Consider the following 56821-nt stretch of genomic DNA (forward strand, 5'->3'; position numbering starts at 1 on the left):
CAGAATCCACCCGGCACCCACCTCCCATTCCAGCCCACGGTCCCGGTCTGGCGCGGAGCATCATCGGAAAGCGCGGGGTGGGCAAGCAGTCCGCTCGCCCTGCCCGCACCGGTATCATCGTCCTGGTAGAACCACGAACTTCATGCCGCTCTCCCTTCATCGCGGTGTCAGCCTCGCCGTGCTCGCCTCCGCCCGCACCGAGGCCGAGCACCATGAGGACCTGGGCTGCAGCATCCAGGGCCCCACCTCCCGCCCCGTGCGCCGGGCCCAGCTCGCGCTCAAGCAACAACTCGCGAAGCTCGGCCCCGAGCGCGCCCTGCGCGAGGCACGTGCCCTCGTCCGCTGGCTCGAGGACACGCCCCGCTACGCCGCGCTGTGCACCGGCGGCCGCCGCCGTCTGGGCCGACGCCCCGTGCGGCACGAGGTGCTCTTTCCCGACGCCACCCGGCACACGCCCCGCGTGCTGCACCTGCGCAAGGAGGAGCAGGGGCTCGACTTCCCCGTGAAGGCGCGCGAGTGGCCCGCGCTCGCCGAGCTCTTCGCGACGCTGGCACACGGAGCGACTCCCGCCGAGCTGCGGGCCCTGTCGGCGCTGCCCGCCGCGGGCGAGCTGCTCGCGGACCTGTCCGCCGCGGGCTGGCTCGTGCGCCACGAGGCGCCGGTGGAGGTGCCCACGCCGGGCGCGCTCTTCGTCGGCCACAACACCGTGCTGGTGGCGAGCGCCCAGGCGCGCGTCCTCGTGGACCCGTACTTCCGCCCCGCGCACCCGTTGGATGGGGCGGACTACCAGCCCATGCAGCCCAGGGACATCGGGCGGGTGGACGCGGTCGTCATCACCCACTCGCATGGGGACCACTTCCACCTGGGCTCGCTGCTGCACCTGCCGCGCGACATACGCATCTTCGTGCCCACGGTGGCGCGCGAGAGCCTCTTCTCCACCGACTGCGCCCTGCGGCTTCGGCAACTGGGCTACACCCGGGTGGAGCCGCTGCGCTGGGGCGAGGAGCGCCAGGTGGGGGACATCACCGTGCGCGCCCTGCCCTTCCACGGCGAGCAGCCCACGGATGGCGAGGGCCTGTACCCGGGGCTCTTCAACGAGGGGAACACGTGGCTCTTGCGCGCGCCGGGCTTCTCCGCGGCCTTCTTCGCCGACGCGGGGCATGACGTGCGCGGAGACATGGAGGGCGTGTGCCGCGCGCTGCGCGAGGAAGCGCCCGTGGACGTCCTCTTCTGCGGGGTGCGCGGCTTCCGGCTCGAGCCGCTCTTCTTCGGCTACACCACGCTGGACGCCTACCTCGTCGACGTGCCCGAGGACGCGCTCACCCGGCCCCAGCGGCTCATGGCCGGCCCCGAGGAGGCGCTGCGCTACGGCGAGCTGCTCGGCGCGCGCTACGTGGTGCCCTGCGCGGATGGCGGCGCCCCGTGGTACTGGCGCGAGGGCATGGGCCCGCGCTACCCCGGCTATCCGGGCGAGCCCGTGAGCGGCGCCAGCACCCGGGACGAGAACCCGGACGCGGACCCCTACCCCGAGCGGCTGGAAGAGGTGCGCCGGCGGGAGCGGCACGGGCCCCGTGCCCTGCTGCTGCGTCCCGGCGAGGCGCTGGCGTGGCGGGGCCGCAAGTCCCCCGAGCGCCTCCAGTACCCCGGCTTCCAGTGGCCCTTCGGCCCTCCTCCCGAGCCGGGAAACGGCTGAGCGCCGGGCCGAAGAGCGAGCACCCGAGCCTCGCGTTCCACTCTCCGTCCTGCACGCGCGGGGAAGCGGATGGACCTTGAAGCCTCGTCGGTCATTCGATTCCGAAAGGGGACGGGACATGAAGGGTCGTCAGCGCGTGTGCAAGAAGCACATCCGGCAGGCCGGGTGGAGCATCGCGAACGAGGGGCCGCGGGAGCAGAAGTACCACCTCGAGTTGCATGGGCCCCGCGGGGAGCAGATGAAGGTCGACGCCGCCTCCAAGGCCCTGGCCTATCGCCATGCCGAGCGGCAGGTGATTGGCGCGGAGCCTGGCGCGGCCCTCTGGGCCAAGGCCTGAGAGCGGCTGCTCGCCAGGGGAGCAACCCGCCAGACGGGGCGTTCTCCGTCCCTCTGCGCTCGGTTGCTCCCGGACCTACCTTTGCCGATAGGACAACCGAGGGCGTGCCATGAGCGACATCGACACCCAGAGGGCTGGGCAGGACACTACGCAAGCACAGGACGAGCAGTCGAAGCGGCCCAGCAAGGCGCCTCCGCCGATGCAGGCGGACCAACGCACGCCCATCGAGCGGGGCGCGCACCTGCTGGCCCTGAGCACGCTCAAGAACGCGGAGATTCCCTTCGTGGTCGCGGGCGCCTACGCGCTGCATGTCTATACGGGCATCTATCGCAGCACCAAGGACCTGGACATCTTCCTCAAGCGCGAGCACGTGCAGCGCGCCATGGAAGCCCTGTCGAGCATGTCCTTCCAGACGAAGATGCACGACCCCGTGTGGATCGCCAAGGCGTACGCCAACGACGAGTACTTCGCCGACCTCATCTTCAGCTCGGGCAACGGGGTGGCGGTGGTGGATGACCTGTGGATCGACCGGGCCCAGTCCGGCATCGTCCACGGCCTGCCCATCCTCGTGGCGCCCCCCGAGGACATCATCTGGTCCAAGGCCTTCGTCTGCGAGCGCGAGCGCTTCGATGGCACGGACATCAACCACCTCATCCTCGCGCGCGGCAAGCAGATGGACTGGAAGCACCTGATGATGCGCTTCGAGCCGCATTGGGAAGTGCTCCTGGCCCACGTCACATTCTACCGCTTCAGCTACCCGGGCCAGCGCGACCACGTGCCGCAATGGGTCTGGGAGGAATTGCTCGACCGGGCGCGCCGCCAGGAGAACGAGCCGGACAAGAAGAAGCTCTGCCGGGGCATGCTCATCGCCCAGGGCCAGTACCGCGTGGACGTCGAGCACTGGAACTACACCGATGCCCGCATGGAAGAGGTGCCCACGTTCCGCGACTACAAGAAGCCCTGAGCGCGCACCTCGGCCCTCGCACCTCCGACAGGCACACCCCTCCCGGGTGTGCCTGTCGTGCTTTCCGCAATCGTTCCAATCGCCACGAACTTCACTCCCCCGCGAGAACTCCAGCCGTGAAGGAACTCTCGGCTCGAGACAACACGGAGGACGCGGGTCATTTTTTCGGGTTAATTCGAGACAAGCATTTTAAACTCGTTTTCCTGTTCCTGCCTTGGCTGGGAATGAGGTAGAAAGACTTCATTCAATCCAGACACAGGGGACAGACATGCCTTCGATTGGCGTGGCACGAGGTATTTCCATTGTTTCGCGCATGAATCGCTGGGGCCGGACGGGCCTGGCCCTGAGCCTGGGCATGGCCCTGGGGTGCTCGGGCGCGGACGAGGCGCGGACGTACGAGGGCGAGCTGCGGATGTTCGCGGTGGACCACGCGGACGGCACCCACCGCATGGGGTACGGCCTGCGGACCGCGGATGGCCAGAACTTCGAGCTGTCCTTCGACGCGGAGCCGTCCGCGCGGCCGGGGGATCGCGTCATCGTCCGGGGCCAGCCCGCCCTGGAGGAGCGCGTCAGCAGTGAGCATCCGGGACAGGTCGGCGAGAAACTCGAGGTGCGGTCCATCGACGTGATCGAGTCCGAGACCGAGGGCCTCTCGACGTCGCGGGACGCCATCGTGGGCGGCACCCCGAGGACCATCCGGGTCGCCATCCTCCCCCTGGTCTTCCCCGGCAGCACGGCGGCCATCACCACCACCACGGCCCGGCAGCGCCTGGACACGGTCACCGCGTACTACAAGGAGATCTCCTACGGCATCTGGAACGTCCAGGGAGACGCCCTGGCGCCCCTGAACATGGCGAGGCCCGCCAACTGCAACCTGGACACCATCAGCAACGCGGCGCGCGCGGCCGCGCAGAGCCAGGGCATCAACCTGAGCGCCTATGCCCACGTGGGCTTCGTGATTCCCAACAACTCGGGCCTCGCCAACTGTGCCTGTGGGCTCGCGTGGGTGGGCCGGCCTCCGGCGGCGGGCAACTCGTTCGGGGATGGCAGCCTGTACACGTGCACGGACCCCAATGCCTTCGCGCACGAATTCGGCCATGGCTTTGGCCTGGGCCACGCGTCCACGGCGCGCTGCGGCACCGGCGCCGCGTACCGCCGCTCCCCCTACGCCAACTGCAGCCCCGATGAGTACGGCAACCGCTTCAACACCATGGGCGGCGGGCTGGGGCACATGAACGCCTTCCAGAAGTCCACCATGCTGTGGCTGGACAAGTGCAACAACGTCCGCGTCACGCGCGACGCCACGTATGACCTGGTGCCCATCCAGAGCGCCTCCAACGGCATCCAGTCCCTGCAGATCCCCACCGGCGACACGGTGGACAACCAGCCGCTCCACTTCTGGGTGGAGTACCGCAATCCCGCGCTCGCCTCCTACAACGCGGGGCCGGATGGGGCCCCCGAGGTCAACCCGGGCGTGCACGTCGACATCGCCCAGGACTTCCGCTCGAGCAACGGCAACCGCAACCCGCTCCTGCTGGACCTGGCGCCCAACTACCCCAACACCCACCGCGATCCCCGCCTCACCGCGGGCCGCACCTTCAGCGACCCTGATGGCCGCGTGAGCATCACCGTCGTCTCGCAGAGCAGCGACAAGGCCACCGTGCGCGTCACCTTCCCCGGCGGCGGCTCGGGGACGAACACGTGCAGCGACGGCACGCTCCCCGGCGGCGGCACCCCGCCCGGTCCCCAGGACGGCTCCATCGTGCGCTTCGTCGCCAAGCACAGCGGCAAGTGCCTGGACGTGAACAACTCGGGCACCACCAATGGCACCCCCATCCAGCAGTACACCTGCAACAACAGCAACGCCCAGGCCTTCCGCCTGAAGGCGATCAACGGGGGCTTCAGCCTCGTGAACGTCAACAGCGGCAAGTGCGTCGACGTGCCCAACTCCAGCACCGCGGATGGCGCCCTCTTGCAGCTCTATGAGTGCAACAGCTCGGGCGCCCAGGTGTTCAAGCTGAACGACGTCGGCGGCGGCGCCTACTCCATCGTCAACGCCAACAGCGGCAAGTGCGTCGATGTCGTTGACGTCTCGCTCGACGACTGGGCCCGCGTCCACCAGTGGACCTACGTGGGCGGCGCCAACCAGCAGTGGACGATCCAGTAGTCCCCCTCCCGCTCGGACGGTAAGGGGCTCGCCCGCCAGTCCATGGACTCCGGGCGAGCCCGCCGCCGCCGTGTTACCAGGGGCGCACCATGTCCCTGTCCACGCTCTGCCTGCACTGCGGTCTGTGCTGCGACGGCACGCTCTTCACCCACGTGCCGCTCCAGCGCGCCGAGGCCGCCCCGCTCCGGGCGCTCGGCCTGCCGGTGAAGGAGCGCGAGGACGGCACCCAGGTACTGCCCCAGCGCTGCGCGGCCCTGGACGGACGCCACTGCACCGCCTACGCCGCGCGCCCCGAGGGCTGCCGCCGCTACCACTGCCAGCTCTTCTCCGCGCTCGCCGAGGGCGAGGTGTCCCTGCCCGAGGCCCTCGCCGTGGTGGACGGGGCCCACGCCCTGCTCGCCGCCCAGGGCGCCGGGCGGGGCCCCGAGGTGGAGGCCTACCTCGACCGGCACTTCCGGGGCCGGCACCGCCGGTAGGCCGGCACGCGCCCTAGCTCTTGGGCACCGCCACCAGGTCGAAGTCCGGGATGTGCTCGCGCATGTACTCGCGCATCCGGTTGATGAGCGCGGCCTCGATCTGCCGGGCCCGCTCGCGGCTCACCCCGTACTTGTCGCCGATGTCCTGGAGCGTGAGCGGCTCGTCCGAGATGAGCCGGTGCTCGAAGATGTAGCGCTCCTTGCCCTCGAGCGACTTGGAGAACGCCTGGAGCTTCTCGCGGAACAGGGCGCGCAGCTCCTCGTTGCCCAGCCGCTCCTCCGCCCCTTGCGAGGACGACGGCAGCATCCGGTCCCCCCGGGTCGCCGTCGAGTCGTCTCCGCCCACGGGCGCGTCCAGCGACACCTCGTCGTGCCCCAGCCGCTGGTCCATCTCCACCACGTCCTGCTCGGTGACGTTGAGGCGGTCCGCCAGCATCTTCGGCGTCACCTCGAAGCCCTGCGCCACCAGCTTCTCCTGCTCCTGGCGCAGCTTGAAGAAGAGCTTTCGCTGGGCCTCCGTCGTCCCCAGCTTCACCATCTTCCAGTTGTCCATGATGTAACGGAGGATGTACGCGCGGATCCACCACGCCGCGTACGAGCTGAGCTTCACACCCCGTTCGGGATCGTACTTCTTGACCGCCTGCATCAACCCGATGTTGCCCTCCTGCACCAGGTCCAGCAGGGACAGGGGGTTGCGGTGGTACTCGTGCGCCAGCTTCACCACCAGGCGCAGGTTGGACGCCACCAGCCGGTACGCCGCCTGCACGTCCCCCGTGTCCCGGAAGCGCCGGGCGAGCGACACCTCCTCCTCCCGGGTGAGCAGCGCGTGGCGGTGCACCTCGTTCATGTAGGACTGGAGGGGGTCCGCCCGGGTCACCGCCGACTCGCCCGCCCTCACCAGGGCGCGCGCCGGAGGCACGGGGACCGCCTCGACCTCGGCCTCCACCTCCTCCAGCTCCTCGAGGACGGGCTCGAGGGACTCCGGATCGACCGATTCCGGCTCCACCGACTCGGATTCCTGGGGCGCGGAGGCCTCGGCGGGCCGTTTGGCCCGGCTCCGAGAACCCGCCGCCGCCGTTTTCTTCCGCCCATTCGCCATGGAGGGTTTCTTAAGCAAAGTGCTCCGATTGTTGCCACAGCGTAATGCAGGGGTTATGCCCCCTGCTTGATGAGTGACATCGATACCCCGGAGCAGCCGGGAAACACTGCCGAAGCCTCGTCCCGCCCCGCCGAGTACGTGGCGGACGTCAGCTTCGATGACCTGAACCTTTCCGAGCCCCTGCGGCGCGGCATCGCCGAGCGCGGCTACACCCACCCCACGCCCGTCCAGGCCAAGGCCTTCCGGCCCGTCATGGACGGCAGGGATCTCATCGTGCGCAGCAAGACCGGCACGGGCAAGACGGCCGCCTTCGGCATGCCCCTGATCGAGAAGCTGTCGGCGGAGGACAAGCGCGTGCGCGCCCTCATCCTCTGCCCCACGCGCGAGCTGGCGCTCCAGGTGTCCGAGGAGCTCACCACCCTGGGCAAGTACAAGGGCGTGCGCGTGGCGGCCATCTATGGCGGCGCCTCCATGAAGCAGCAGGAGGACGCGCTCGAGGAGGGCACGCAGATCATCGTCGGCACGCCGGGCCGGGTGTTCGACCACATCAACCGCGGCAACCTCAAGCTCGACGGCTGCACCCACGCGGTGCTCGACGAGGCCGACGAGATGCTCAACCAGGGCTTCTACGAGGAGGTCACCCGCATCCTCGACCGGCTTCCCAAGGACCGGCAGGTGCTGCTCTTCAGCGCCACCGTCCCCACGGACATCCAGAACCTCATCGCGCGCTACACCACCAACGCGGAGACGCTGCTGCTCTCCGGCGACGTGTTCACCGTCGAGCACATCCACCACGTGCGCTACGACGTGTCGGACGCGTTCCCCAAGCCGCGCAACCTCATCTACGTGCTGGAGGCCGAGGAGCCCAGCAACGCCATCATCTTCTGCAACACCCGGGATGACACGGCGCTGGTGACCGCGGTGCTCAACCGCAACGGCTTCGACGCGGACCTGCTCAACGGAGACCTGCCGCAGAAGGAGCGCGAGCGGGTGATGGGCAAGGTGAAGCGGGGCGAGGTGGCCTTCATGGTGGCCACGGACATCGCCGCGCGCGGCATCGACATCTCCGGCCTCGAGTACGTCATCAACTACTCGCTGCCCGAGGACCCGGCCGTCTACCTGCACCGCGTGGGCCGCACCGGCCGCATCGGCAACAAGGGCACCGCCATCAACCTCTTCTCCGGCCGCGAGCTGGCCACGTACACCACGCTGGAGAAGAAGTTCGGCATCAAGTTCGAGAAGAAGGAGATGCCCGCGCCCGAGGAGGCCATGCGCCTGTGGGCCGAGCGCCACGTGCGGGAGATCCGCGAGGCCGCCTCCGGCGCCATCTTCGAGGGCTTCCTGCCCCTGGCCGCCCAGCTCAAGGGCCGCGCGGACGCGGATGACCTCATCTCCTTCCTGCTCAAGTACTTCTTCAGCCGCCTGCGCATGGAGAAGGCCCAGGCCGGTGAGCAGGCCGGCGAGGCCCCGGCCGCCCGGCCGCCCGAGCCCCGCCGCAAGGAGCGCGGTGAGCGCCCCGAGCGCGAGCGTCCTCCCCGCCGCGAGGAGCGCGAGCGGCCCCCGCGCCGGGACGAGCGCCGCGCGGAGCCCGCGGGTGAGTCGCGCCGGGAGGACCGGGGCGACAAGCGCCGCCGGGAGCGCCCCGAGCGGGGCCCCTCGCGCCTGGACGCCGCCGCGGGCGAGGTGAAGCTGTGGATCAACCTGGGCACCGAGGACGGCCTCGGGCCTGGCAGCATCGTCACCGCGCTGGAGGAGGCGGGTGCGCCGGCCAACAAGGTGCTGCGCGCCGACCTCAAGCCCGGCTTCGCCTACGTCTTCGTCGCCGAGGAGGACCTGGCGGCCTTCGAGGCGCTGAGCGGCAAGCCGTACAAGGAGAAGACGCTCAAGGTGGAGAAGAGCCGGCCGCGCGGCGAGCGCGATCCGAACCGGCCGCCGCCCTCCCCCGACGCGGGTCCCGGCGAGGCGAAGCTGCGCTTCAACCTGGGCACGGACGACGGTCTGGACGAGGTGAAGTTCATCGCCGCCCTGGAGGCCGCCGGTGCTCCCGCGGGCAAGGTGAACAAGGCGCTCCTGCGTGGCCACTACGGCTACGCCTACGTGCCCGAGTCCGAGGCACAGGCCTTCGAGGCGCTCGACGGCAAGTCCCACGGGGACAAGGCCATCAAGGTGGACAAGCACCGGCCCCGCGGCACCCGCGAGCGCCCGCCCCGCCCCGAGCGGAGCGAGCGCACCGAGACGCCCGAGGTGCCCGGCCAGGCGCGCCTCTGGGTGGGCCTGGGCCGCTCCGACGTCGCGGACGAGGCCGCCCTCACCACCGCCCTGGAGTCGCTCGGCGCCCCGGCGGGCAAGGTGCAGCGCGTGGAGCTCAAGCCCTCCTACGCCTACGTCTTCGTCGCCGACGAGGACGTGGCCGCCTTCGAGGCGCTCCAGGGCAAGCCCCACAACGACAAGCCGCTCAAGCTGGAGCGGGCCCGGCGCAAGTAGTCCCGCCTACCGGGAGCGCGCCTCAGGGCGGAGCCTTCGCCCGGGCCCGGCGCTCCCGGTGGTAGTGCGCACCGCACAGCTCCCGGGCCAGCACCGGCTTGCCGCAACCCGGCTCCCGGCACTCCGGGGGCGGCGCGGCGGGAGGCGGCGGCTCGGAGCGCCCGGTGAACAACACTTCGGCCACCGCCAGCAGCCGGTCCACCTCCGGGCGCGACAGTGCGTGCTTCCGGACGAAGTCCACCAACCGGTGTGCCCCCGCCTCCTCGTCTTCCTCGCGGAAGAGGTCGGCCAGGGGGACGCCCAGTGCCTCGGAGACCTGGACCAGGGTCTCATAGCTGGGGCTGCGCTCGCCGCGCTCCAGCAGGGACGCGAAGCTCGCCGAGATGCCGCACCGGGCGGCGAAGTCCTCCTGCTTGAGGCCCCGGCGCTCGCGCAGCGCGCGGATGCGGCGGGCCAGTCCCCGCAGGGCACCGCTCGTGTCCGTCACCAACGGGGAACTGGAGCGCATGACCAACCCATGGTAGCGCAAGACTTGCCGTTGCTGGTATCGCGCCCAAGGGAGCACTCCGGCCATGCAAGCCGTTGAAGGAATCCATCACTACTTCCGCAGGGCCGCGCGCATCATGGACGTGGGCGAACGCATCGAGACGCTGCTCGCCACCCCCCTGCGCGAGGTGAAGGTCCAGGTCTCCATCGAGCTGGACACGGGGGAGATCCGCACCTTCCACGGCTACCGCATCCAGCACGACAACAGCCGCGGTCCCATGAAGGGCGGCCTGCGCTACCACCCCAGCATCACCCAGGAGGAGTGCGCGACGCTCGCCTCCTTGATGACGTGGAAGACGGCCGTGGTGAACCTGCCCTACGGCGGCGCCAAGGGCGGCATCGCGGTGGACACCACCCAGCTGTCCATGAAGGAAGTGGAGCGCCTGACGCGCAAGTACGTGGACCAGGTGCAGGACCTCATCGGCCCCACCCGCGACATCGCCGCCCCCGACGTCAACACCAACCCCCAGGTGATGGCGTGGATCATGGACCAGTACTCGCGCTACCACGGGCACTCGCCCGCCGTCGTCACCGGCAAGCCGCCGGAGCTCTACGGCACCCGGGGCCGGGACTCGGCCGCCGGACGGGGCCTGCTCTACATCACCCGGGAAATCCTCCGGGACACGGGCCTGCCCATGAAGGGCACGCGCTTCGCCATCCAGGGCTTTGGCAACGTGGGCAGCCACACCGCGCAGCTGCTCTGGCAGGACGGGGGCGTGATCGTCGCCGTGTCCGACGTGTACGGCGGCGTGCACAATCCCCAGGGCCTGGACATCCCCGGCCTCTTCGAGCACGTCAAGCGCGCGGGCACCGTGACGGGCTTCGGCGGCGGCCAGGCGTGCTCCAACGAGGAGGTCATCGCCTCGGACTGTGACGTGCTCATCCCCGCCGCGCTCAGCCAGGCGCTCACGCGCGCCAACGCCCCCCACGTGCGCGCCCGGCTCGTCATCGAGGCCGCCAATGGCCCCACCGAGCCCGAGGCCGACGAAATCCTCGAGAAGCGCGGCGTGCTCGTGGTGCCGGACATCCTCGCCAACGCGGGCGGGGTGACGGTCAGCTACTACGAGTGGGTGCAGAACCTCCAGCACCTGTCCTGGGAAGAGGAGCGGGTGAACGCCGAGCTGGAGCGGACGATGAAGGAGGCGTACGACCGGGTCGCCCAGCTCGCGCGCACCCGCAAGGTGCCCCTGCGCACCGCGGCGTACATCCTGGCCATCGGCCGGGTGGGCAAGGCCACGGTGCTGCGCGGCATCTGACGGACGCATGGATGACCCCCCGTCCCTTTCGTCCGGGCCGCGCATCGGCTAAGGGGCGCGACAGACACCCATGGTCACGCTCCAGGATATCGAGGCCGCCCAGCAGCGCATCGGCGAAGCCATCCACCGCTCCCCCTGCCCGCGCTCCGAGCAGTTCAAGGACATCACCCAGTGCGCGGCGCTCTACTGCAAGATGGAGAACCTGCAGCGCACGGGTGCCTTCAAGGAGAGAGGCGCGCTCAACACCCTGCTCACCCTGACGCCCGAGGAGCGGGCGCGCGGTGTCATCGCCGCCTCGGCGGGCAACCATGCCCAGGGGCTCGCCTACCACGCCGGCCGCCAGGGCATCTCCAGCGTCATCGTGATGCCCGAGCGCACGCCCATCATCAAGGCCTCGCGCACGCGCGCCTACGGCGCCCAGGTGGTGTTGCATGGCAGCAACTTCGACGAGGCCTACGCCGAGGCCCTGCGGCTGCAGGAGCGCGACGGGCGCGTCTTCATCCACCCCTTCAATGATCCACGCGTCATCGCCGGCCAGGGCACCATCGGCCTGGAGCTGCTCGAACAGTGCCCCCACATGGACATGGTGGTGGTGCCCATTGGCGGCGGAGGGCTCATCTCCGGCGTGGCGTGCGCGCTCAAGGAGACCAACCCGCGCATCAAGATCATCGGCGTGCAGGCCTCGGCCATCGCGAGCATGAAGGCCTCGGTGGACGCGGGCCAGGTGACGGAGCTGCCCCCGGGCACCACCATCGCGGACGGCATCGCGGTGCGGCGCCCCGGCGACTACACCTTCGAGATGATCCGCCGCTACGTGGACGACATCGTCACGGTGGACGAAGAGGAGATCGCCAACGCCATCCTCCTGCTGCTCGAGCGCGAGAAGACGGTGACCGAGGGCGCGGGCGCGGCGGGACTCGCGGCGCTGCTCAACGGCAAGATTCCCTCGGCGCGAGGCCGCAAGGTGGTGCTGCTGCTGTCCGGGGGCAACATCGACGTCAACCTGGTCAGCCGCATCATCGAGCGCGGCCTGGTGAAGGACGGGCGCCTGGTGCGGCTGGTGGTGCGCATGCCGGACCGGCCGGGGATGCTCGCGCGGCTCACGACGGGAATCGCCCAGCAGGGCGCCAACGTGGTGGAGATCTACCACAACCGCGCCTTCTCCCGGACGGGCCTGGGCGAGGTGGCGGTGGAGGTGACGCTGGAGACACGCGGGCGCGGCCACATCGAGGAGTTGATGGCGAGCCTGGGACAGAACGGCTGGCAAGTCGCGGAAGAGACCTGAGCCATGACGACCGCCTCCCATGCCCCCCGCGGGCCCGGTGTCTGGGGCACGGCCGCCCTGCTCTGCCTGCTGCCCATCGTCACCTACGCCAGTGTCATCTTCCGCCGCTACGGGCTGCGCGATGACTACGCCATCCTCCGGGAAGCGGAGATGGAGCCCGGCAAGATCTTCCGGGTGTGCGCCTCGCAGGGGCGGCCCCTGTATGGCGCCTTGCTCGAGCTGTCCACGCGCCTCGCCGGCGACATCGATGGCCTGAGCGGGCTGCGGCTCTTGGGCGTCGTGGCGCTCGGGCTGCTCGCCGCCTCGGTGTTCCTGCTCCTGCTGGGCGAGGGGTGGCGTCCGGCGCCCGCGGCCCTGCTCGCCGCCTTCCTGCCCCTGGCACCCTCCGCGCAGGTGATCGCCAACTGGGGCATCTGCTGGCCCCAGGCGCCGGCCCTCCTGATGGGCATTGGCGCCTTCGCGCTCGCCCGGCGCGGCCTGCCCTGGCCGCCCCAACCCCTTCCCCGTTCCCATGCATGGCGGATCGCCGCGGTGGGGGCCATGGCCCTGGCGACGCTCACCTACCAGGCCAGTGGCCTGTTCTACGCCGTGCTGGTGGCGGCGGCCCTCGTGGCGCGGCGCGAGTCCTCCCTCCGGGACACCGCGCACTGGCTGGCGCGGCACCTGCTCGTCATGGGCCTGGGGCTGACCCTGGCGTTCGGCCTCACCAAGCTCGCCTTCGCGCTGGGATGGCTCAACCCCTCGGTCCGGATGGTGTTCGAGAAACACTGGCTGGACAAGTTCGCCTGGGCGCTCACCCATGTGCTGCCCAATGCCCTCGCCCTGTCCGTGCTCAACAGCAGCCCCGGCACCCCCTCCCCCGACGGCTATCGGCTCATGGTGGGCGTGACGCTGGTGCTCCTGGGCGCGGGGCTCGCCGTCGAGTTCCAGCGCGCGGGCCACAGGGGCGTGGGCCGCTGGCTGCTCGGCCTGGTGATGCTGTCCGCCATCACCTATTCGGTCAGCTTCCTCGCCGGAGAGCGCTGGCCCTCCTACCGCACCATCTACGCGCTCACCGGCGTGTGGAGCGTCTTCTTCGTCGCGTCGATCGTGAACCTCGGCGGCGTCTGGCCCTCGCGCGGTCCGCGCGTCGCGACGCTCCTGCTCGGGGGCCTGGTGGCGACCAGTGCGCTCCTCGCCCACCAGCAATCGCTCGAGCTGTTCGCGCTGCCGCAAGCCCGGGAGCTGGCGCTCATGGAGGAGGGCGCGCGCCAGGTGGTGCCCGAGACCCGGCGCCGGGTCTTCGTGCGCTACGCCAAACAGACCGACACCTCCGCCCCCCGCCGCTACCTGGACGAGTTCGGCTCCGTGTCGGTGGATGCCGAGTGGGTGGCCAAGGAGATGCTCCGGGAGCTGGTGCAGGAGCGCTTTCCCCAGGAACGGGATGTGAGCCGCCTCTACCGTTTCGCCGGCGGACAGGCCGCCACCGCGCCGAGCACCTACGACATCCTCGTCGACATGCGCCGGCTGCGGCCGGGCGCTGAACATCCGCGCGGGGTGTCTCTCCGCCAGCCTCCACCCCGATGACGGGGCCGAGAAACACATCCGTCGAGGCCGGCGGCTACAGCAAGCGCATCAGCTCCATCACGTGCGCGTCGTGCTCGCCGGCCTCGGCCAGGGCCTCCGCCAGGCGCAGCACGTAGTCGCGGTTCGAACCGCTGGGGCCGTGGGCGGAGCGCACCACCGCCGCGATCTCCTCCAGCGACGAGGGCCCCAGGTAGTGGGGATTGGACGGGCCGGCCACGTACACCAGGGCGTCCAGCAGCGAGGGCTCGCGCGTCTCCAGGATCACCCGGTGCCGCTCGTAGCCATTCTGCTCGCGGTAATCCAGGTGGGCCAGCACCTCCTCCACCCGCTCGGCGGCGATCCGGTACGCCATCCCCCAGCAGCGCGCGCCGGGCTCGGGCACCAGCGTCACCACCCGTCCGGGCGCCGCCGGCACCCCCCGGTGGTCCGTCGAGGACTGCCAGAAGCGCCGCACCCAGCCCTTCAGCCACGCGTGACGCCGCTCCTCGTACGCGAAGGAGGGACGGAAGATGAGTGAGCCATAGCCGAATATCCACATGGAGACGTTCCCGCGCGCCATCCTACGCGGCGACCCCGTGGCGGTCACCGGCTCCGTGCTCCCGGAGGGCGACGCGGGCCGCACGAACCGGCTGGAGGGGGAGCGGCGCATCATGCGCCCGAGGGCCCTACCGTGAGCTGGACCGGGAGACCTCGGCGACACGGAGGCGCTCCCGACGGACATTCATTCCCAGTCATCCTCCAGTCATTTTCCTATCACCCGTCAGTCATTTCCCAGTCATTCCCGGGTGGCTTCATTTCATGGGGGTGCATTGACATCCGGATTGAGAATGGTACCCAGTTAGTCATGGAATTCCCTCTTCGATCCAGAACACTGATCAGCCTGTCACTGGCACTCACGCTGGCGCAGGGTTGTGGCCCCGTGGAGCAGGAGCCCGAAATCGAGCCGGCCGCCACGGCCACGCGGGGGCTCGGCGTGAGCGGCTTCGCGGAGCTGCACCACCACATGTTCGCCGAGGAGGCGTTCGGAGGCGGGTGGTTCCATGGGGAGCACACGGGCGCCCTGACGCGCTGTGATGGCGGGTGGCCCGAGAGCGACCATGCCCGGGTGCGCATGGATTTGAGCAACCTGCTCAACCTGTGCCCCAATTCGAGCAGCGTGGACCTGAGCGGGGTGCCGGTGTTGTCGCAGCTCTTCGGCGTGGCGGGTGCGGTGGGCTCGGAGTTCATCGGGAAGATCGAGGGGACCGAGGGCGACACGGGCCTGCACGATGGCCGGCGCGACGTGGGCACCGAGTGGCCGCGCTGGGACACCATCGCCCACCAGCAGGCGTGGGAAGGCTGGCTGAAGCAGGCCCACGAGCGGGGCATGTCGCTGGTGACGGTGTCGCTGGTGAGCAATGGCTTTCTGTGCAGCGTGCTGCCGACGCAGAACCTGAAGCGTCCGTGTGACGAGATGGCGGACATCGACGTGCAATTGCAGATGGCCCGCGCCTTCGATGCGCGCACGGACTGGGCGGAGATCGCCCTGTCGCCCGCGCACGCCCGGCAGATCATCGCCTCGGGCAAGCTGGCCATGGTGCTCTCCATCGAGACGAGCAAGCTGTTTGGCACCAAGGACTGGCGCACGGAGCTGGATCGCGTCTACGCGCTGGGCGTGCGCTCCATCCAGCCGGTGCACCAGTTGGACAACCGCTTCGGTGGCGCGGCGCTGCACAACGCCATCTTCCAGGCGGCCCAGTTCATCGAGAACTGCCACATCGACACCGACTGTGGCGTGACGACGAACAGCTTCACGCTGGGCTTCGACGTGGCGCGGGACGCGGCGGGCAACTGCCGCAACACCAAGGGGCTCACGGACGAGGGCAAGGCGCTGGTGCAGGCGATGATGGCCAAGGGGATGCTCGTCGACATGGCGCACCTGTCGGAGAAGAGCGTGCAGGACACGTTCGCCGTCGCGCAGGCCAACACGTACTACCCCCTCTACATCTCGCACGGCCACTTCCGCGAGGTGATGAACCCGGACCTGGCGGACGACGAGAAGACGACCCCCGCCACCGTGGTGCGCTACCTGCGGCAGACGGGCGGCATGTTCGGTTTGCGCACGGCGCATGACGAGACGCGCACGTACACGAAGTCCGGTGTCGCCAATGACTGCCACGGCTCCAGCCGCTCGGTGGCGCAGGCCTATGAGTTCGGCCGCCAGGGCCTCAAGGTGCCCATGGCCTTCGGCGCGGACTTCAACGGCTTCATCCAGCAGACGCGGCCGCGCTTCGGGCCGCACGGCGCGTGCTCGGCCACCTTCGAGGCCGAGGCCGATGCGCAGGCCGCCCTCCAGCAGCAGTCCGGACCGGGGCGGCTGGGCACGGACTTCGACGAGTACGGCCTGGCCCACGTGGGCCTGCTGCCGGATCTCCTGACGGATATGGGGCGCGTGGGGGCGCACACGGAGGAGCTCGCCAACTCGGCGGAGACCTTCATCCGCATGTGGGAGCGGGCGAACGGACCGCGCACGGGGATGGCGGACGCGGCCAACGACATCGACACGAGCGGAGTCGCCCCCTATGAGGACAGGGCCGTGCGCGAGCAGCGCTACAAGAAGGTGGACGGGGCCTCGTGCAGCGGGGACGGCCAGTGCCAGTCCGGCTCCTGTGGCGGCTGCGCCGACCTGGTGGGCTGGTGCTTCACGCCCAACTCCAAGACCTACGGGGACACGTGCAAGTCGGACAAGGAGTGCTCGACGGGCCGGTGCGGCGCCGACTGCTATGTGAACCCCACGGGCACCTGCCTGTGTGACAGCGACTCGCACTGTGGCAGCGGCCAGTACTGTGGCTGGGGCCTGAACTCGGGCAAGTGCCAGAACAAGAAGAGCCGGGGCTCGGTGTGCTCCGCCGACCGCGAGTGCCAGTCGGGCACCTGCCGCATCACGTTCACCTGTAAGTGAGCCCCGGGCTCGCCTCGGCCGCTACTCCTCCGAGGCGAGCAGCTCCGCGAAGGGGGAGCCCTCCTCCCCCAGGGCCTTCAGCAGCGCGTCCACCTTCTCCACCTCGCGCCGCAGGGCCTTGTGGTGGTTGCGGTTGCGCAGCAGGCTCTCCCGTCCGAGCACCCGGAAGGCCTCGTCCCGGCCGAGCTGACGCACCGCGGTTCCCAGCACGAAGCCCCGGAAGGCATCCGCCAGGTCCAGGTCCAGCGAGCGCCGCTGGGCCTCCTGCACGAAGGCCAGGGCCGCCACCTTCAGCGCCTCTGGCAGCGGCCTCGTCCCGGGCGGACCCTCGTACGAGAGCGCCTGGGCCACGTGCTGCTCCTCCAGCACCACCTCGCCCGAGCCGCCGTGTCCCACCATCGCCAGCGTGTAGGCCCGCCGGACGATGTTGTCGAGCTGCCGCAGGTTGCCCGGCCAGGAGACGCCCGAGAGCAGCAGCTCCGCCCCGGGTGTCAGGCGCGCCGAGCCCGACGGCACGCGCTCGCGGTGCCGCCGGTCCACCATGTAGCGTGCCCAGAGGGGTATCTCGTCCCGGCGCTCGTCCAGCGACGGCATGCGGATGGGCAGCACGTTGACGCGGTAGTAGAGATCCTCCCGGAAGCGCCCCGCCCGCACCGCGCCCAACAGGTCCGCGTTGGTGCCGATGATGAAGCGCACGTCCGCGCGCTTCTCCCCCGTGGTCTCGCCCAAGGGCCGGTAGCCGCGCTCTTCCAGCAGGTGCAGCAGCCCCGCCTGCGCCTTGAGCGACAGCTTGTCGATCTCGTCGATGAACAGCGTGCCCCCCTCCGCCCGCGCCACGCTGCCCACGGCGTCCCGCGTCGCTCCCGTGAAGGCCCCCTTCCTCCAACCGAAGAGCTCGGCCATCTGTAGCTCCTCGGGCACCGTCACCAGATCCAACACCTCGAAGGGGCCCGCGCGGCGAGGGGAACGCTCGTGGCACCAGCGCGCCAGCCGCGACTTGCCCGCGCCCGTGGCGCCGCTGACCAGCAGCGTCTCCTCCTGCTGCGCGAAGACCCGCAGGATGGGCAGCAGCCCCGCCATCGAGGCCCCCACCACCGGAAGGAACTCGTCCACCTCCGTGGCGTCCACCGGACGCGCCGGCAGCGCCAGCAGGTAGGGGGCCACCACATCCGTGATGAGCCGCAACTCCTCGTCCCGCTCCCGCCAGACGAACTCCCGCCCCACCGCCGCCGGACAGTCCGCCTCCAGGGAGATCATCCCCTCCACCTCTCCGCCCGGGGCACGCAGCGGCAGCACGCAGACGTGCGAGGCCTGCCGGCCCAGGAAGCGCTGGCGGCTCTCATGGCTGCTGAAGGCTCCGCCCTCGGCGAGCGCCGCGTCCCCCTCCACCTGCGCGCCCTCGGCATGTGGCTCGAGCGAGCCGAGGTTGACGTCGATGGACACGGCACGGCGGTAGCGCACCACCGAGCGCCAGGCGGTGGCCGACGTCAGCAGCGCCGCGCCCTCCTCGGGGACGGCCAGCCGTGCCTGCTCGGCTCCGTGCTCCAGCGACACCAGGCGGCGGTAGGCATCGCCAGGCCGCAGGTGCACCACGCCCCTCAGGAGCCGGGCCCGGCCCGCGTAGCGGCTGGACGTCACCGCCTCCTGCGCCACGTCCATCGTCCGCCGCAAGGCGAGCGCCGCGGCCTCCTCGAAGTGCTTCGCCTCCCTCAGCGCCGTCACCAGTCCGGACAAGCTCTCGTGCATGCCGACACTCCCCGCGAGCCTCCGAGTGTATAGCGTACACATGCACCGCGTGGGCTTATGCTGCCCTCCCATGATGGAGCAGGTGCAGCACCCGCCCGCGGCCCAGGCGCTTCCCGAGAGCATCGGCCCCTACCGCGTCCGCGACGTGCTCGGGCAGGGAGGCATGGGCGTGGTGTACCGGGGCGAGCACCGGGACACCGGTGAGGCCGTGGCCCTCAAGACGGTGCGCGTGGCCTCGGGCGCCATGCTGGCCAGCATCCGGCGGGAGATCCACGCCCTGCGCAGGCTGCGCCACCCGGGCGTGGTGCGCATCGTCGCCGAGGGTGTGGGGGACGGGCTGCCCTGGTATGCCATGGAGCTGCTCGTGGGCCAGACGCTGCGCGGCTTCATCGACGCGCGGCCCCCGCTCGAGGCCACGCTCCACCTGCTGCGCCGGCTATGCGCGCCCCTGGCCTTCCTGCATGGCAATGGGCTCGTCCACCGGGACTTGAAGCCGGAGAACGTCTTCATCCGGCAGGACGGCGCGCCAGTGCTGGTGGACTTCGGCATCGCGGCGCAGTCCGGCGGCGCGCGCGAGGTGCTGCAGGTGGGTGGCGGCGTCGTGGGCAGCGAGGCGTACATGGCCCCCGAGCAGATCCGCGGGGACTTCGTGGACGCCCGGACGGACCTCTACGCGCTCGGGTGCATCCTCTACGAGGCCGTGACGGGACAACCGCCCTTCGTCGCGAGCCGGAGCGCGGGCGGCGTGCTCCATCAGCACCTGCGCCGCCAGCCCCTCGCGCCCTCCCGCGTGGTGGAGGGAGTGCCTCCGGAGCTGGACGTCCTGGTGTCGCGGTTGCTGGCGAAGCGGCCCCAGGACAGGCTGGGCTACGCCGAGGACGTGGCGGCGGCGCTCACCGCGCTCGGGGCCGGAGCCACCGAGCCCGACGTCCCCCGGCCCGTGCCCTACCTCTACCGGCCAGACTTCTCCGGACGCGGGGAGGTGCTGGGACGGCTCACTCGGGCGCTGGAGGAGGCCTCCCGGGGACACGGGGGGCGCGTCTTCATCGGAGGAGAGAGCGGCGTGGGCAAGACGCGCCTGGCCATGGAGCTGGCCACGGAGGCCACGTACCGCCGGCTCGCGGTGGTGACGGGTGAGTGCGTCCCGCTGAGCGCGAGCGGGGAGTCGCACGTGCGCGCCGCCCCACTCCACCCCTTCCGTCCGCTGCTGCTCGCGGTGGCGGACCGGTGCCGCGAGCATGGCGCCGCGGAGACGGAACGCCTGCTGGGCCCCCATGGCCAGGTGCTCACCGCGTACGAACCCACCCTGGCGCGGCTGCCCGGGCAGGACGCGCGAGCCGAGCCCCCTCCCCTTCCACCCCCCCAGGCGCGCGCCCGCGTCCTCACGAGCCTGCGCGACACCCTGCTCGCCCTCGCCCGGGCGCAACCGCTCCTGCTCGTCCTGGATGATCTCCAATGGGCCGATGAGCTGTCGTTGAGCTTCCTCGAGGCGCTGACGCCGGAGCACCTCCAGGGGCACGGCGTGCTCCTCGTGGGCACCTACCGGCTGGACGAGGCGGACGGCGCGTTGAGGCGGCTCGTCCAGGCCCCCGGCGGGATTGGACTCGAGTTGGAGCGTCTGGAGGCCACCAGCATCCGGGACATGGTGCGTGGGATGCTCGCCCTGCGCGAGGCTCCCGAGGCCTTCCTCGACACGCTCGTCACCCACGCCAGCGGCAACCCCTTCTTCATCGCCGAGTACCTGCGCGTGGCCATCGCGGAAGGGCTGCTGTCGCGCTCCGCCACCGGCGAGTGGCGGCTGGAAGTGCCCGGAACACGGGCCCGGGAGATGGTGCTTCCCCTGCCCCGCTCCATCGCCGAACTCATCGAACGGCGGCTGGCGGAACTCACGCGGGATGGTCACTCGCTGGTGCGGCTCGCCGCGGTGCTGGGCCGCGAGTTCGAGGGCGAGCTGCTGTCGGACGCCGCCGCCCTCGGGGACGAGGCGACGCTGGAGGCGCTCGAGGAGCTGCGCCGGCGCCAGGTGTTGGAGGAGGCCGGCGGGGGGCGGCTGCGCTTCGTCCACGACAAGCTGCGCGAGGTGGCCTACGGGAAGATGGCGGACGAGCGGCGCCGGGCCCTGCACCACCGCGCCGCCGAGGCCGTGGAGCACCGCCACGCCACCGAGTTGCCGCGCCACGCGGCCACGCTCGCCCACCACTGGTCCCAGGCGGGCGTCCACGGCAGGGCCCACCACTTCTTCGTGCTCGCCGGAGACCAGGCCCGTGCCGCCTACGCCAACCACGAGGCCATCACCTTCTATGAAGCGGCGCTCCGCGAGGCCGCGTTCCCACGGGACGCGGGTGCATCCGGCCAGCAAGCGGAGCCCCTCGCGCTGGAGCGAGTCCACGAGAGCCTCGGAGACGTGCTCACCCTCACCGGACGACAGGCCGAGGCCCGCGAGGCCTATGCCCAGGCGCTGGCACGGCTCGCGCGACACGAGCGCGTGCGGCGAGCAAGCATCCACCGCCGCGTGGGCAAATCCTGGGAAACCCATCACCAGCACGAGCAGGCCCTGAGTGCCTACGCGGCGGGAGAGGCGGCGTTGGAAGTGGGTCTGGGCGAGTTCCCCGAGGACGTGTGGCAGGAATGGTTCCAGATCCAGAACGAGCGCATCACCACGTACTACTGGCAGGCGAGGGTGCGGGAGATGACGGAGCTGGTGGAGCGGGTGCGCCCCATCGTCGAGCAGCGCGGCGCTCCCGCGCAGCGGGCGCGCTTCTTCCAATCACTCGTCCAGATGCGCTGCCGCACCGAGCGCTACCGCGTGTCCGACGTGACGGTGACGTACGCCCGCGCCTTCGTCCAGGCCAGCCAGGAGTCGGGGGTCCCCAGCGAGCACACCCTGGCGCGCTTCGTGATGGCCACGACGCTGCTCTTCCATGACGAGCTGGCCACATCCGAGGCGCTGATGCGTGACGTGCTGGCGGAGGCCGAGCGCGTGGGCGACGTGACGTTGCAGTCGCGCTGTCTGACGTTCCTCACCATCCTCCAACGCAGGCAGGGCCGGGTGGAGGAGACGCGGCGCCAGGCCTCGCGCGGCCTCGAGGTCGCCACGGCGGCGAACATGGCGGACTACATCGGCGCGGCCCACGCCAACCTGGGCTGGGTGGCCTGGCGCGAGGGCCACTCCGAGGAGGCCGGGCACCGCGCACGGACCGCGCTGGAGTGCTGGCGGCCACTCTCCCTCGTCTATCCCTTTCAATGGATGGCACACTGGCCCTTGATGGCGCTCGCGCTGGAACAAAACCAGACAACCGAGGCCCTCGTCCACGCGCGGGCCCTGCTCGACCCCTCCCAACAGCGGATGCCCGACGAACTCACCGGCCCGCTCGAGTACGTCCCCGACTGGGAGCTCCAACTGGCCCCGGTCTTCGAGGTGGCACGCCAACGCGGCTATCTCTAGCGCCACCGCCTCTCACATACTCTCCCGCGCTCCTCTCGCGGCTTCCCAGGACCCTCGACCATGCCCCGTCCATCCCGACACACCCACTTCTACATCAGCCCCGTCACGACCCACACCAGCGAGGACAGCGGCGCTCTCGGCTTCCGAGCGACGCTCCTCGAGGGGTTCGCCACCCGATTCTCCGCCTACGTCCTCGAGCCCCGGAGTGTAATGCCCCGGGACATCACCCACGAGGTGGAGTGGGTCCCCGGCATCGTCGCGGGCGGCGGCGGCGAGTTCGTCCCGGAATGGAGCAAGCAGGAGCTGCATCTGAGGGGCATCCGGAAGGGCCGCGCCACGCTCTCGGCCACGTACGAGGGGAGTTCGCTCACGGTCGCCATCGAGATCCTCGAGTCGGACATGCTCCTCTACGCCCCCGATGGCTTCATCTACCGGGTGCCCACCGAGGTCTGGACCCACGCCCGCCCGGCCCCTCCGCACGATCCCAATCCCACCCGAGTCGTCCGCTATCGCCCGGAGGAGCTGCCCAGCCATATCCAGAGCCTGCTGGAAAACGAGGTGGCGCTGGCCAATGTGCCGGGCGGCGTCAACCTTCCCAGCCCATCCCAGAAGGACATCGCCCCGAGCGACAACATCACCTGCTTCCTGCTCAACCTCAACAGCATCATGTTGAGCTACTCGCCAAGAAAAGCGCGAGCTCCCGGGAGCAATGCCGCGGTCCTGGACTCCCCCCCCGCGGAGGCTCCCGAGTCGGTCCGTTCCAAGCCCGCCGCCAGGAAGGCCCGGAAGACGGCGCCCCGCCGCAAGCGCGGATGACCCCCCGCGCCCCCAAGAACTTCCGGGCCGGCACGCACCGGCTGCTGGCGCCGGAGGAGACCCTCGAGCGCATCCGCCGGTTCATGCCCCTCATGGGCATCACCCGCATCGCCAACGTCACCGGGCTCGACACCCTGGGCCTGCCGGTGGTGATGGTGTACCGGCCCAACTCGCGCTCACTGGCCGTGTCGCCCGGAAAGGGATTGGACCTGATCTCGGCCAAGGTCTCCGGGTTGATGGAGTCGGTGGAGGGCTACCACGCCGAGAACATCCACCTGCCGCTCAAGCTGGCCAGCCATGCCGAGCTGCGCTTCAGCCACCCGCTCGTGGACGTCACCGGCCTGCCGAGGCTGTCGGCCAGCCTCTTCCACGAGCACCTGCGCCTGCTCTGGGTGGAGGGCGTGGAGTTGATGGAGGGCCGTGCGGTGTGGGTGCCCTTCGATCTGGTCCACACCTGCTTCACCCTGCCCCTGCCCACGGGCAGCGGCGCGTTCCTCATGAGCTCCAATGGGCTGGCCTCCGGCAACCACGTGCTGGAGGCGACGAGCCACGCGCTGTGCGAGGTGGTGGAGCGCGACGCGACCACGCTCTGGCACCTGCGTGACGAACGGGCGCGGCGCGGCACCCGGCTCGTGCTGGACACGGTGGACGATCCGGCCTGCCGGGACATGCTCGCGCGCTACGAGCGGGCTGGTGTCGAGGCCGCCGTCTGGGAGACGACGACAGACGTGGGCCTCTCCGCCTTCCTGTGCCGCATCGCCGAGCGCACGCCGGATCCACTCCGTCCCCTGCCCGTCACCCAGGGCATGGGGTGTCACCCGGCACGACAGGTGGCCCTGCTGCGCGCGCTGACCGAGGCGGCGCAGAGCCGGCTGACGCTCATCTCCGGGGCGCGGGACGACGTGAGCCTCCAGCGCTACGAGGGCATCCGGGACCTGGACCGCACCGCGCGCGCCCTGGAGCACATGCGCTCCGAGCCCCAGGTCCGCCGCTTCCAGGACGTCCCCACCTTCGAGGGGGAGTTCTTCGATGAGGACGTGGCGTGGTCGCTGGAGCGGCTGCGCGCGGCGGGACTGCGCCAGGTGGTGGTGGTGGAACTCACGAAGCGGGAGCTGGGCATTCCCGTGGTGAGGGTGATCATCCCGGGGCTCGAGCCCCTGCACGACATTCCCGGCTACAGCCCGGGGGCGCGGGCCCGGCGCATCCTCCAGGAGGCACGGCACTCATGAGAGGCCGCATCTACATCTTCACCGGGCCCACGCTGTCGGCCCAGGAGGGCCGGGCCGAGCTGGATGCCACCTTCCTGCCTCCGGTGGCCCAGGGGGACGTGTACCGCGCCGCGCTCGGCAAACCGGTGGCCATCGGCATCATCGATGGGTACTTCGAGCGTGTGCCCGCGGTGTGGCACAAGGAAATCCTGTGGGCCATGTCCGAGGGGATCCACGTCTTCGGCGCCGCCAGCATGGGGGCGCTGCGCGCGGTGGAACTCGCGCCCTTCGGCATGGAAGGGGTGGGCACCATCTTCGAGTCCTTCCAGCGCGGAGAGCTGGAGGACGACGACGAGGTGGCCGTGGCGCATGGCTCCGCCGAGGACGGCTACCGGCTGTTGTCCGAGCCCCTGGTGAACCTCCGCGCCACGCTGGCGGCGGCACGCGCCGCGGGGGTGGTGGGCCCGGCGACGAGTGCCGTGCTGGAGCGCGTGGCCCGGGACCTCTTCTACATGGAGCGCGCGTGGCCCACGGTGCTGACGCGGGCGGCGCGCGAGAGCGTGCCCTCCGTGGAACTGGAGGCCCTGCGTGCCTGGCTGCCCCGGGGCCGGGTGGACCAGAAGCGCCAGGATGCGCTGACCCTGCTGCGCACCCTTCGGGCCCGGCTTGACGCGGGGCTCGCACCGAAGCAGGTCCGCTACCACTTCGAGCACACCGATGCCTGGGAGGAAGTCCGGCGGCGCGCGAGCCGGCTGCCGCTCGGAGGAGCCGAGGGGGAAGACGTGGTGCCGGAGTCCCTGCTCGATGAGCTGCGGCTGCGCGCCGACCTTCCAGGGGCCTGGCGCGCGGCGCTCGCCCGGGCGCTGGCGGTGGAGCAGGCCGCGCGCCTCGGCAGGACCGTGGACGAGGAGGAATTGCGGCGCACCGCCGAGGTCTTCCGCGCCGAGCACGGGCTGTTGTCCGCCAAGGACTTCACGCGCTGGCGGCGGACGCAGCGCGTCGAGGACCTCGAGCGCTTCCTCGAGGAGGAGTCGCACGTGCGTTGGGTGGAGACGCTGTGCGCCACGGACGCAATGCGCCACCTGCCGGACCACCTGCGGGCCACGGGTGAGTATGGCCCCTTGTTGGAGCGGGCCCGGGACAAGGAGCGGGTGCTCGCCGCCAACGGGCTGGAGCACCCTCTGCTCGCGGATGCCGGGATGACCGAGGCGGAGCTGTGGCGGTGGTTCTTCGAGCAGCGGCGGGGACAGCCCGTGCCCGAGGATCTCGACCACCATGCGCGCGACAGTGGCTTCGCCGACGTGGACGCGCTGCGCCGGGCCGTGCTGCGCGAGCGCTGCTATGCCCGCCTCCGCTGATGCTTCTCCGCGGGACGCGGCTGCGTTCTCGCGGCACGCACGGCAGAGGGAGCCGTGAGCACGGCTCCCTCGGAAGCCCAGGGGATGGGGCGCTCCAAACGAGCTGGCACGAAGGGTGCTCATGGAGAGCGCCGCAACCCTTCACCACAGAGCAACCCCCTCCATGAGTCACCCGAAACGCTCCCCATTCCTTGATGCCCTCCCCATGGCCGCGCTGCTGCTGTCCGCTTGCGATCCCGAAGCTTCCCTCCAGGAGCCGCGGGCCAGCACCCAGGACGCGCAGGTGCTCGACGCACTGGCCTCGTGCCCGGAGGATTTCGTGCTCAATGGGGCGCAGTGCACGCGCGTCTCCTATACCCAGACCTTGGAGCCCGTCGCCGACGCCTATGTCTCCTCGAGCGCCCCGGGCACCAATTATGGCTCGAGCGGCGAGCTCATCGTCGACCGTTCCTTCAACGAGACCTTCCTGCGCTTCGACCTGAGCAGCCTGCCACCGAACGTCCGGGTCAAGTCGGTCAAGCTGAGCGCCACGGCGTACACCGGCTTTGCGTGGGGAGGAGACGGCAGCGTCTACACCTACTTCGTCCCGGATGACTCCTGGGCCGAGAACACCGTCACCTGGAACACGAAGCCCGCCGTATCGGGGGATGCGCTCGGCTCCTGGTGGCTCTGGTACAACGACAACATCGGTGACCAGGTCGGCTCCAACTCCAGCTCGGCCCTCATCCCGGTCGTGCAGGCGGAGCTCTCGGGGGACCGCCAGATCAGCCTCCGCCTGAACTCCCCGGGCTATCGCACCAACTACCGCTCGCGCGAGTACACCAACGCCAGCCAGCGTCCCAAGCTCCAGGTCACCTATGACTGGGTCACGACCCTGGAGCCGGTCGCCGACGCCTACGTTTCCTCGAGCTTCCCGACCGCCAACTACGGCTCGAGCGGCGAGCTCATCGTCGACCGTTCCTTCAACGAGACCTTCCTGCGCTTCGACCTGAGCAGCCTGCCGGCCAGCGCGAAGGCCACCGCGACCACGCTCTCCGCCACGGCGTACACCGGCTTTGCGCAGGGAGGGGACGGCAACGTCTACACCTACTTCGTCCCGGATGACTCCTGGGCCGAGAACACCGTCACCTGGAACACCAGGCCCGCCGTATCGGGGGATGCACTCGGCTCCTGGTGGCTCTGGTACGACGGCACCGCCAACGACCAGGTCGGCTCCAACTCCAGCCCGGCCCTTCTCTCTGCCGTGCAGGGGGAACTCGCGAGGGACCGCAAGGTCAGCCTCCGCCTGAACTCCCCGGGCTATCGCACCAACTACCGCTCGCGCGAGTACGCCAACGCCAATCAGCGTCCCAAACTCCAGATTGCCTACATCATTCCCGCGGCCGTGACGCTCACGCCCAGCGCGGATGCCTACGTCTCCTCGAGCGCCCCGGACTCCAATTACGGCTCGAGCAGCGAGCTCATCGTCGACCGTTCCTTCAACGAGACCTTCCTGCGCTTCGATCTGAACGGCCTGCCGTCGAACGTCCGGATCAAGTCGGTCAAGCTGAGCGCCACGGCGTACACCGGCTATGCGTGGGGAGGAGACGGCAGCGTCTACACCTACTTCGTCTCGGATGACGCCTGGGGTGAGAACACCCTCACCTGGAACACGAAGCCCGCCGTGCTGGGCAACGCGCTCGGCTCCTGGTGGCTCTGGTACAACGACAACATCGGTGACCAGGTCGGCTCCAACTCCAGCCCGGACCTCATCCCGGTCGCGCAGGCGGAACTCTCGGGGGACCACCAGATCAGCTTCCGCCTGAACTCCTGGGGCTATCGCACCAACTACCGCTCGCGCGAGTACACCAACGCCAACCAGCGTCCCCAGTTGGAGCTCGTGCTCGAGTAGAAGCCCTGGCACAGGCACTTGTGCCACCGGACTGTGCCACCTCCCGTGCCTCATGACCCCGAGGCACGGGCCTCTCGTGCCCTCCTCTCCTCTGTACGCCGAGGAGACGCCCCGGGAGGACAGGGCTCCAGGCCCCGGCACGCAGGCTGCAATGGGCTCCGTCGCAATCTCAGACGCCGCCGGGCGCTTCGACCCGGCAGGAGCCCCATCATGTTCAACCTGCGTTCCCGTTTGCTGTCCGCGCTGACCCTGGCCAGCGTGACCTTCTCCACCGCGTGTGGCCCCGCCGAGCCCACCACCGACACCGACGCCCCCGCCGAGGGGCTGGCCTGGCGCGAGGACGCCGCGCTCGCCGAGAGCCTCAACACCACGCCCACCGCGGCGTGGTGGTACTACGGGCAGACCCCCGAGCAGCTCTCCGCGCTGGTGAGCGCCAATGACGCTCGCATCATCAGTCTCCAGGTGGAGCAGGCCTCGCCGCTGCGCTTCACCGTGTCCCTGGTGAAGAACACCGGCACCCACGCCAAGGGCTGGTGGTGGTACTACGGGCTGACGGCCAGCCAGCTCTCCTCGTACCTCAGCACCAACAACGCCCGCATCGTCAGCCTGTCTCCCTATGAGGTGAACGGGACGACGTACTTCGCGGCGGTGATGATCAGCAACACCGGCGCCGACGCCAAGGGCTGGTGGTGGTACTACGGCGCCACCCCGGCGCAGATTGGCACCGTACTCCAGCAGAACAACGCGCGGCTGGTGGACCTCGAGAGCTACGCCACCAGCGCCGGCACGCGCTACGCGGCGGTGATGATCAGCAACACCGGCGCCGACGCCAAGGGCTGGTGGTGGTACTACGGCATCACCGGCAGCCAGATCTCCAGCTACCTGTCGCAGAACAACGGGTTCTTGACCCACATCCAACCCGCGGATGCGAGCGGCTCCACGTTCAACGTCATCATGGAGCAGAACCCGGGCATCGCCTGGTGGTGGTACTACGGCGCCTCCTCGTCGCGGCTCGCGGATGCCCTGTCGCAGAACGGCGCGCGGCTGCTGGACGTGAAGACGTACTCGTCGGGCGGCGTGCGCAAGTTCGCGGCCATCATGGTCAACAACTCGAACGCGGCCACCACGCGCATCGGCGAGCTGATGCGCGACGGGACGGATGGCGACACGGGCCACTACGTCAAGCAGGTGGGCGGCTCCGTGCAGGCGTCCCTCCAGGGCAACCTCGTCTTCGAGCCCGCCAGCACCATCAAGGCGCTCATCGGCCTGCACGCCATGCGCGAGGTCGACGCCGGCCGTGCCAGCCTGAACCAGCTCGTCAACATCTACGCACCGTCGTCCGGAAGCTGCCCCACCAGCACCATCACCGGCACGGAGACGCTGGGCAACGCCATCTACAACATGCTCGAGTTCTCCGACAACCAGCGCACCCGGGCGGTGATCGACGCCTTCGGCTTCGCGCCCATCAACCAGACAGCCGACGCCGTGGGCATGGCCTCCACCCAGCTCAACCACTACCCGGGCTGCGGTGGCCCGGTGGCCAACGCGCTCACGCTCGCGGACGCCGGCCGCATGTACGAGGGCATCGCCAACGGCACGCTGCTGTCCGCCGCCAGCCGCACCGCCCTGTACCAGCGCATGCCCGAGCAGGCCGGTGACTTCACCGGCATCCGTGGCGCGTTGAGGACGCTGGTGGACGAGGAGGGCACGAAGCTCGGGCTGAGCACCACCGCCCTCACCCAGTACAAGAGCCGCCTCATCTCCCACTACAAGGCGGGCAACTACACGCTGTGCGGCAGCGGCTCGTGCCTGGAACACATCTCGGTGGCCGGTGTGGCGGAGGTCCCCCGCTGCTCGCTCGGTGTGACGTCTACACAGAACTACGTGTGGGGAATCTTCATCTCCGGAGCCAGCAACAAGACCGCGGCGGGCAATACCTTCCATTCCGCCAAGGTCGAGCCCCTGCGTGAACCCATCCGCGCGGCCCTCTCCAACTGGAGCACCTGCTACCCGTAGTCTCTCACCGAGACAATCTCGAACCCGGCGGAGGCGGATACACCGCGCCTCCGCCGTCTTCGTTGCGCGGAAAGAGGCATGGCGTGCTGTTCGAACGCACATGGCGTCACATGTCAGTCTGATATGTTATAGATGGCGGACTCTCGCTCCAACCACCCTCCAGGCATGTCGGGGCCGTGGATTCCGGCGCTGCCCAAGGGGCATCACTCTCGCACTGGAGCGATTGAACTTCCCTATGGTCAATACATCCAGAACACCGCGGCTCGCGGTCCTCTTGTTAGCGACGCTCTTCTCGTCACTCGTAGCCTGCGGGGTTTATGCACCGGACAGGGACGGCGGCACGGCTCCGGGCAACCCCGATGCCTCCACGGCGGCCGATAGCGGCACCCCGGATGCGGATGTCGGCCCGATCCCGAACGGCCCCGACGCCTCCACTCCCCACGATGGTGGCGCCTCGGACGCGGACGGCGGCCCGACCCCGGATGACCCCGATGCCTCCACTCCCCACGATGGTGGCGCCTCGGACGCGGACGGCGGCCCGACCCCGGACGACCCCGATGCCTCCACTCCCCTCGATGGTGGCGCCACCACGTGTGGTGACGGCCTGAAGCAAACCGAGGAGGCCTGTGACGACGGCAATACGTCGAGCGGTGACGGATGTACGGCGACCTGCGACGCGGTCGAGCCGGGATGGGCTTGCGAGCTTCCGGGCAGGCCCTGCACCCGACTGCCAGTGTGTGGCGACGGAAAGGTCGAGAGCCCCGAGACGTGCGACGACGGCAACACGACCGCCGACGACGGATGTTCCGCCACCTGCACCCTGGAGCCGGGTTGGAGCTGCCCCGCCGCTGGTAGGCGCTGCCTCGCCGCGCTGTGTGGTGATCAGATCATCGCCGGTGACGAGGAGTGCGAGGACGGCAATGACCTCTCGGGAGACGGCTGCGGCAACCAGTGCCGCCTCGAGTCCGGATACAAGTGTGACACCATCGGCGAGCCGTGCGTCCGCACCATTTGTGGCGACCAGAAAGTCGAGGGAACGGAGCAGTGCGACGATGGCAACAACGACCTGGGTGACGGGTGCTCCCCCCTGTGCATGCGCGAGCCCCGGTGCACCAACGGAACGTGCCAGGCGGTGTGCGGAGACGGCATGCTCCTTCCCGGCGATACCACCGAGGAGTGCGATGACGGCAACACCCGCGCCCACGACGGCTGCTCTCCGGCTTGCAAGCTCGAGGAGGGCTTCATCTGCCAGTCCATCGAGCAGGACCCTCCTGACAGGGAGGAACTCCCCATCGTCTACCGTGACTTCCGCGGCTACGATCTGCCGGCCAGCGGCAGCCTGCCGCGCGGCCATGTCGACTTCGAGAACGCCAACGGCGCGGAGAGGGGCATCGTGGCCACCCTCCTGGGCTCCGACGGCAAGCCCGTGTACGCGAAGACCAACGGATCCTCCTCCACCACCCACGGCAAGGCCGCGTTCGATCAATGGTACCGGGACGTGCCGAACATCAACATGACGCTGGTCCAGACGCTCTCCCTGAATCGCCAGCCGAACGGTTCATACCGGTTCGAGGACACGAGCTTCTTCCCGTTCGACAGCGCCGGTTGGGTCGCCCGTGGCGTGGAACCCGTGCGCCGTGGGGGCGAGGGAATCGCTCACAACTTCAGCTTCACGAGCGAGACGCGCTACTGGTTCGAATACAAGGGCGTCGAGGTGCTCGAGTTCTACGGCGACGATGATGTGTGGGTATTCATCAACGGCCGGTTGGCCCTCGACCTCGGTGGCGTGCATGCGGCGGAAGCGGGCAGCATCAATCTCGCGCAGAAGGCCGCCGAGCTGGGCCTGCAGCGGGGGCGCATCTACGAGGTCGCGGTGTTCCAGGCCGAGCGTCACACCACGGGGTCCTCGTACCGGCTCACGCTCAACAACTTCACCACGCGCCGCACCCAGTGCGAGCTCCTGTGCGGCAACGGCGTCATCGACCAAGGAGAGCAATGTGATGATGGCAACAACACCTCCAACGACGGCTGCGGTGCCACCTGTCTGCTGGAAATAAGATGAGCGCACGCGCTCCGTAGCTCCTCAGCGCCCCCTGGCCTGGGACCCGCTCCCAGGCCCTTCTCGAGCGCACGCACATGTCCATGGATCCCCACCGCGAATATTGCCGGCGTCAGCACCGCCTCCTGGCCCACCACCTCAGCATCGAGGCGTGGTGCGCGGGAGACGACTGCATCCTCCTGGAGCGCAACCACCTGGAGGAGTTCCTCAAGCTCGAACGCTTCAAGAGCACCCGCGTCCAGTGGCTCCTGGAGGACATCAAGCCCTGGTTCAAGCACACGGAGCCCGTCTACGCCGGCCCCGAGGGTGACCTGTCCTCGCTCGAGGCGCTGTACCTCTCGCGCGTGCCCATCGCCCGGAAGTTCCTCGTCCGGCCGGATCCCCTCAACGCCGACGAGCTGATCGTCTGGTTGAGGAACAACGGCCTGCGCATCAGCCTGCTGCATTCGATCAGCGCGGTCATTCCGCCCTCGGAGGAGCAGATCGTCACCCGGCTGGCGCTGCTCGCCTCGGGGCTGTCCGAGCCGTGACGCGCCGCCCGGGGAGAGGCCATCTTCCCCGGACGGCGCGAGTCCCGCCGCGCGACTACTCGACCCAGTGGACCTTGCCCAGACCGGCGGGGATCAGGTCGCACACATAGAAGATGTCGTCATACGGATAGTTGTCATAGACGCCCCGGGCGGCGATGCAGCGCGCCGACTCGGGATGCGGCGCGTTGAACTCGGCGGCGAGCTGCTGGCAGTACGCGTTGTCGCCCTCGCCCCCGCACTCCTCGGTGCAGCTGTCGGCGCGGATCCAATACGGGTTGTAGAGGGGGTAGGAGTCCGCCTCGGTCCAGCACAGCCCGGTCGAACACTGCGCGTCGGAGGAGCAGCCGGTGCCCACGGCATTCAGGCCCTGCTTCTGCTCCGAGAGCACCTGGGGCGGCTCGGCCACCGTGCCGCCACAGGCCACGGGACCGAGCAGGGCGAGCGAGAAGAGAGAGACAGAGGCCGCGAGGATGTTCCGCATGGAGAAGAGCCTTTCCAGGTGAGGGGAAGACTCCAGGCAACCATTTCTGGCGCGCTGAGCCAAGTCACGTTGTCGCGACTCCAAACATTCCCGTCTGCTAGAGAGCCGTGAATGACCATCCACAACCGACGTATCCCGGGCGCCGCACGCGTGGTGCTCACGACCAGTGCGGCCGCGTGGCTCGCCGCGTGTGCCACGTCCGCGCCGCTGGACAAGGCACCCGCGCCGACGCAGCCCACCGCGGAGGCCGCCCCCCCGGCCCGCTCGCCGAAACCCACCTACGGTGGCTTTGGCGTGGACACCGCGGGAATGGACACCTCCGTCGCGCCCGGTGACAACTTCTACCGCTTCGTCAATGGCACGTGGCACGACAAGGTGGAGATCCCCGCCGACAGGTCGAGCTACGGCATGTTCACCACGCTCGCGGAAGAGGCGAGCCGGCGCACGCGCGCGCTGATCGAGGAGTCCGCGGGCGCCAACGCGCCCGAGGGCAGCGAGGTCCGCAAGCTGGGTGACCTGTTCGCGAGCTTCATGGACGAGGCGGCCATCGAGGCGAAGGGCATGGCACCGCTCGCGCCCGAGCTCGGCCGCATCGCCGCCATCGCCAACCGCAAGCAGCTCGCCGCCGCCCTCGGCGACACCCTGCGCGCCGATGTGGATCCGCTCAACACGGGCCACGTCAACACGGACCGGCTGCTCGGCCTCTGGGTGTCCGAGGACCTGAACGAGCCCTCCCGTTATGCCGCCTATCTGCTGCAAGGAGGCCTGGGGCTGCCGGATCGCGACTACTACCTCGTCGACAACGAGCGCTTCACGGAGGTCCGTCAGAAATACCAGCAGCACATCGCCGCCATGCTGCGCCTGGCGGGCATCACCGACCCGGAGGCCCGGGCCAAACGCATCCTCGAGCTCGAGCGCGACATCGCGCGGGTGCATTGGAGCCAGGTGGACACGCGGGACGTGCTCAAGGCCAACAATCCCTGGCCCCGGGAGGAGCTGGCGCGGCGCGCGCCCGGCCTCGACTGGGACACCTACCTGGGCGCCGCGGGCCTCGGGCAACAGCGCGAGTTCATCGTCTGGCAGCCGAGCGCGCTGACGGGAATCGCGAAGCTCGTCGGTGGCGCGCCCCTGCAGACCTGGAAGGACTACCTGACCTTCCACGCCATCGAGCGCGCCGCGCCCTTCCTGCCCAAGGCCTTCGTCGAGGAGAACTTCGCGTTCAATGGCCGGGTGCTCTCCGGCGCGCAACAGTTGCGCGAGCGCTGGAAGCGGGGCGTCGACGTGACCGGCGGGGCGATGGGCGAGGCCATCGGCAAGCTCTACGTCGAGAAGTATTTCCCGCCGGAGGCCAAGGCGGAGGCCGACAAGATGGTGCGCAACATCATCGCGGCGTTCGATCGGCGCATCGACGCCCTGGCGTGGATGTCCCCGGAGACGAAGAAGCGCGCGAAGGAGAAGCTCGCCACCCTCCAGGTGGGCATCGGCCACCCGGCCCGGTGGCGTGACTACTCGGAGCTGGAGATCGTGCGGGGGGACGCCTACGGCAACACCGAGCGCGCGTCGCGCTTCGAGTACCAGCGCGACCTGCGCAAGCTCGGCAAGCCGGTGGACAGGTCGGAGTGGTTCATGGTTCCGCAGCTCGTGAACGCGCTGAACTCCCCGCAGCAGAACTCCATCATCTTCCCCGCGGCCATCCTCCAACCGCCCTTCTTCGACGCGCACGCGGACCCGGCGGTGAACTACGGTGGCATCGGCTCCGTCATCGGGCACGAAATCGTTCACAGCTTCGACGACGTGGGCGCGCAGTTCGACGCGCGCGGCAAGCTGGAGAACTGGTGGACCCAGCAGGACGCGGCGAAGTTCAAGGCGGCTGGCCAGGCGCTCGCCGCGCAGTACAGCGCCTACCGGCCGCTGCCCGACGTCTCGGTCAACGGCGAGCTGACCCTCGGCGAGAACATCGCCGATGTCGCCGGGCTGGCGATCGCCCATGACGCCTACCGGCTGTCACTGGGTGGGCAGCCGGCGCCGGTGCTCGATGGCTTCTCCGGCGAGCAGCGCTTCTTCCTCGGCTTCGGTCAGGTCTGGCGCAACAAGTACCGCGAGCCGACGCTCCGCCGCCTGCTGCTGACGGATGGGCACTCGCCGGGCGAGTACCGCGCCTCGACCGTGCGCAACCAGGATGCCTGGTACGAGGCCTTTGGCGCCACGCCTGGTCAGGCCCTCTACCTCGCTCCCGAGCAGCGCGTGCGCATCTGGTGAGGGTGTGAAGCGAGGCACCGAGGAGCAGGAAGTCCTCGGTGCCAACGAGCGGGGCCGCGCATCCATGAACGTGGAGCCGTTCCACACGGGCCGGCTTTCACGTGTCGAAGCGATAGGTGGTCTCGCCGCTGGAAGCTCGCGTCGCGAACCGCTGACAGAACGTGTTCAGCTCGGAGTAGGAGTCAGTCGGCAAGACGCCCCGAAACTCCAGATGGGTCACGAGGCAGAAGAGCGAGACCTCCAGGAAGCTCAGGTCCCGATGCGGCGGGAGCGAGGCGAGCGCGGGCCTCGCGTTCTCCTCCAGCCACGACATCATGTTGCTCAACCCCTTTCGCATCTTCGCGCGGTGGGCATCGCTGTCGCTGGTGCCGGCCAGCCCGGCCATGATCAGCGCCACTTCCGTCGCCATGGCCTGAAGCACGAGCTCCTGCGCATTGGCGAGCAATGGCTCGTCGAGGTCTTCTGGCCAGACCACGCGGGGACTGGGACTCGAGCGCCGCCACAGCTCGCGACAGACATTGAGCGCACCGAACCAGACACCTCGGGACGTCCGCAAGACCGGGATGCGGAGCGCGGGGTTGCCGCCGTAGTCCTCCGGATTGGAGGACATGAGGTCGCGCACCACCTGGAAGGAGTAGTCGACGCGCATCTCCGCGGCGAAGATCCGCGTGACGCGCGTGAAGTGTGAGCTCGAGCGGCCGATGAGGACTGGTCTGGCGAGTTCTTCGAGTGCAGCGGGCATGCGTGTTCCTCCGAATCCGGGGCAAGAGCCATCCTGAGCTGACACCGTACACGAGCGCCTGCCCAGGCCCCCCTCCCTCAGGGGCGAGGCAGCGGCTTGGGCCTTTGGGGAACAACTGGACCGACCCCTGGTCAATCCAGAGGGGCATCCCCACCTCAACAAGGGGGAGGTCCCATGCCAGAGAAGACCAAGAAACTGCGTGCCAAGACAGCCAAGGCCAAGGGCACGACGATGACGGTGATGGCCTCGGATACCGGCGAGGTCCCCGCCGGGAAGAGCGCCCACGCCCTCAAGAAGAGCCGCGGTATCGTCGGCAGCACTCGGACCACCGAGCGCTCCGTCAGCCGACGCCGCCCGCCCGGTGAGGGAAAGACGGCCCAGAGCCTCAAGCTGCCCCTGCCCGAGACCGGCAGCAGCACTTCGCGCCGCGAGACGATTCCGGACGAGGCCGCCGCCGCCTATCGCCAGGGGCACCGCCGCAAGACGGTGGCCACCGAGGAGGCCGCTGCCTACCGCCGCGAGGAGCGTCCCAAGGTCCCACGCAACGAGGCGAAGCAGCGCCAGGAGGCGCGCAGCAAGCGCGGCTCGCCCGTCCAGGGCCGCAAGAAGGCTCCGAGCGAGATGGACATCACCCGCCGGGGCGGACCGCGCAAGCGTCTCCCCCTGCACGGTGGCTGAGACTCCACGAGGGCTGTCCCCTGGCGCGCCCAGGCGGACGAGCTTTGGGAGCGCTCAGCCCCGCTTGCCACCGGCCGGGGGCGCCTTGCCTTTCTTCGCCTTGCCCTTCTGGAGCTTGTCCTTCGTGCCGGTCGGCTCGACGCTCGCCGCGATGGTCCGCAGCGCGTCCGTCAGGTCCTTGCTCGAGGGAGCGCGCTCCGGATCCACCAGCCATTGCAGCAGCAACCCGCTGAGGAGCGCCTGGTAGAACGAGCCGACCGCCCACGCCTTCCTGTCGGCGGTGGCATCCAGGTTCTGGAACAGCTGGGCCATTTGGACGCGCCCCGCCTCCAGACCGGTGGCGAGCTGCTCGCGGACCTCCGGCACGTGCCCGATGCTCGCGTAGACCTCGAGGCTCGCGGACACCATCCCCCGGTGCGTGGCGAACGACTCGAACACCCGCTTCCAGATGGCCTCGAACCGTTCCAGGGGCGAGGCCTCGGGTAAGAGCTCGGCGGCCAGCGCGCGCTTCATCTCCTCGCCCCACGCCTCGCACGTCTGGACGAGGGCCGCGTTCATCAGCGCCTCGGTGGATTTGAAGTGGTAGCCGATCGCCGCCAGGCTCGTTCCCGCCGCGGCGGCGATGTCGCGTGCTGTCGTCCGCGCGTACCCCTTCTCGTACAGGCAGCGCCTGGCTCCCGCGAGCAGATCCTCACGATTTCCCATGGTTGGGAGCATACCCGATGCCGGCACAAACGTCTTGGACACTTGTCCTAGACTTATGTTCAAGACGTTTGTACAAATGTCTCACCCATCATGAAAATCGCCATCGTCGGTCCCGGAGCCATCGGCAGCACATTCGCTTTTCATCTCGCTCGCGCGGGTCACGACGTGACGGTCGTCGCGCGCGGTGCACGCCTCGCGTGGCTCGAGAAGGAGCGCGCCATCGTCACCACGGAGGAGCAGCGCGCACCGGTCGAGGTGAGTGCCACGCTCGACGCCATCACCCCGTGGGATCTGGTGCTGGTCACCGTTCTCGAGCACCAGGTCGATGAGGTGCTGCCCGCGTTGCGACACAGCGCCGCGAAGCAGGTGATGTTCATGTTCAACACCTTCGCGCCACTCGACCGGTTGCGCGACGCGGTGGGGGCTCACCGCTTCGTCTTTGGCTTTCCGGCCATCTTCGCCGAGTTCAAGGACGGCAAACTCAAAGCGCAAGTCATCCCGCGCTCGCTCGCCGCGCTGCAGCTCACCATCGTGACGGACCCCGCGTGGGCCGAGATCTTCTCGAAGGCCGGCATCCCCACCGACACGCAGACCGAGATGCACAGCTGGTTGCGCACCCACGCCGCGGTGGTGGTGCCCGTGATGATCACCGCGACCCGTGTGCACGAGCGCGGGTCCGGGCTCTCGTGGAAGGAGTCGCACGAGGTTGCCCTCGGCCTGGCCGAAGGGTTCGCCCTCGTTCGCTCACTCGGCCATCTGGTGACGCCTTCGAACGTGGCGGTCCTCGGCAAGCTACCGGCGCCGCTCACCACGCTCGGGCTGTGGTTGCTCAGCCGGCACCCCATGATGGCCAGCCTCGGAGGGAAGGGACCCGGGGAGGCACGCACGCTGATCGACGCCATGGTCGCCGCCGCGCCGGCACGGAGCGCGAGGCTTCAGTCGCTGCGGCCGTGATGCCGCTCGGCCTCCAGATGTTTCGTCCCGTCGACCGGGGTCGAGGAAGAACACCCACCCGCCCGCCACGAATCGCCCCAGGATCGAGGGGCTCAGTCCGGCATGGCGTCGAAGGCCGGGAGGCCCGGCGGTAGCGCGACCCAGGCCGGGCGGCTGCGGGTGAAGATCGCGATCTGCGGACGGAAGGACGTCGGATCGTCCAGGGAACCCGCGTAGATGGTGTGGGAGTCGTCCTTGCCGACCTCGCCCCCGAACACGAGCCCGCCGCAGACAGGACAGAAGTTGCGCACGGCGTCGGTGCCCTTGTAGGACTTTGACCAGAACTGCCGTGTCTCGCCGCTGAAGCGAACCGCGCTGCTCGCGAACCCCATGAACGGGATGAACCCCGAACCGGAGGCCTTCCGGCAGTCGGCGCAGTAGCAATAGCCAGTGAACAACGGTTCCCCCTCGGCTTCGTACCGCAGCGCGCCGCAGAGACAACCGCCCGTATGACGAACCTTGTTCTCACCCATTCCGGGGTTCTATCCGGCGTCCAACTCGCGGACAATCCACGACGTCAGCGTTCGACGATGTCGGCGCTCTGCAGGTACGGGGACGCTTCGACAATCGATTGCACGGTCCAGCCCCTGTTGGCTCCGTGGCCTTTCTCATCGCAATCGCCGTCGGTGTGGATGCCCACCAGGTAGCCTTGACGGTTGAGCACGCCAGCGCCGGAACTCCCCACCAGGGTGTCCAGGTCCGTGTAGTAGACGAGCTGATTGCATGAGTCCAGGAACCTGCCTTCGGCGATGACCTTGGGCCGGCCCCGGGGATGCTGGATGATCGCCAACCGCTCGCTCGCCCGGGTCGTCAGCAAGACCGGCGTGACCGCGGGAAGCGCGTCGAGCTGGATGAGCGCATAGTCGGGCGCGAGCGATTGCTCGATGACCGAGCCCTCGACCACCAGCGGGTCGCCGTCGGGCTCGTTCTCGAAGTTGAAGACCAGCAGCGACCGGTCTCCGAGCCCGACACAGTGACCCGCGGTCAACACCACCGGTCCCGCGCTCGCCTCAATCAGCGTTCCGGTGCAGCGCCCGTCGATCAGGACGACCGCGTCTTCCCTGTCCTGGACGACATCGGCGAACTCGCCCTGGTAGCTGTTGATGGGGGTGAAATCGAGCGTCGGACCGCACTGCCAGAGGCTGCTCACCTCTGGCTTCTTTGGCTCCTCGCAGACCAGGGGAGCCGCGGGCACCGCCGTTCCACAGGCCGCGAGGCCCAGGACGACGGTGCCCACGAGGAACAGGCCCCACGGAGTGATGAACGGACCAGGGGGCCGCGGTACCATCTCAGTAGAGGTAGTTCAGCGCCGTCTTGTCGGAGCTGGTCCACTCGCCGGTCTCGGTCGAGCGGAAGCAGGAGTTCATGATCGAACCGCCCACCGTGGCCGTGCCCGACGTGCCGGGGATGAGGATGGCACCCACGCCCGCGGTGCCCTCGTTGGTGGCGGTGCCGCCGCAGCTGATGGAGCGGTTGTAGTAGTCCGAGTGGCGGAAGCCGATCGCGTGGCCGAGCTCGTGCGTGATGACGTGCTCGTTCACGTCAGCGCTGTAGCTCTGCAGCCCGGTGCCGATATTGATGGTCCCGTAGGGCTTGCCGCCCGAGGGGAAGCCCGCGGAGCCGCCGGCGCCGGACATGGTCGTCGCGGTGATGTTCGCGGTGCAGCCGGTGGTCGGTCCCCGCGCGAAGGTGATGCGCAGCCCCAGTCCGTTGTAATTGGCGATGGCCGCATCGAGCCCGGCGCTGAGCCGGCTGTAGCTGGTGAACGAGGAGGTGGGGTTGACGCAGATCTTCGTCACGGAGGTGCCGACGATGTTGGTCGTCTGGTACTGCTCCGCGCTCTCCTTGCCCGGCTGGAGCATCTCGCGGGACGCCTCGAGGGTCACGTGGGAGTCGAGCCCCACGTACACGGCACCCTCGTGAACCATGATGTCGTCGGCCGGAAACCCAGCCTCGACCAGGTTGGAGATGATCTCCTGGTTCTCGCTCTGCATGTCGGCACCGCAACCAGACAGCACCGCGCCACAGCTCGCCACGAGGATTGCCGCTCTCTTGAACATTTTCGTTATCCCGTTGTCCTGAGGTTGGACGCGCTCGCCTGGGGGGGGTCCAGCCGCGACCGCGCGCCCCTTTCCATGAGCAACCCTCGGGCCAAGCCCTGGCCACACCGGAAAACAAGGACTTGGCCAGCAATACCCGCTTAATCCTGGAGCACGGCTGCTCCCGTCATCCCAGGACTTATTGTAAAGAATCCTGACATTTTGGGGTGAAAGGGCTGTCAGCTCAAAGGGTTGCGCACACGACACCGGACTGTCCGAGTCTCGGACGGGGTGCTGTCCATTCGGACAGTCGGCCCTTACCACCCCTCGCACGCTCCAGGGTTCGATGTTGAACCGGATGCGCTCTGAGTCTCTGGAATGGGCGTGAATACGCTCCCGGTGTATCAAGTCCCCCATGAACATGCGCCACTCCAACCTCCCCCTCGCCGCGCTGCTGGGCGCGGCCCTGTCCTTCCTCCCGGGCTGCGAGACCACGAAGTCGAGCAGCCCTTCCCCTTCCGACCCCCAGACCCAGGAGCCCGCCATGCAGGCCGCTGAAGCCTGGAAACGCTCCCGCGTGGGCGACCGCGTCACCTACTCCTTCTCCGCGACCCACGGCTCCGAGCCTCGCGGCGGCGGCACCGCGCGCACCCTCGGCGGTCAGCTGACGCTGGAGGTGGTGGCCGTGCAGCAGCCCTGGGTCTGGGTGCGTCTGGCCTTCACCGACGAGGCCGGCAAGCCCCTGTCCCACCCGCGGCTGGCGCAGGAACTCCTGATCCCCGTGCGCGCGGACACGACGCGCACGCTCGACGTGCCCCACGCGGGCGAGGCCACCGCCGAGAAGCCCTCCAGCGCGGGCCGCACCTGGGAGGCCACGCGCTACGTCAGCGATCAGCGCCCCGTGGACGGCCCCCTGCGCACGCGCGTGTACGCCAACACTCCGGGCCCGCTCTACCTGACGCACGGCCTGCTCGACGCGAACACCACGCTCTCCGGCTTCGGCGCCTCGGGCGGCTTCCAGCTCACCCTGCGTGAGTTGCGCGAGGGCTCGGCGGATGCCAACGCCCCCGTGCCCGCGCTGGAGCGGCCCCTGGGCCCGGGCGCGTACTACGAGCGGAGCGTGGACGTGGGCCCCTCGCCCAGCGTGCAGCGCGTGTGCTTCGCCGCCGAGCGTGGCTACCTCCTGCGCACCGAGGGCCCCATCGACCCCCAGGCCGCTCCCTGCTCCGACTTCTCCCAGGCCGAGCCGGAGCCCCTCGAGGAGCTGCTGATCAACCTGCCCTGGGAGGCGCTGTCCTCGGGGGACTGGCCTCCCGCCGCCGCCGCGTCCGGCACCCGTGGCACCTTCACCGTGGAGGGCCGCGGCGTGCCCGCCCTCATCGAGCAGCGCACCGAGAACGTCGAGGGCACCCAGCGCGTCTTCTCGGAGACCTACGCGGCCGAGCCGTGGGCTCCGGCGCTCGCGGGTCTGCCCTATGAGGCGCGCTTCCAGCCGCTCGCCAGCGGCACCGAGCGCGTGGCCGCCGGTGGCAAGCGCGAGTCCGAGGGCGGCACGCGCCTCGTGCGGTGGGGCACGTGGCTCGGGGGCCAGAAGTAACGCCAGCCCTCCACGTCGTCAGCCTCGAGGTGGCGCCCGACTCCGAGTCGGCATGACTCCAGTGGAGCATCGGAGTCGAGGCGTCCCTCGAGCAGCACCAAGACCATCACGACGACGAGCCCCACGAGCCCGAGCGTGTGACATTCACGGCGGGTATGTGTTTCTATTGACCTGTTCTTGGGCCCTGGCCCAAGAATGCGAGGCATGAATCCGCTCACAGAGAACCCCTCGCAGCGAATTGTCGACCTGAGCTTTGGCTTCATCTACTCCGCCGCACTGTGCGCCGCGGCGGAACTGGGCGTGGCCGACCTGCTGGAGCAAGGCCCTCGGAGCGCCGCGTCACTCGCGAAGGAGTTGGGGGCCGATCCTCAATCGCTGTACCGACTCCTCCGCCTGCTGGCGAGCGCGGAGGTGTTCTCCGAGGATGACTCCGGGCACTTCTCGCTCACGCCCGCCGCCAATTACCTCCGCACGAACGCACCGGGCTCTCTGCGCAGCGCCGTGCTGATGCTCACGCAGCGCACCTTCTGGGCGCCCGCCGGGGAACTCTCGCAGACGGTGCGCACGGGGAAGGACCCCTTCGACCGCATCTTCGGCGCGCCCTTCTTCGACTACCTCGAGCGTGACGCCAAGGAAGGGGCCCGCTTCCACCACGGCATGTCCTGCCTCTCCGACCTGGAGAATGGCCCCATCGCCAGGAGCTACGACTTCACGGCGATGCAACGCGTGGTGGACGTGGGGGGAGGACATGGCGGCTTCATCATCGAAGTGCTCAAGGCCAATCCCCAGGTACGCGGCGTGCTCTACGATCATCGCCACGTCCTCGCCGAGGCCCGGCCCACCCAGGCGGGCCTGGCGGACCGCTGCGAGCTCGCGGAGGGGGACTTCTTCGAGTCGGTGCCCGCGGGCGCGGACGCGTATCTCCTCAAGCGCATCCTCCACGACTGGAGCGACGAGGTCTGCGTCCGCATCCTTCGCAATTGCCGAAAGGCCATGCCGGCGCACGGGCGCATCCTGGTCGTGGACGCCGTCATTCCCCCGGGGAACACGCCGCATGACGGCAAGCTTTTGGACGTCTTGATGATGATGTCCCTGCCGGGGCGCGAGCGCACGGAGGAGGAGTTCAGGAAGCTCTTCGCCCAGGCGGGGCTGCGGCTCACGCGCGTCATCCACACGCCGGCCGCGCTCAGCATCACCGAGGCCGTGGCGGCGTGAGCGCCAGTCACCCCCGTACTCCTACGGCGACTCCGAGCCCGAGAGCGCGTCAGCCGTGCCCAGGTATTCACGCGCCAGCTCCCGGATACCGAGTTGCTCCAGGTGCAGCCCCGTCGAGAGCCTCTCGATGATGCTCCATTCCCAGATGGGCTGCTCCTCCACCCCGGTGCGCTCCGCCAGCAACCGGCTTCGTTCCCGTGCGAGCGCTCGGGCTCCGCTTCCCCGGAGATCCTCGTTCCAGCCTCGCAGCACCACGCCCAGGTCATAGGCCGGCTCGATGTGCAGCCCGTCCGGATCCACGAACTTGAACTCCGGTCCGGCCTCCTCCCTCGCCAGCAGCAGGTTCCCCTCGTGGGGATCCCCATGCGCGAGGAGCGCCCGGCTCGAGGAGAAGCTCGCGGCCCGGCGCTCGATGTACCGCAGCGCCGTCTCCACCGTCCGCCGGTCGCACGGGCCTCCCAGGCTCCGCCACGTCTCCTCGATGAACCGCGCCAGGCTCTCCGCCTTTTCGGCTCCGTTCATGAGGCGCATCCCGCCCGGCATTGGCATCCATGCGACTCGCAAGGTGTCGCACAGCGCTTCCACCTGGCGGCGCATCGGCCATCCGAGCCCACCCAGCGCGGGGCCCAGCCGCTCCAGCAGCATCGCCCGTCGTTCTTCATCGTGACGGAGCAGCCGCGCGTAGCCTCGCCCTCCGGCGGCTTTCAGCACGCTCGCCTCCGTCCCGCCCGCTGTCGAGCCGGGCAGTCCAATCTTCAGCACGACCTCCTGCCCATCGGCCGTTCGTGCCTCGGAGAGGAAGGCCTCGCTGCCCCCGCTCAGTGGACGTCCCAGGGTGAGTTCCCACTCCCCGCACAGACTCGTGACCACGGCTCCGAGCCCGGCCAGCCAGCTCAGCCCCGCTTCGCCCCCGGCCCGCGCGCGCTGCTCCACCCACTCCGATACCGTCGGCGCTCCCGGATCCACCGCGGGTCCGGCGCGCTCCCGTCGCTCGTCCGGCTCCGTTGTTCGCGGTGGGGGGCTGGTCATTCGCGAACGGTATCAAGTCGTGCCCGGCCCGGCTGAGCTTCCCTCTCCTATACTGTGCGCCGACGTGGGCTGGCCGAGACGGGCCAGCGCCTGGGGCCTGGCCCCGAACAGAAGGAGCCTGCCATGGGAATCACGATGTCTCCGCAAGAGTACGCCACGGCGTTCCGCTTGCTCGCGGCCTCCGCCCGGCACCCCGAAAACATCCAGCAGGTCGTCGAGGAACGAATCCTCCCCCGGCTACCGAAGCAGCCCACGCTGCTGGATGTCGGCGCGGGATCGGGCAAGGTGGCCGAACGACTCGCACCACACTTCAGCTCGCTCACCTTGCTCGAGCCCAATCAGAACCAGATCGCCGGATTCAAGCTCGAGAAGGCGAAAATCCTTCTCGAGCCCCTGGAGCACTACCACTCGCCCGAACGATATGAGCTCGTCGTGTGCTCGCACGTGCTCTACCACGTGCCGCTCTCCGAATGGGGAGCGTTCATCGACAGACTGCTCTCGTTCGTGCGCCCCGGAGGCTCCTGCGTGATCGTCATGGCCGCTGCCCGGGGGCCCACCTACGAGCTGTGTCGCGACTTCTCGGAGACGATGCTGTTTGGCGAGCAGTTGCTCACCACCATGCAACACAAGCGTCTGCCGCACGAGGTACTCCCGACGATGAGCGGGTTCGTGGCGAGGACCTTCGAGGAGATGTACACACTCTGCCGCTTCTTCGTGCTCGAGGGCTGCTTCACGGCGGAGCAGCTCGCCGCCCTGAGCGAGGACGAGGTGCGCGCGCTCGATGCGAGGATTCGCGTGCACGCCGAGCGCTGCCGGGGCGAAGACGGCGTGTATCGCCTGGAGCAGGAGGAGGATCTGATCCTCCTGCCCAGGACGTAGCCCTCCGCCGGGGCCGTCGGCGCCCGCGCTCACTGCGCCAGCGCGTACCCCAGCAACCACTCGGCGCCGCCCAAGCCCTCACAATCGGCTTGGTTGGACGCGAAGTGGTACTGGTCCGTCGCGTTGTAGCAGCGGTACACCGGCAGCGTGCCGGGCTGAGAGTCGCGGTACAGCCACCCGGCGGTACGCAGTCGCGTGTACCCACCGGACGTGCACGTGCCGTCATTGGTGAGCAGATGGTCCGGGTGGCCGGGCCATTGGCTGACGCAGTCCTCCAGCTTGTTGGAGGGCAGCGTCGGGTGGGGCTTCGTCATCACATAGCCCAGGTGCTTGTCATACGCATACGTGCTGAAATTGCCGACCACCGGGGCCGTGGTCGTCCAGCGGTCCTTGGCCGAGGCGTTGTACCAGCGGGACAGGGCAATCCCCACCTGCGGTGTCACGGGCGACGGGGACACGCTCGTCGACACATCGCGGAACACCAGGTAGCGCTTGTCGAAACCCTCCCCCGGTTGGACATAGACGTGGGTGAGCAGGAAGGTGCTGCCCAACTGATTGCTCACGTCGTCGTAGTTCATGACGCTCGGATAGGCGATGAGCTCCGTGGGGGCGGGCCGGTTCCAGTTCTCGTCATCCAGCGGGACGAGCGGCTCGCCCACGGTGGTGAAGTTCACCTTGTCCCGCGAAAAGGACAGCTTCAGCCCGCCGAACCACTTGTCAGAAACCAGCAGCAGGAAGTCCCCATTGGCCGTCCAGCGCCCCGCCGTCACGCCGAGCGAGCCGAGCGACGTGGCATCTCCCCCGAGCCCCGGCTGGCTCCAGACCCCATTGAAGTACTTGAACCAGTTGCCGGGCCCCGGGTTGGAGACCGGAGCGCGCGCCACGATGGTCCGCCAATCCCTGGCGCGAAGGCAGTACGCGTAGAAGTAGCCGTCCTTGCCATCGACGAAGGTGCAATCCCCCTCGCCGGTGATGCTGCCGGCGGCCGGCGCATCCATGCCGGTGATGATCTGCCCCCGCACCGACCAGGAGAGCCCCTCGTCCGTGGACCATGCGTAGGCCATGGACTTGTGCGTCTGCCCCACGCCGTAGTCGCAGGAGCGCTCGGCGTGGATGAAGCCATGCACGCCGCTGGCCACCTTCTCGGTGTCGTTCATCCACTGGCCACACTCGTTGTACGCGCCGGTGGATCCCGGGGACAGCACCCGTCTCCGCGCGCCGCCCGTGGACCAGGGGTCCGTGCCGTCCACGGCGTACGAGGACGCATTCGAGCTGAAACCCCGCCGCTGGCCGCTGGTCAGCTTGATTTCGTTGTAGGGACTGTCCAGCTCGTCGCCCGCGGGGCCCCGGGACACCATCGGGCGTCCGATGCGGATGCTCAGACACTGCGTACAGAAGGACTGCGCCAGGGACTCGCCCGATGGCACGAGTATCCCTCCTACCAGCAGCAAGCCCCAACCGATCTTCGACAGACGTGACATCAAACAGACTCCTCCGTGATTTACAGAGAGGCCAACAGCACGGTGCTTCGGGGCGAAATGCTCTCCCCTCCCTGGAGCACGGCGGCGGCCCTTTCGGGCTCATCGTATGGCCACGGTGCCGCCGCGCCAGTCGGCGGAGCTCCAACGCTGGAAGGCGCCCAGGGCCCCCGGGCTGTCGGCGCTCTTCTCCGGCAGCAAGGTGTCCCGCTTGAGCACCTGGAAGGAGGATTTGATGCGACCCTCCACCAGGGCCTCGCGGGCCACCAGCACGCGCGAGCCATCCGGGGAGAAGCCCGCCAGCTCCACGTAGCCCAGGCTGGGCTCGGTCGCCGCGGGCGCCAGTGCATCCAGCACCCATCCCTCCCCTTCCTGGTGGAAGACCCACAGCTCGGTCCACCCCTCCAGCAGTTGCACCGCCACCGCCACCGCCGAGCCCTGGGCGGACCGCCGCACCGAGCCCGGCCATACCAGCCCGTAGGTGCAGCGCTCGAAGAGGGCGGACCCTGGAGCCTTCGCGTCCGCCAGGCGCAGGCACGTCTCCCCCGGCTGTCCCTTGGAGAGCGCGAGCACCGGCCCGGCCCCTGGCTGCTCCGAGGCAGGCACGGACGCGAAGCGCGAGGCGCCCACCCGCACCGCGGCGGCCACATGGGCGGACTTGTCCTCCTCGGCCAGCTCCGCCTTGAGGACGCTCGCCAGCGATGCCACCGCGCGCTCGCTGGCCTTCGCGCCCCGCTGCGCCTCGCCCCGGCGGGAGAGTTGGTAGGCCAGGGCCGCGAGGACCTCGGCACGGCGCAAGTGGAGCCGGTTGGCCAGGTACGCCGGCAGCCGGCCCGCGTCCACCTGCTCCAGCACCGTGCTCCGCCACTCGTCGAGCGCCTGCCGCTCCAGCGGGTTCATCGCCGGGTCGATGCACTCGGGCCGCGTCAGCGCGAGCGCCGCCCGGAGCCGCATCTCGGGGCTTCCACCGAGCGCCAGCACCCGGCGGAACGCCTCGCCGTCATAGCAGACGCGGGTGCGGCCCTCGCGCTCGAAGCTGACGAGCTTCACCCCATAGCTGGCCACCACGTCGAGGTGCGCCGCCAGGGACGTGTCATTGTTCCTATGGGAGGTGGCCCGGCGGGCGAGCCGGTCCGCCAGCGTGCCCAGTGCGTCGAAGAGCTCCGGCCCCACCTGGGAGGCCGGTGCCGCGCGCAAGAGCGCCGCCGCGTAGCCGATGCCCAGCGCCTCCGCGCCCGGCGTGTCCCGGAGGAACTCCACCACCGCCTGGAGCCGGGGCACGCTCGCCTCGTCGAGGTGGATGACGCGCACCTGATGCTCGCGCACATAGCCGGGGCGCTCGCGGCGGTGGTCGTAGACCTGGATGAACCCCTGCCTTTCTCCTCGGACCTCCAGCCACTCGCCCTGCCAGAGGGTGGCCTGGCGGGGAGCGGAGTCCTGCGACGCGGCGCGCAGGGGCGCCTGGTCCTGCACCACGAGGGCGATGGCGACGAGCGTGGCGAGCATGTTCCTACTCCTCGGAGCCGGTGGTGTCGGAGTCCGTGTTCTCGGAGACCGCGGATTGAGCCAGGGACGCGCCCTTCGACGAGCCGCCCGCGTACCGGGCCTCCTGGGGCTGTCCCAACAGGTTGCCGGCGATGAACCCGCCCGCCTGGGGCGGAGCGATGATGACTTGAATCTTGTCGGACAGCTTGTCCGCGAGCGTCTTCTGGATGAGCAGCGGGTTGCGGCTGATCAGCTCGGCGTCGCGAGCGAGCTGCTCGGAGGAGGCCTTGCCGGTGACATCCACGCGGTAGGCATCGGCCTCGGCGAGCTTGCGCCGGGCATCCGCCTCGCCGGCGGCCTCGATGCGGTGGGCCTCGGCCTCGGCGCTGGCCTGGGTGAGGCGGGAGACCTTGGCGGCTTCGGCCTCCAGGCGCCGCTGTTCGATCTCCTTCTCCTTGAAGGGCAGGACGTGGCGCATGGCCTCCGCCTTCGCCTTGGCGGCGATGATCTCCTCGTTGCCGGCGGCCTCGGCGGCCTTCTCGCGCCGGACCTTGTCGGCCTCGGCCTCGAGCGCGGACTGCTTCACCTGCTTGTCCTTGAGCTCGAGCGTGTAGCGCATCTTCTCCGCGTTCAGCTCCTCGGCGAGCAGCGCCTCCATGCCGGTACGGTACTGCTGGGGCAGGTCCACGTTGCCCAGCGTGACCGAGCGGACGATGACGCCATCGGCGGCCAGCAGGGGCGAGAGTTCGGCGGAGACGTCCTGCTGGATCTTCACCCGATGGGTCGAGAAGATCTCCCGGACCGTGTGCTGGGCGAAGTGGCGGCGGAGCACGCCGTCGATGACCGGCTCGACGAGGTCCCGGCCGATGTCCTCGGGAAGCCGCGCGGCCAGGGCGGGGATCCGCTCCGGGTCGAGCACGTAGCGGATGGTGACCTCGACGCCGATGGACAGGCCCTCGACGGACTGGAAGGGGGCCGGATCCGTGGCGCGGGTGCTCCGGGTGGGCTGGTAGCTCTGGTCCTTCAGGCTGTAGCGGCTCAGCCGGTGGACTCGCGGCACCAGGACGGCCCAGCCCTCGCGCAGCTCGGCGACCTTGCCGGTGAACCGGTTGACCCGGATGCCCACCTCGCCCGGCTCGATCATGCACACGGGCTGGGCGGCCACCACGCCCGCCACCATCCCCGTCACCGCCAGCCCGGCCATCACCCGGCGCCCGCGCTCGGCATAGATGAGCCACCGGACCCGGCTCACCATCCCGCGCGTCGCCTCACCGGCCAGGGAGCTCATCTTCCGGAGGAACTCGCCCCGCTTCTCCTCGCCGTGCTTGCGCTGCTCCTGCTGCTGCGTCTCGTTCTGATGCTGCTCGTTCATGAGTGCCCTCTCGGAAGGAGGGGCAATGCACGGCGAGTGCCGGGCAGGCGAGCAGACAAGGCTAGAGGAGCGGGCCGTGGCGCGTACCGAGAGGGGGGCACGAGGACGTGGTCGCCCGGACGCACCGCGTGGCTGGAGGAACCCACGGACACGTGCACAGGTGTGTCCTGAAACCCACGGGGAGACCCGCTCCCACGCGCCCTGTCGGGTAGACCGGGGCAGTTGCCCACCCCGGCCCCCCACAGATCCGGACGTGCAGAATTCCCGCATCCGGCTCCTCGGCTCATGGTTTCGCTGCGAGTCGGTGACACCCCTTCTCGCACCCTGCGCTGGATGAGCTGCTCGCCAGCGTCGCTATCCGTTGGAGTTTCGTTGAGACGGTTGTAGGGCTCGGTGTCCCCGCCATCTTTCCCTCCCTCGGTTCCATGTTCCGGTGCCCCCTTCCCTCCACAGGGTCCGCCCGGGTGCGTTCCCCTGCTTCAGCGGTACTACGAGGCACTCCGACTTCCTGACGACCTTCACGCCCGGCTTCGTTTCCTTCGCCAGCGCGCTACCACCGCCACCCGTCCTTCGCTCCCGCGGGAGTCGGGCGCCCATCTCCCTCGGGCCTGGGCTTTCTTCCGGTTGCCCTCCGGCCACTTCGACGTGGAGTCGTCAGCACCTCCCAGGTTCCTGGAGGACCCTCTTGTCTGCGTGCCCCGCTCTCAGACCCCGGCGAGACCCCAGGACCTGGCCTGTTTCGGCCCTGGGCTGCGGCCTTCCGCTACTCGTACGGCGTCGGCTCTCGCGACGATTCAGATCTTTCGAGGCTCAATCACGCGGCCCACATACTCGCTGTCTACGCTTCGCAGCCCGGGTTGCCCCGGCACCACGCAAGACTCGCTTCCGGCTGGTGGCCTCCTTTGCCGGGCGGGGTTTGAACCCGCAGGGTCCCTTCGTGAAGTTTCCGCTCCTACATCGCTTCCTCCTCACCCAAGCTTTGCCTGGCGCACACGAATCGTCTGACACCTTCTCCGGAGGACACCTTCTCCAATACACCTTCTCCGACACCTTCTCTGGAGGGAAGGGTCTCGGGCGAGACGCCGGAAGCCTCCGAATTGATTGGGCAAGCAGGAGGCTCGTGGTAGGATTCCCCGCTCTTCCTGACTAACAGGGAGCGAAAGGTTCATTGCAATGGTGAAGAAGACGGGTTCGCGGCTCGTGATTTCCACCCTCGCCGTGGCGGCACTGTGGGCAGCGTCGGCCGGGGCCGAGCCGGGTGATTTTAGTGCCTGCTACGAGGAGTACAATTACTGCGTCGAGCGGGCAAACGAGGAGCCGGAGGACTGGATTCGGGACTACAGCCTTCAGCAGTGCTATTCCTTTCTCAACCTCTGCTTTGCAACGATCCAGTGTGGCGATGGCTACTGTGACCAGAGTGTGGAGAACAATTATTACTGCCCGACGGACTGCCATTAGTCCCGTGTAGGTCACTCGCGCTCGGGTCAGGGCACGGTGTAGAGGCCGACCACGCTCGGATCGAGCGTGGCGCTGACGAGGCGGAGGCCGGTAGCGGCCCTCCTCGGCCCCTCTGCACCAGCCCTCCCCCTCCACGTGGCCTCCCTCCTGCCTAGACGCTATACGCGCTCGATACGGCGACAAGCTGGAATGGCGGCTGACAGAGGGCAAACCCTTCGCGGTGATCCAGCGCATCACCTGCTACACCCTCAACGAGAAGGAACACCTTCCGGGCGACCGGCTCGCGGAGTACCTCGTGGTCAAGGGGCTCAAGGGTTTCGAGTCCAACGACGGCACCGTGAACACCCGGACGAAGAACGCGAACGAGAAGGCCCGCGCCATCGCGGACGCAGGGCTCCAGGGCCGCTGAAAGCCACGACGCTCAAGCGCCTATAGGCGCGAACTCAGAGCCGACTCCTGTTGCGACGCGGAACGAGTGCCGGGGGCGCCGCCGGGGGCGAGAGCGCCTGGAGGCCCAGATCTCCCGTGAGCATCCGGACATCGAGGCCCCTGCGCGCGTAGAAGTGAGCCACGTCCCGGATGGTCGCGTCCGCCAGCGAAATGGAGCGAGCCGCGAGGGGCGGCCATCCCCCGGTGAGCCCCTGCATGTGCTCGCGCTCCCAGAGGACGGACTGCTCGGAGAAGGCCGCATAGGGCGCCGTGCCATCCACCGCCTTGCGCAGGAGGTCGCAGAGCCGCTGTGCCAGGACAAACCGGTCGCCCGGATTCTGCGCGATGTGATTGCCCGTCTCGATGATGCTCGCCAGGGGCAATACGAGCGTGGCGCCCTCCGTCAGATGCTCTTGGATGAGCGCATCGACCCGGGGCTTGTCCCAGCGGTCATCGTCGGGTCCACACGTATCGAGGTGTGGAATGGCGAGCCAGACACACAGAATGGAGGTGTCGATGACAAGCACCGTCTGGCTCATGACCTGGGTTCCTCCGATTCCCGAGCCAGGCTCTGCTCCAGCAATCCCTGCGCGGCCGTCCGGCCCAACGGCGCAACCGCCAGCAACCGTGGCAATTCGCGCAGATCCTGGACGGGCGTGAGCAGACTGGCGCCCGTCTTGGGATCGCGATGAACCGCGAGCACAAAGGGCAACAAGTCCGCGCCCAGTGCATCCAGCAGCGCGACGTTGTGCGTGGTGACGAGCACATCCAGGCCCCGCTCCGCCGCCACCTTCTTCAACATCTCGAGGAGGAGCCTGGCGCGCGATGGATGGAGACCGTTGTCCACTTCCTCGATGACCAGGAGGCTGCCGCGCGGCCGGATCATCAGCGCGGTCAGGATCGCGACGAAGCGCAAGGTGCCATCGGACATGCTCCGCGCGTCGATCTCCAGGGGCGCCTGACCCGCCACCCAGCTCTCGCGGCAGTAGAGCATCGCGTCCTTCTTGAACTTGCCGATGGGCTCCGCCCAGACGTGGAGCGCATCCCGCTCAGCCAGTTGGGAGAGGTACTGCTCGAATGAGCGCCGCACCTGCTCGCGCTCCGCGTCTCCCAACGCGGCCAGCACTCCCGCAACATTGGACCCATCGCTCAGCAGGTTCTCCGCGAGAGGAACGTAGGAGCGCATCCGGGAGGGTGCGGGGTCGAGGATGAAAACATTTTGTAGGGCGTTAACGACGGTCCGGATTGCCTGTCCGAATTCCGAATGCTCATTTACTAAACTGGTCAAGAAGAGTTGGCTGAGCACGGAACTCGAACGCCTAACATGCGTACCAGTACTTCTCTTCTCGCCGTCGATTTGAAGACGCAGCATCACCGGGCCTTCGCCTTCGCTCGTCAAATTCTCCCGATACCTCGTCACGAAGAGCATCTCTGAGGTCTGGATGGCGCCCACGTCGTCCAGCCTCCGAAGATGAAGAAATTCATTCAGCAACACGCAATGCACTTCAGATGTATCGAGGGTCAGTCCGTAGTGGTACTCCGTTCCCGCCTCGGGCCCTTCGACGAGGACCTCCAGCGTGAACTGCTTGGTCCCGATGCGAGCCGCCCACTCCGCTCCGCCTCGGACCTGAGCCACCTTCTGGTCTCCCCCCAGCGCCGTGGCGAAGTCCATTCCCCGCGCGGTCCGCTGGAGGAACTCCAGGGCATCGAGCGCGTTGGACTTCCCGCTCGCGTTGAGCCCGATGACCACGGTCAGCGGATCGATGAAGAGCGAGGTGGACTCGAAGCTCTTCCAGTCGGTGAACTTCACTTCCTTGAGCATGGCGCGCGGGAGGCTACCGCCGCAGCCCTCGCGGCACCACCGCCCGTTACACGAGCCCGAACACCCCGCTCACCAGCAGCGCGAGCCCAGCGGCAGGCACAGCCCCCTGGAGGATGAGCGCGGTGTCATCCAACCGGATGCCGGTGAAGATGGGCTGCCCGTAGCCCCCCGCGCCGATGAGCGCGCCCAGCATCGCCGTGCCCACGTTGATGACCGCCGACGTTCCCCCAAGCAGGTGGGGAGAAGAGGAGCGTGACGCGCCCCCAGGTAGCAGCAGAGGAGGCGAGCGTGGCGCCTGAGGCAGGGGCGAGCAAGGACAGGACGCCGCCAGGAGACCAGGCAGGGCTGCTGCGCAGGACCTTCGCGGTGGGTGCCCCTGCCGCGCCCCTCATGGGAGACAGGCCTGGCCCTCAGCCCCCGTCGCCGGTGTCCTCGCAGGTGGCGGCTGAACTGCGGTGCTCCGCCAGAAAGATGGTCTGCGCCATCATGCGGTACCCGGACATGCCTTCGCGAAGGGTTTCGATGGACTCCTCCGGGTGCACCGAGTCGATCACGGCATGGGGCCCGACCGCGTTGAACTGGTGCGAGACGCCCCGGGGGATCTGCATGTCCACCCAGGAGTTCGGTGGCACGACGACGTTGTACCGGTCCCGGTGCACGCCCTCCGGGGTGTCCGGCAGGCGGTCGACGAAGGCGTGCAGCGGGGTCGTCCAGTCCGGGCGGGAGCGGACCGTCAGCGGCGACAGGCTGGAGACGCGGATGGTGGTGTCCGGGCCGGTCATCATCCGCACGAAGCGCAGGCCGGTGTGCAGGTGCATGCGGGAGCAGATGCCGCGTTCCCGGGTGTCGTAGAAGTCCATCAGGTAGCGGTCGGCGAAGTATCCCTCGAAGGGGGGGGCCAGCATGAACACGTCGCCCTCCTCGAACGACTGCGCCTCCCTCAACGCGCGGGGGGGTGTGGGGGACTCGTGTTCCCGCTGGTGGGCGTGGCGGACCAGCCCGGCGAGTGCGGTCACGACGGTCAGGGCGACTTCCGGGGGCAGCTGCACCACCGGGGTGATGCGGTTGCGACCGGGGTCCTCGTGGCGTTCCAGGTCCAACACCTCGTCCTCGTGGTCGGGGACCTGCTTCATCCTAGTCATGCGTTGTCTCGGTTTCCGATGGTTGGGGTGTGGGCCCACAGCACGCCGCCGAGGTCGTGGCGGCCCGCGCGCAGCAGTGCGCAGCCGACGACGGCGAAGCCCGCCTCGCGCAGTCTGGCGAGCCCGTGCCACCGGCCGCCCGGCTCCTGGGTGGGGTAATCCAAAAAGGACAGCAGTGGGCCGAGTGCCCACGGGCATCCGTCGGGGGTCGTGCTCGTGGGCAGGTGGCTGGACACCACCGCGCCCGGGTGGGCCTCGCGCAGGCGCTCGGCGAGTTCGGCGTACCCGGCCAGTGGCCATTCGGTGCTCAACTGCTCGCGCCAGCGGGCTTTCGCCTCCGCCAGCTCGGGGTCGGCACGACGGTGCCAGTGGGCGCGCATGAACTCCAGCGCCTCGAACACCGCATCCTCGCCCTCCCGCGCGGGCTCGTCCACGTGCCCGGCCAGTGCACGCAGCCCGGCATCGTCCACACCGGAGCGGAGCAGGTCGTGCGCGGTGGCCGAGGCGTACCGCAGCAGCCGCTCGTACCGGGCGGGCGCGTACCGCAGCGCGACCAGCGAGCGGCCCATGGCCTTGCGCTGGGGTTTGCCGGTCGAGGTGGCCTGGAATCCGCCGAACTGCACCGAGGCGGGCCGCAGCGGGCTGTTCTCGCACACCGCGCGCACGGCCTCCACCTGCTGGTCCGTGGCGACGAGCCCGATCTCGTGGCCGAGCGTGGGTTCGGCGACGGCCACCGCCGCGAACTGCCCGCCGAGCCCGGCCTCGCGCCAGGTCCGCTCGACGTCCAGGGGGTGGTACTTCTCCCCTCCCCGGTTGATGCGCTCCCCGGCCCGGCCCCGCAGCACCAGCAGGCCCTCGCGCAGCTCACCGAGGTCCCCGGTGCGCAGCCAGCCGTCCTCGGTCAACGCCGCCGCCGTGGCCGCCGGGTCCTGCCAGTAGCCGCGCATCATGTCCGGGGTCCGCACCCACACCTCGCCGTCGACCAGCCGCAGCTCGGTCTCCGGCAGCGCCACGCCGACCGGCGGGTGCTGGTCCAGGTACTGGCGGGTGAACGCGGCCTCGTCGAGCAGGGGCGTGGTGAAGCTGAAGTTCATCGCCTCGGTCAGGCCGTAGCCCTGGCGCAGCCTCGGGCCGTAGCGGTCGTGGAAGCGGCGGGCCAGGTCCGAAGTCAGCGGCGCGGCCGCGGTGATCAGGTACTCCAGGTCCTCCGGCCACTCCGGTGAGACATCCAGCAGGTCGGCCAGCAGCGCGGGCACGATGGAGGCGGTCCGGGCCCTGGCGGCACGCAGCGCGGCGAAGTACCCGGCCGGGTCCGCGCCGTTGTGCAGCACCAGCGGGGCGCCGGTGAGGTGCGTGCCCAGCAACGACATGACCAGCGCGTTGCAGTGGTACAGCGGCAGGCAGGTGCCGTGCGGCCGGTCGGGGGTGAGCCCGTGGAGCACGGCGGTCTTGGCCGCGTTGCCCAGCACCGCCTTCCGGCTGAGCATGACGCCCTTCTGCGGGCCGGTGGAGCCCGAGGTGAACATCAGGAACGCCAGGCCCTCGGCATCCGGGTGCGCGGCGGGGTGGCCGGTGTCGTGCAGCCCGTGCTCGTCCAGCACGGCGGAGGCGGCGACCCGGTCGACGATGCCGCGCACCGCGGTGTCCGTGCTGCGCGGGTGCAGGGGCACCGCGACGAGTTCGCGGTCGAAGCAGCCGAGCAGGGCCTTGGCCAGGCCGGGTCCGTTGGGCAGCCGCACCACCACCCGGGCACCCGCAGGCAGGTGGTCGATCAGGTGGTTGCTCATCGGTTCCTCCTCAGTTCGTCCCGGAGCAGCGCGCCGGCCTCGGCCACGTGCTCGGGCTGGAACACTTCGTGGTGCGCCGCGGCCAGCTGGTGCACGGTGAGCCGCCCGCCGACGTGCGGCCGCCACTGCTCGTGGTTCGAGCCGCCCGCCGCGTTGAAGTACACGACGTCACCCGGGTAGACCGGCGGTCGGTAGGCCCGCAGCAGCCGTTCGTTGTTGCGCGCCACCGCGGCCAGCGGCGCGCTGTCCCGGCCCAGCAGCCGGTTGATCCGCTCCTCGACCGGCCCCGCCTCGGCCACCGCACCCGCGACCGAGTCGACCACGACCAACAGGCCAACCGGTGCGCCGAGTTCCCGCAGCCGCACGGCCATCGCATGCGCCACCAGGCCGCCAAAGGACCAGCCGAGCAGGTGGTAGGGCCCGTCGGGGTGGGCGGCGCGCAGTGCCGTGACGTGGTGCTCGGCCAGTTCCTCGATCGAGTCCGGCAGATTGTCGGTGTGCAGGCCGTACACCGGGTGCTCGCCGTCGAGGTGGGGCAGCAGGCCCGCGTACACGCCACTGAGGCCGCTCAACGCCGGAACGCAGCACAGCGGTGCGGCGGACCCACCGGTGCGCAGGGGCACCAGCGGACCGGTCTCGGCCGCTCCGGCGAGGCGCGCGGCGAGCGCCGCCGGGGTGGGGGCGGTGAACACGTCCCGCACGCCCAGGGCCACGCCGAACACCGCGCGCACCCGCGCGCTCAGCCTGGCCGCCACCAGCGAATGCCCGCCCAGCTCGAAGAAGTTGTCGCCGGGGCGGACCGAGGGCAGGTCGAGCACGTCGGCGAACAGCCCGCACAGCAGCTGCTCCTCCGGGGTGGCCGTGACCTCGGTGGCAACGGACCAGTCCGGTTCGGGCAGCAGGTCGCGCCGCACCTTCCCGTTGGCGCTCAACGGGAACTCCGGCACCGCGACCAGCCGGGCGGGCACCATGTGGTCGGGCAGGTGCCGCGCCAGGTGCGCGCTGATCGCGGGCAGGTCCGGCTCCGCGACGGCGGGCACCAGGTAGCCGATCAGCACCCCCTTGCGGTGCACGGTCACCGCGGCCGCGTGCACGTCGGCGTGCTGGGCGAGCACCGCCTCCACCTCGCCGAGCTCCACGCGGTGGCCGCGCACCTTGACCTGGGTGTCGGTGCGCCCGTGGAAGCGCAGCACCCCGTCCGCGCCCCGGGAGGCGAGGTCACCGGTGCGGTACATGCGGCTCCCGGGCGGCCCGTACGGGTCGGGCAGGAAGCGCGAGGCGGTGAGGCCTGGCTGGCGCAGGTAGCCGGTGGCCACCCCGTCCCCGGCCAGGTAGAGCTCGCCGAGCA

General features: G+C 69.4%; 46 protein-coding genes and 1 pseudogene (1 of these 47 only partly in view). 27 read left to right on the plus strand and 20 right to left on the minus strand.

The features are described from left to right. The first annotated feature begins 142 nt into the window (after positions 1-142). The 5 genes from D187_RS30725 to D187_RS30745 all read left to right on the plus strand — a co-directional run bounded on the left by D187_RS30725 (position 143) and on the right by D187_RS30745 (position 5637). Complete coding sequence (locus tag D187_RS30725) at positions 143-1693, plus strand: MBL fold metallo-hydrolase (protein WP_002643376.1); 1551 nt, start codon at positions 143-145, stop codon at positions 1691-1693. 118 nt (positions 1694-1811) lie between these two features. Next, positions 1812-2030 (plus strand): hypothetical protein, encoded by a 219-nt coding sequence (locus D187_RS30730; protein WP_002643377.1) that lies wholly within the window; start codon positions 1812-1814, stop codon positions 2028-2030. Between the two features lie 109 nt (positions 2031-2139). Continuing rightward, positions 2140-2994: a nucleotidyltransferase gene (locus tag D187_RS30735; protein WP_002643378.1), complete on the plus strand. Its 855-nt coding sequence runs from the start codon at positions 2140-2142 to the stop codon at positions 2992-2994. Between the two features lie 268 nt (positions 2995-3262). Further along, positions 3263-5161: an RICIN domain-containing protein gene (locus tag D187_RS30740; protein WP_002643379.1), complete on the plus strand. Its 1899-nt coding sequence runs from the start codon at positions 3263-3265 to the stop codon at positions 5159-5161. A gap of 89 nt (positions 5162-5250) precedes the next feature. After that, positions 5251-5637, plus strand: a complete 387-nt coding sequence (locus tag D187_RS30745) for a YkgJ family cysteine cluster protein (protein WP_002643380.1) — start codon at positions 5251-5253, stop codon at positions 5635-5637. A gap of 13 nt (positions 5638-5650) precedes the next feature. Here D187_RS30745 and D187_RS30750 read toward each other — a convergent pair whose 3' ends face one another. Further along, positions 5651-6736 (minus strand): sigma-70 family RNA polymerase sigma factor, encoded by a 1086-nt coding sequence (locus D187_RS30750; RefSeq protein ID WP_020918393.1) that lies wholly within the window; start codon positions 6734-6736, stop codon positions 5651-5653. Positions 6737-6805: 69 nt separating this feature from the next. Between D187_RS30750 and D187_RS30755 the strand changes: the two genes are divergently transcribed. Then, complete coding sequence (locus tag D187_RS30755) at positions 6806-9220, plus strand: DEAD/DEAH box helicase (protein WP_020918394.1); 2415 nt, start codon at positions 6806-6808, stop codon at positions 9218-9220. Between the two features lie 22 nt (positions 9221-9242). On the opposite strand, the gene D187_RS30760 is transcribed toward D187_RS30755, so the two are convergent. Continuing rightward, entirely contained in the window at positions 9243-9728 is a 486-nt protein-coding gene (locus D187_RS30760) for a helix-turn-helix domain-containing protein (RefSeq protein WP_043432225.1), read from the minus strand. Between the two features lie 64 nt (positions 9729-9792). On the opposite strand from D187_RS30760, the gene D187_RS30765 reads away from it, so the two are divergent. The 3 genes from D187_RS30765 to D187_RS30775 all read left to right on the plus strand — a co-directional run bounded on the left by D187_RS30765 (position 9793) and on the right by D187_RS30775 (position 13873). Next, a complete protein-coding gene (locus D187_RS30765; protein ID WP_002629950.1) occupies positions 9793-11022 on the plus strand; it encodes a Glu/Leu/Phe/Val family dehydrogenase in 1230 nt (409 codons plus the stop codon). 70 nt (positions 11023-11092) lie between these two features. After that, positions 11093-12307, plus strand: coding sequence for a threonine ammonia-lyase (locus D187_RS30770; RefSeq protein WP_002629949.1), 1215 nt, complete (start codon positions 11093-11095; stop codon positions 12305-12307). A gap of 3 nt (positions 12308-12310) precedes the next feature. Further along, on the plus strand, positions 12311-13873 hold the full coding sequence (locus tag D187_RS30775; protein WP_002629948.1) for a hypothetical protein: 1563 nt from the start codon (positions 12311-12313) through the stop codon (positions 13871-13873). 34 nt (positions 13874-13907) lie between these two features. Here D187_RS30775 and D187_RS30780 read toward each other — a convergent pair whose 3' ends face one another. Continuing rightward, complete coding sequence (locus D187_RS30780; protein ID WP_002629947.1) at positions 13908-14411, minus strand: gamma-glutamylcyclotransferase; 504 nt, start codon at positions 14409-14411, stop codon at positions 13908-13910. On the opposite strand from D187_RS30780, the gene D187_RS56455 reads away from it, so the two are divergent. Together D187_RS56455 and D187_RS30785 are read left to right on the plus strand one after the other, a co-directional pair. Next, the gene (locus tag D187_RS56455) at positions 14410-14547 is read left to right on the plus strand and encodes a hypothetical protein (RefSeq protein ID WP_002629946.1); all 138 of its coding nucleotides are present in this window, start codon (positions 14410-14412) and stop codon (positions 14545-14547) included. The two genes, D187_RS30780 and D187_RS56455, sit on opposite strands and share 2 nt — an antisense overlap. A 170-nt stretch (positions 14548-14717) precedes the next feature. Beyond that, complete coding sequence (locus tag D187_RS30785) at positions 14718-16814, plus strand: membrane dipeptidase (RefSeq protein ID WP_020918395.1); 2097 nt, start codon at positions 14718-14720, stop codon at positions 16812-16814. Between the two features lie 21 nt (positions 16815-16835). Here D187_RS30785 and D187_RS30790 read toward each other — a convergent pair whose 3' ends face one another. Next, a complete protein-coding gene (locus tag D187_RS30790) occupies positions 16836-18560 on the minus strand; it encodes a sigma 54-interacting transcriptional regulator (RefSeq protein ID WP_002629944.1) in 1725 nt (574 codons plus the stop codon). A gap of 70 nt (positions 18561-18630) precedes the next feature. Between D187_RS30790 and D187_RS30795 the strand changes: the two genes are divergently transcribed. The 8 genes from D187_RS30795 (at position 18631) to D187_RS30835 (ending at position 31883) form a co-directional block, all read left to right on the plus strand. Then, entirely contained in the window at positions 18631-22005 is a 3375-nt protein-coding gene (locus D187_RS30795) for a serine/threonine-protein kinase (protein WP_002629943.1), read from the plus strand. 60 nt (positions 22006-22065) lie between these two features. Continuing rightward, positions 22066-22821: a hypothetical protein gene (locus D187_RS30800; RefSeq protein ID WP_043432178.1), complete on the plus strand. Its 756-nt coding sequence runs from the start codon at positions 22066-22068 to the stop codon at positions 22819-22821. Further along, positions 22818-24050 carry a YcaO-like family protein gene (locus D187_RS30805; RefSeq protein WP_002629941.1) on the plus strand — a complete coding sequence of 411 codons (1233 nt, stop codon included), beginning with the start codon at positions 22818-22820 and terminating at the stop codon, positions 24048-24050. The genes D187_RS30800 and D187_RS30805 overlap by 4 nt, the downstream gene beginning before the upstream one ends. After that, the gene (locus D187_RS30810; protein WP_002629940.1) at positions 24047-25387 is read left to right on the plus strand and encodes a TfuA-like protein; all 1341 of its coding nucleotides are present in this window, start codon (positions 24047-24049) and stop codon (positions 25385-25387) included. The genes D187_RS30805 and D187_RS30810 overlap by 4 nt, the downstream gene beginning before the upstream one ends. 205 nt (positions 25388-25592) lie before the next feature. Next, positions 25593-27278 (plus strand): CBM96 family carbohydrate-binding protein, encoded by a 1686-nt coding sequence (locus tag D187_RS50595; protein ID WP_051256624.1) that lies wholly within the window; start codon positions 25593-25595, stop codon positions 27276-27278. Positions 27279-27488: 210 nt separating this feature from the next. Continuing rightward, a complete protein-coding gene (locus tag D187_RS30825) occupies positions 27489-29294 on the plus strand; it encodes a serine hydrolase (protein ID WP_002629938.1) in 1806 nt (601 codons plus the stop codon). A gap of 235 nt (positions 29295-29529) precedes the next feature. Further along, positions 29530-31356, plus strand: coding sequence for a DUF4215 domain-containing protein (locus D187_RS30830; protein WP_063725042.1), 1827 nt, complete (start codon positions 29530-29532; stop codon positions 31354-31356). A gap of 74 nt (positions 31357-31430) precedes the next feature. Beyond that, positions 31431-31883 (plus strand): hypothetical protein, encoded by a 453-nt coding sequence (locus tag D187_RS30835; protein WP_002629936.1) that lies wholly within the window; start codon positions 31431-31433, stop codon positions 31881-31883. A gap of 55 nt (positions 31884-31938) precedes the next feature. Here the strand turns inward: D187_RS30835 and D187_RS30840 are convergent, their stop codons facing one another. Further along, entirely contained in the window at positions 31939-32364 is a 426-nt protein-coding gene (locus tag D187_RS30840; protein WP_002629935.1) for a hypothetical protein, read from the minus strand. Between the two features lie 111 nt (positions 32365-32475). Here D187_RS30840 and D187_RS30845 point away from each other — a divergent pair, with 111 nt between their 5' ends. Continuing rightward, positions 32476-34623, plus strand: a complete 2148-nt coding sequence (locus D187_RS30845; RefSeq protein WP_002629934.1) for a M13 family metallopeptidase — start codon at positions 32476-32478, stop codon at positions 34621-34623. A gap of 97 nt (positions 34624-34720) precedes the next feature. Here the strand turns inward: D187_RS30845 and D187_RS30850 are convergent, their stop codons facing one another. Continuing rightward, the gene (locus D187_RS30850) at positions 34721-35365 is read right to left on the minus strand and encodes a glutathione S-transferase family protein (protein ID WP_002629933.1); all 645 of its coding nucleotides are present in this window, start codon (positions 35363-35365) and stop codon (positions 34721-34723) included. A 174-nt stretch (positions 35366-35539) separates the two neighbouring features. Here D187_RS30850 and D187_RS54215 point away from each other — a divergent pair, with 174 nt between their 5' ends. After that, entirely contained in the window at positions 35540-36043 is a 504-nt protein-coding gene (locus D187_RS54215) for a hypothetical protein (RefSeq protein WP_002629932.1), read from the plus strand. A gap of 54 nt (positions 36044-36097) precedes the next feature. Here the strand turns inward: D187_RS54215 and D187_RS30865 are convergent, their stop codons facing one another. Further along, entirely contained in the window at positions 36098-36748 is a 651-nt protein-coding gene (locus D187_RS30865; RefSeq protein WP_002629931.1) for a TetR/AcrR family transcriptional regulator, read from the minus strand. A 90-nt stretch (positions 36749-36838) separates the two neighbouring features. Between D187_RS30865 and D187_RS30870 the strand changes: the two genes are divergently transcribed. Beyond that, positions 36839-37702 (plus strand): ketopantoate reductase family protein, encoded by an 864-nt coding sequence (locus tag D187_RS30870; protein WP_002629930.1) that lies wholly within the window; start codon positions 36839-36841, stop codon positions 37700-37702. 92 nt (positions 37703-37794) lie between these two features. Here the strand turns inward: D187_RS30870 and D187_RS30875 are convergent, their stop codons facing one another. From D187_RS30875 to D187_RS30885, 3 genes are read right to left on the minus strand one after another with little or no spacing between them, the layout of a single operon-like run. Next, positions 37795-38214 (minus strand): GFA family protein, encoded by a 420-nt coding sequence (locus D187_RS30875; RefSeq protein ID WP_002629929.1) that lies wholly within the window; start codon positions 38212-38214, stop codon positions 37795-37797. Between the two features lie 44 nt (positions 38215-38258). Further along, the gene (locus D187_RS30880) at positions 38259-39029 is read right to left on the minus strand and encodes a trypsin-like serine peptidase (protein ID WP_002629928.1); all 771 of its coding nucleotides are present in this window, start codon (positions 39027-39029) and stop codon (positions 38259-38261) included. Position 39030: 1 nt separating this feature from the next. After that, on the minus strand, positions 39031-39801 hold the full coding sequence (locus D187_RS30885) for a zinc-dependent metalloprotease (protein ID WP_002629927.1): 771 nt from the start codon (positions 39799-39801) through the stop codon (positions 39031-39033). A gap of 394 nt (positions 39802-40195) precedes the next feature. Here D187_RS30885 and D187_RS30890 point away from each other — a divergent pair, with 394 nt between their 5' ends. After that, positions 40196-41377: a DUF6068 family protein gene (locus tag D187_RS30890; RefSeq protein ID WP_002629926.1), complete on the plus strand. Its 1182-nt coding sequence runs from the start codon at positions 40196-40198 to the stop codon at positions 41375-41377. A 204-nt stretch (positions 41378-41581) separates the two neighbouring features. Further along, positions 41582-42592 carry a methyltransferase gene (locus D187_RS30895; RefSeq protein ID WP_002629925.1) on the plus strand — a complete coding sequence of 337 codons (1011 nt, stop codon included), beginning with the start codon at positions 41582-41584 and terminating at the stop codon, positions 42590-42592. A 21-nt stretch (positions 42593-42613) separates the two neighbouring features. On the opposite strand, the gene D187_RS30900 is transcribed toward D187_RS30895, so the two are convergent. Further along, positions 42614-43621, minus strand: a complete 1008-nt coding sequence (locus tag D187_RS30900; RefSeq protein WP_081713923.1) for an aminoglycoside phosphotransferase family protein — start codon at positions 43619-43621, stop codon at positions 42614-42616. Positions 43622-43744: 123 nt separating this feature from the next. Between D187_RS30900 and D187_RS30905 the strand changes: the two genes are divergently transcribed. Then, entirely contained in the window at positions 43745-44500 is a 756-nt protein-coding gene (locus tag D187_RS30905; RefSeq protein WP_002629923.1) for a class I SAM-dependent methyltransferase, read from the plus strand. Positions 44501-44529: 29 nt separating this feature from the next. On the opposite strand, the gene D187_RS30910 is transcribed toward D187_RS30905, so the two are convergent. From D187_RS30910 to D187_RS30920, 3 genes are all read right to left on the minus strand, one after another. Continuing rightward, the gene (locus tag D187_RS30910; RefSeq protein ID WP_043432182.1) at positions 44530-45981 is read right to left on the minus strand and encodes a hypothetical protein; all 1452 of its coding nucleotides are present in this window, start codon (positions 45979-45981) and stop codon (positions 44530-44532) included. Between the two features lie 99 nt (positions 45982-46080). Further along, entirely contained in the window at positions 46081-47484 is a 1404-nt protein-coding gene (locus D187_RS30915; RefSeq protein ID WP_002629921.1) for a hypothetical protein, read from the minus strand. Positions 47485-47488: 4 nt separating this feature from the next. Continuing rightward, complete coding sequence (locus D187_RS30920; protein WP_002629920.1) at positions 47489-48835, minus strand: prohibitin family protein; 1347 nt, start codon at positions 48833-48835, stop codon at positions 47489-47491. A gap of 1173 nt (positions 48836-50008) precedes the next feature. On the opposite strand from D187_RS30920, the gene D187_RS30925 reads away from it, so the two are divergent. After that, entirely contained in the window at positions 50009-50293 is a 285-nt protein-coding gene (locus D187_RS30925) for a hypothetical protein (RefSeq protein ID WP_002631586.1), read from the plus strand. 220 nt (positions 50294-50513) lie between these two features. After that, complete coding sequence (locus D187_RS30930) at positions 50514-50702, plus strand: hypothetical protein (protein WP_002631587.1); 189 nt, start codon at positions 50514-50516, stop codon at positions 50700-50702. Positions 50703-50736: 34 nt separating this feature from the next. On the opposite strand, the gene D187_RS30935 is transcribed toward D187_RS30930, so the two are convergent. From D187_RS30935 to D187_RS30955, 6 genes and pseudogenes are all read right to left on the minus strand, one after another. Further along, positions 50737-51261, minus strand: a complete 525-nt coding sequence (locus D187_RS30935) for a hypothetical protein (RefSeq protein ID WP_002631588.1) — start codon at positions 51259-51261, stop codon at positions 50737-50739. Then, on the minus strand, positions 51258-52544 hold the full coding sequence (locus tag D187_RS30940) for an AAA family ATPase (RefSeq protein ID WP_002631589.1): 1287 nt from the start codon (positions 52542-52544) through the stop codon (positions 51258-51260). The genes D187_RS30935 and D187_RS30940 overlap by 4 nt, the downstream gene beginning before the upstream one ends. A gap of 46 nt (positions 52545-52590) precedes the next feature. Further along, positions 52591-52770: pseudogene (locus D187_RS52795) on the minus strand (glycine betaine ABC transporter substrate-binding protein); the annotation flags it as partial. A gap of 184 nt (positions 52771-52954) precedes the next feature. Then, positions 52955-53686 carry a hypothetical protein gene (locus D187_RS30945; protein WP_211241588.1) on the minus strand — a complete coding sequence of 244 codons (732 nt, stop codon included), beginning with the start codon at positions 53684-53686 and terminating at the stop codon, positions 52955-52957. Beyond that, positions 53683-55473, minus strand: coding sequence for a class I adenylate-forming enzyme family protein (locus D187_RS30950; RefSeq protein WP_002631592.1), 1791 nt, complete (start codon positions 55471-55473; stop codon positions 53683-53685). The genes D187_RS30945 and D187_RS30950 overlap by 4 nt, the downstream gene beginning before the upstream one ends. Continuing rightward, positions 55470-56821, minus strand: the end of a protein-coding gene (locus D187_RS30955; protein ID WP_002631593.1) for a non-ribosomal peptide synthetase. The gene runs 9502 nt beyond the window's last position; the window shows 1352 of its 10854 coding nt (coding positions 9503-10854); its start codon lies beyond the right edge, outside the window; the stop codon is at positions 55470-55472. Before D187_RS30955 ends, D187_RS30950 begins: the two co-directional genes overlap by 4 nt.

Origin of the sequence: Cystobacter fuscus DSM 2262 (assembly GCF_000335475.2) — a bacterium.
GTDB classification, from domain to species: domain Bacteria; phylum Myxococcota; class Myxococcia; order Myxococcales; family Myxococcaceae; genus Cystobacter; species Cystobacter fuscus.

What these genes read in the sequence shown, in the direction of transcription:
- D187_RS30725 (WP_002643376.1), top strand. Translation starts at nt 143, where the DNA reads ATGCCGCTCTCCCTTCATCGCGGTGTCAGCCTCGCCGTGCTCGCCTCC.
- D187_RS30730 (WP_002643377.1), top strand. Translation starts at nt 1,812, where the DNA reads ATGAAGGGTCGTCAGCGCGTGTGCAAGAAGCACATCCGGCAGGCCGGG.
- D187_RS30735 (WP_002643378.1), top strand. Translation starts at nt 2,140, where the DNA reads ATGAGCGACATCGACACCCAGAGGGCTGGGCAGGACACTACGCAAGCA.
- D187_RS30740 (WP_002643379.1), top strand. Translation starts at nt 3,263, where the DNA reads ATGCCTTCGATTGGCGTGGCACGAGGTATTTCCATTGTTTCGCGCATG.
- D187_RS30745 (WP_002643380.1), top strand. Translation starts at nt 5,251, where the DNA reads ATGTCCCTGTCCACGCTCTGCCTGCACTGCGGTCTGTGCTGCGACGGC.
- D187_RS30750 (WP_020918393.1), bottom strand. Translation starts at nt 6,736, where the DNA reads ATGGCGAATGGGCGGAAGAAAACGGCGGCGGCGGGTTCTCGGAGCCGG.
- D187_RS30755 (WP_020918394.1), top strand. Translation starts at nt 6,806, where the DNA reads ATGAGTGACATCGATACCCCGGAGCAGCCGGGAAACACTGCCGAAGCC.
- D187_RS30760 (WP_043432225.1), bottom strand. Translation starts at nt 9,728, where the DNA reads ATGCGCTCCAGTTCCCCGTTGGTGACGGACACGAGCGGTGCCCTGCGG.
- D187_RS30765 (WP_002629950.1), top strand. Translation starts at nt 9,793, where the DNA reads ATGCAAGCCGTTGAAGGAATCCATCACTACTTCCGCAGGGCCGCGCGC.
- D187_RS30770 (WP_002629949.1), top strand. Translation starts at nt 11,093, where the DNA reads ATGGTCACGCTCCAGGATATCGAGGCCGCCCAGCAGCGCATCGGCGAA.
- D187_RS30775 (WP_002629948.1), top strand. Translation starts at nt 12,311, where the DNA reads ATGACGACCGCCTCCCATGCCCCCCGCGGGCCCGGTGTCTGGGGCACG.
- D187_RS56455 (WP_002629946.1), top strand. Translation starts at nt 14,410, where the DNA reads ATGGAGACGTTCCCGCGCGCCATCCTACGCGGCGACCCCGTGGCGGTC.
- D187_RS30780 (WP_002629947.1), bottom strand. Translation starts at nt 14,411, where the DNA reads ATGTGGATATTCGGCTATGGCTCACTCATCTTCCGTCCCTCCTTCGCG.
- D187_RS30785 (WP_020918395.1), top strand. Translation starts at nt 14,718, where the DNA reads ATGGAATTCCCTCTTCGATCCAGAACACTGATCAGCCTGTCACTGGCA.
- D187_RS30790 (WP_002629944.1), bottom strand. Translation starts at nt 18,560, where the DNA reads ATGCACGAGAGCTTGTCCGGACTGGTGACGGCGCTGAGGGAGGCGAAG.
- D187_RS30795 (WP_002629943.1), top strand. Translation starts at nt 18,631, where the DNA reads ATGATGGAGCAGGTGCAGCACCCGCCCGCGGCCCAGGCGCTTCCCGAG.
- D187_RS30800 (WP_043432178.1), top strand. Translation starts at nt 22,066, where the DNA reads ATGCCCCGTCCATCCCGACACACCCACTTCTACATCAGCCCCGTCACG.
- D187_RS30805 (WP_002629941.1), top strand. Translation starts at nt 22,818, where the DNA reads ATGACCCCCCGCGCCCCCAAGAACTTCCGGGCCGGCACGCACCGGCTG.
- D187_RS30810 (WP_002629940.1), top strand. Translation starts at nt 24,047, where the DNA reads ATGAGAGGCCGCATCTACATCTTCACCGGGCCCACGCTGTCGGCCCAG.
- D187_RS50595 (WP_051256624.1), top strand. Translation starts at nt 25,593, where the DNA reads ATGGCCGCGCTGCTGCTGTCCGCTTGCGATCCCGAAGCTTCCCTCCAG.
- D187_RS30825 (WP_002629938.1), top strand. Translation starts at nt 27,489, where the DNA reads ATGTTCAACCTGCGTTCCCGTTTGCTGTCCGCGCTGACCCTGGCCAGC.
- D187_RS30830 (WP_063725042.1), top strand. Translation starts at nt 29,530, where the DNA reads ATGGTCAATACATCCAGAACACCGCGGCTCGCGGTCCTCTTGTTAGCG.
- D187_RS30835 (WP_002629936.1), top strand. Translation starts at nt 31,431, where the DNA reads ATGTCCATGGATCCCCACCGCGAATATTGCCGGCGTCAGCACCGCCTC.
- D187_RS30840 (WP_002629935.1), bottom strand. Translation starts at nt 32,364, where the DNA reads ATGCGGAACATCCTCGCGGCCTCTGTCTCTCTCTTCTCGCTCGCCCTG.
- D187_RS30845 (WP_002629934.1), top strand. Translation starts at nt 32,476, where the DNA reads ATGACCATCCACAACCGACGTATCCCGGGCGCCGCACGCGTGGTGCTC.
- D187_RS30850 (WP_002629933.1), bottom strand. Translation starts at nt 35,365, where the DNA reads ATGCCCGCTGCACTCGAAGAACTCGCCAGACCAGTCCTCATCGGCCGC.
- D187_RS54215 (WP_002629932.1), top strand. Translation starts at nt 35,540, where the DNA reads ATGCCAGAGAAGACCAAGAAACTGCGTGCCAAGACAGCCAAGGCCAAG.
- D187_RS30865 (WP_002629931.1), bottom strand. Translation starts at nt 36,748, where the DNA reads ATGGGAAATCGTGAGGATCTGCTCGCGGGAGCCAGGCGCTGCCTGTAC.
- D187_RS30870 (WP_002629930.1), top strand. Translation starts at nt 36,839, where the DNA reads ATGAAAATCGCCATCGTCGGTCCCGGAGCCATCGGCAGCACATTCGCT.
- D187_RS30875 (WP_002629929.1), bottom strand. Translation starts at nt 38,214, where the DNA reads ATGGGTGAGAACAAGGTTCGTCATACGGGCGGTTGTCTCTGCGGCGCG.
- D187_RS30880 (WP_002629928.1), bottom strand. Translation starts at nt 39,029, where the DNA reads ATGGTACCGCGGCCCCCTGGTCCGTTCATCACTCCGTGGGGCCTGTTC.
- D187_RS30885 (WP_002629927.1), bottom strand. Translation starts at nt 39,801, where the DNA reads ATGTTCAAGAGAGCGGCAATCCTCGTGGCGAGCTGTGGCGCGGTGCTG.
- D187_RS30890 (WP_002629926.1), top strand. Translation starts at nt 40,196, where the DNA reads ATGAACATGCGCCACTCCAACCTCCCCCTCGCCGCGCTGCTGGGCGCG.
- D187_RS30895 (WP_002629925.1), top strand. Translation starts at nt 41,582, where the DNA reads ATGAATCCGCTCACAGAGAACCCCTCGCAGCGAATTGTCGACCTGAGC.
- D187_RS30900 (WP_081713923.1), bottom strand. Translation starts at nt 43,621, where the DNA reads ATGACCAGCCCCCCACCGCGAACAACGGAGCCGGACGAGCGACGGGAG.
- D187_RS30905 (WP_002629923.1), top strand. Translation starts at nt 43,745, where the DNA reads ATGGGAATCACGATGTCTCCGCAAGAGTACGCCACGGCGTTCCGCTTG.
- D187_RS30910 (WP_043432182.1), bottom strand. Translation starts at nt 45,981, where the DNA reads ATGTCACGTCTGTCGAAGATCGGTTGGGGCTTGCTGCTGGTAGGAGGG.
- D187_RS30915 (WP_002629921.1), bottom strand. Translation starts at nt 47,484, where the DNA reads ATGCTCGCCACGCTCGTCGCCATCGCCCTCGTGGTGCAGGACCAGGCG.
- D187_RS30920 (WP_002629920.1), bottom strand. Translation starts at nt 48,835, where the DNA reads ATGAACGAGCAGCATCAGAACGAGACGCAGCAGCAGGAGCAGCGCAAG.
- D187_RS30925 (WP_002631586.1), top strand. Translation starts at nt 50,009, where the DNA reads ATGGTGAAGAAGACGGGTTCGCGGCTCGTGATTTCCACCCTCGCCGTG.
- D187_RS30935 (WP_002631588.1), bottom strand. Translation starts at nt 51,261, where the DNA reads ATGAGCCAGACGGTGCTTGTCATCGACACCTCCATTCTGTGTGTCTGG.
- D187_RS30940 (WP_002631589.1), bottom strand. Translation starts at nt 52,544, where the DNA reads ATGCTCAAGGAAGTGAAGTTCACCGACTGGAAGAGCTTCGAGTCCACC.
- D187_RS30945 (WP_211241588.1), bottom strand. Translation starts at nt 53,686, where the DNA reads ATGACTAGGATGAAGCAGGTCCCCGACCACGAGGACGAGGTGTTGGAC.
- D187_RS30950 (WP_002631592.1), bottom strand. Translation starts at nt 55,473, where the DNA reads ATGAGCAACCACCTGATCGACCACCTGCCTGCGGGTGCCCGGGTGGTG.